A 57,671-nucleotide genomic window follows, 5' to 3' on the forward strand; every position below is an offset into this window, starting at 1 on the left:
CGGCACCGTCGCCCGCCCGACGGGGCCGACGGTGAGGCGGGGCGGCTGGGCCCGGTTCGCGACCGGCTGCGTGGCGCTGGCCGCCGTCGGGCTCTTCGTCGCGGCCACCCTCAACGACACCCTCAGCTACTACCGCACCCCCGACGAGGTCCTCACCGAACCCGGCAGCCCGGGCGACCGGATCCGGCTCGGCGGCGAGGTGGTACCGGGATCGGTCCGACACGACGGCACGCACACCGTCTTCCGGCTGGCCGAGGGCGGTCGCGAACTGACCGTCACACAACGTGGTATGCCCCCGGAGACCTTCCGGGAAGGTGAGGGCGCGGTCGTCGAGGGTGTGCTGGGCACCGACGGCACCTTCCACGCCGATCAGGTGATCGTCCGGCACGGCAACGAGTACCGGGCATCGCCCTCGCCGGGGACAGCCGGATGACCGGAACCCTCGGCAGTTCGGCGCTGGCGGCCGGACTGATCACCGCGACCGGCGCGGCCCTGCTCTGGCTACGCGTCGCGCTGACCGGCCCGGCCACCCGACGGCCGGCCCGGCTCCTGACCGGCGGCATGCTGCTGTCCGCCGTGGTCGCCTGCGCGATGCTGGAATGGGCCCTGCTCCGGCACGACTTCACCGTACGGTTCGTGGCTGAGAACGGCGGTCGCCACGTACCCGTCTACTACACGGTCACCAGCCTGTGGTCGGCCCTGGACGGATCACTACTGCTCTGGTTACTGATCCTCGGCGGCTACGCTACGCTGCTGTCCCGACCCGCGCCCCGCCGCAACGCGTACCTGCAACCCTGGGCGATGACCGTGGTCAGCGTGGTCACCGTGTTCTTCTTCGCGCTGACCTACTTCGCCGCAAACCCGTTCCAACCCGTGGCCGCACCACCCGGCACGGGCCCCGGCCCGAACCCGCTGCTGCAACAGCATCCGGCGATGGGACTGCACCCGCCCCTGCTGTACGCCGGTTACATCGGCCTGGTGATCCCGTTCGCCTACGCGGTCGCGGCCCTGCTGACCGGCCGTTCCGGCACCGACTGGCTACGGGCGGCCCGCAACTGGACCCTGCTGGTGTGGGCCCTGCTGACCGCCGGCATCACCCTCGGCGCATGGTGGTCGTACGCGGTGCTGGGCTGGGGCGGCTACTGGGCCTGGGATCCGGTGGAGAACGCCTCGCTGCTGCCCTGGCTGACCGCCACCGCCTTCCTGCACTCGGGGCTGCTTCCGGGTCGGCGGACGAGGGCGGCAGGTTGGCCCGTCAGCCTCGCCTGCGCCAGTTTCCTCCTGGTCCTGGTGGGCACCTTCCTGACCAGGTCCGGATCGGTGGCCAGCGTGCACGCCTTCACCGAGTCGGCACTCGGACCGATGCTGCTCGGCTTCGTGCTGCTGACGGCTGCCACCGTCATCGGACTGATCGGCTGGCGCGCCCATCTGCTCGGCAACGGTGTGGAAGCCAACCTGCCGGGGAGCACCGACGACAGCATCGGCAGACCGCTGCTGACCCGGCGAACCGCCCTGCGGGGCAACACGGTCCTGCTGACCACCCTCACCGCCGTCGTACTGATCGGCACCGTCTTCCCACTCGTCGCGCAGGCCCTGACGGGAACCCGCACGGCCGTCGGCCCGCCGTACTTCAACCGGACCGCCGTCCCGTTGATGATCACGCTGCTCGTCCTGATGGGCGTCGCTCCCCTACTGGGCCGGGAGACCCGCCCGGTGTCGGAAACGCTGCGTCGACTGGCCCTGCCCACCTGCGCCGCCCTGGCCGTGGTCACCGCCGTCGGGCTGGTCAGCCGTCCCGGACCGGCTGCGCTGGCCGCGTTCGGCGGTGCGGCCTTCGTCGTCACCGGTGCCGCCCGACTACTGGTCCAACGGCTACGGGTCGAGCGGCAGGCCGGCACAGCGGACCATGGGCGACCAGCGGCCCCCGGCCGCCCGGGTACCGCAGCCGCCGCCCGACCGGGTCGGGGCGTGGCGCTCCGCCGCCGGGCCGTTGACGGCCTGTTGGCACACGCCGGGATCGCCCTCGTCGCGGTCGGCGTGGCCGGCTCATCCGCGTACACCACCGCGACCGAGGCGGAAGTCACCGTCGGTCAGACGATCACCGTCGGTGGGACGTCGGCCCGGTTGGTGGCCGTCGACCGGCGCGGCGGCGAGGCGGACATGGTGGTGAGCGCCCGGCTCGCGCTCGACTCGGGCAGTGGCGGCAGTCGGACGGTCGCGGCGCAGTTACGGCACTATCCGGCCCGGGACATGACGATCGGCATCCCCGGCATCCGGGCGGGGCTGCTCCGCGACAGCTACGCCACACTGATCGCGGTCTCCCCCGATGGCCACAGCGCCACCGTACGGCTGGCCGTCAGTCCACTCGTCGGGCTGCTCTGGGCCGGTGGTGCGCTGACCGTGCTCGGTGGCCTTCTGGCGATCGGGCGTCGACCACGCCAGCTCACCGATCGGGGCTCGACCGGCCCCGGGTCGGCCAACTCCGGGGACAGCGCCAAGGCCAGCCCCGGAGGCGGCGCCACAGCCATGACGACAGCGTCGGCCGCCGTCCCGCGGGGCGCACCACGATGATGACGGCACCGGCCCGGACACCCTCGACGCGTCGACGACGGTATCTGCCGTTGATCGCCCTGATCAGCGTCACCATTGCCGGCCTCACCCTGGCGGTCGGGCTGCACCGGGCGCCGGCGGACCCGACCGGCGCCGACAGCGGACCGGTCACACGTACCCCCGGCACCGTCGCCGCACCACTGTCCGGCCAGACGCTCGACGGTGGCCACTTCGACCTCAGCCGGCTGCGTGGCCAGGTGGTGCTCGTGAACGTCTTCGCCTCCTGGTGCGGTCCGTGCCGGACCGAGCTTCCCCTGCTGGCCGAGGCCCACCGGCGCTGGTCGGAGCGGGGACTCCGACTGGTCGGGCTGGCGGTACGGGACGACGACGACTCCGCGCGGAGGATGTTGCGGGAAGCGGGTGTGGAAACGCTGCCCGTACTGGTCGACCGGAGTGGAACCGTGGCGGTCGACTGGGGAGCCGTCGGCGTTCCGGAGACCTTCGTCGTCGACCGGGACGGCCGGGTGGCCCACTGGGCGCGGGGCCCGATCACCCAACCGTGGTTGGACCAGCGGGTAGCGCCGCTGCTGAACCCATGACCGTACGACGACTGGGCACCGTTGCCGTCCTGGTCCTGCTCCTCGTCGGTGCCGCCGTCGCGACCTGGCGGTCGACGAGCCGATCACCCACAGCGGATCCGGTGTCCGCACTGGCCGCCGACCTGCGGTGCCCCGCCTGCCAGGGCGAATCCGTCGCCGACTCCCGGTCGCCGATCGCCGCTTCGATGCGCGAGGCGATAGCGGCGCAACACGCCGCCGGGCGAAGCCCGGACGAGATCCGTGCCTATTTCGTCGAGCGGTACGGCCCCGAGGTGCTGGCCGTACCGCCGGCCCGGGGGCTCGGACTGCTGCTGTGGGTGGTACCTGCGCTGGCCCTGCTGCTCGGTCTGGCGGCGATGACGCGACGGCTCCACCGAGTCGTAATCGTGACCAGGTTGTCCCGGTGGGCGCGACACCGGTCGGCCGTCCCGCCAAACCGTTCGAGCAGCCCACGACACCAGTCCCGCCCGACTGTCACCGGGGCCGGTCGGATCCGGCGTACGGACGCGGTGCGGCTGAACCGTCGGATCTGGACCGTCGGCACCCTGGGTCTGCTCGGGCTGATCGCCACGATCGCCGTGACCGCGCCTTCGCCCGCCCCTCGACCGGTGGACCCGGTCGTCGACGCGGTCACCTCCCAGCTTGCCCTGGCCCGCTCCTTCGAACAGCAGGGCCGGTACGGCGAGGCCGTCGAGGTCTACCAGGCCATGTTGAGCCAACGGCCCGACGACGTCGTCCGGCTCAGGATGGCGTTCGCGCTGCTCCGCTCGGGGCGCTCCGCCGACGCCGAGGAACTGGCCGGGCAGGTGCTGGCCGCGCATCCGGACGCCCCGGAGGCGGTGCTGATGTTGGGGCTCGCGCAACGGGAGAGTGGTTCGCCGTCGGCCGCTTCGACCCTGCGTCGGTTCCTGGCTCTCGCACCGGAGCATCCGGCCACCTCGGAGGTGCGACGCCTGCTCGGTGGGGGATGACCGCTCTTCCGGATCGATCACGGGAGCGTTGACGAGTCCGTCGGAGCAGGGTCCCGTCAGTCCGCGCTGCCGGGGTCCAGCAGGGCGAGCCCGATGTCCGCGTCGAACCGTCTGGCCAACGCCGGAACGACCTCGGTCACAATGATCTCCAGGGTGGGAAAGACCTCCCCGCGCAGCAGGTGGCCGCCGACTGTCGAGCCGTCCCTGCGGCCACAGACGACGTGCGCATGCAGTTCCGGCGTGCCGTCCCGCTGCGCCACGTCACCGACCAACGACAGCACCTCGACCTGCTCGTCGACCGGGATCGGCAGGTAGGTCCGACTGGTCCGGTCGAAGTAGCCGAGTTCGCCGGCCCGGAACCCGCCGACCCCGGTCACCTGGGCCGCCCCGACCCGATACTGGCGGATCGCCTCGTTCACCGCCCGGACGGCCTCCTCCCCCTGGTCACACACGATCACCAGGACCCGGGACCGCTGGTCAGTGAGTTCCCGAACGCGCATCTGCTCGGCTCCCGCCCCGGGGATCTCCCCGGTTGTCGGCTAACTGCCAGGCGGCCGATTCCACCCTCCGGTCGGCGGCCCGCCCTCCGCATGCGGCTACCCGAACCGGACGCGTTGATTCATCGGGTCCGGCACTAGGCGATGCGAAACCGTCGTACCTCGGCTTCACGGAACTCCAACCCGTGCCCGGGCACGGTCAGATCCGGCTCGAGCAGTCCGCCAGAGGGCATCAGCACACCGTCGAAGAACATCGACTCGATGCGTACGTGGTCGTGGAACCATTCCAGGTGGCGCAGGTTGGCGGTGGCCGCCGCCACGTCGACGTGCAGGTGGGGCACGCAGTGGCCGGAGACCTCGAGACCGTGGGCGGCGGCGACGGCAGCGATCCGCTGCCACTCGGTGATCCCACCGCACCGGCTGACGTCGACCTGTAGACAGTCCACCGCGGCAGCCGCGCACATCCGCTGGAAGTAGGGCAGGTCGTAGCCGTACTCACCGGCGGTCACGTCCGGTTCGACCGCCTCGCGTACCGCCCGCAGTCCGGCGAGGTCGTCGGAGGAGACCGGCTCCTCGAACCAGCGCACGTCGAGGTCGGCTGCCGCGTCGGCGACCCGGATCGCCTGCTTGGCGGTGTAGCCACCGTTGGCGTCGACGAACAGTTCGGCATCCGCGCCGATGACTTCGCGGGCCTGCCGCATCCGGGTCAGGTCCCGCCCGACCGCACTCCCCCACGACTCCCCAATCTTGATCTTCACCCGGGGGATGCGCAGCTCATGGACCCAGGTGCCCAACTGCGCGCGGAGCTGCGGCTCGTCGTACGTAGTGAACCCGCCGCTGCCGTAGACCGGGACGCGATCCTGCACCACCCCGAGCAGCCGGGCCAGACGTACCCCCAGCAGACGTGCCTTGAGGTCCCACAGCGCGGTGTCGACCGCGGCGATGGCGGTGGCGACCACCCCCGGCCGTCCGACGTTGCGGGTCGCCCGGCACATCGCCCGGTACGCAGCCGTGACGTCGAGTGCGCACCGCCCGACGACGGCACCGGCCAGCAGTTCCCCGATCAGCGCGCCGCCGGCTGCCGCCCCGTACGTCCATCCGGTGCCGACCAACCCACCGCCCTCGACACGGACCAGCACCATGGTGGTCGAGTCCCAGGCGATCGTGCCGTCCGCCTCGGGTTGATCGGTGGGTACGCGGTAGACCGCCCAGTTCAGACTGGCTATCGGTACGTCACTGCCGGTCACGGGGGCCACCGGGTCGCCGAACGAGGACCTGCTCCGGGTACGCACCGACCGGCATCCCCCGGATCGCCCCGTTGACGATCTCGGCCAGGTGTACGGGACGACGCCCGGCGCGGGCGTCCTCGATCTGCGTACGACAGGAGAACCCGTCGGCTATCACGAGCGTCGCCGGGTCGGTGGCCCGTACGGCCGGCAGCAGGACCCGTTCGGCGCAGGCCAGGGAGACCTCGCGGTGTTCGGAGGTCATGCCGAAGTTGCCGGCCAGTCCACAGCAGCCGGAGTCGAGCACGTCCGCATCCAGCCCGATGCGTTCCATCAGGGTGGTGTCGGCATCGAACCCGAGGACGGCGTGCTGATGACAGTGGGTCTGCACGATCGCCTTCGGCCGCTGACCGCTGGCCGTCGACAGCCTCGGGGTGAAGTCGGGGGCGCGTTCGAGGAGCAGTTCGGCGAGGGTCCTGGTCTGTGCCGCCAACCGTTCCCCATCGAGGTCGTGACCGAGCAGGTCGTGCACGTCGGAGCGGAAGACCCCGGTGCAACTCGGCTCCAGCCCGACGATCGGCATGCCGGCACGCAGATAGGGGGCGAGCACGTCGAGGGTGCGGCGCAACACCCGGCGGGCGATCCCCAGTTGACCGGTGGAGATCCAGGTAAGTCCGCAGCAGACCTGTCGACGGGGCATGAGGACCCGGAAGCCGGCCGTTTCCAGCACGCCGACCGCCGCGGCGGCGATCCCCGGGGACAGATAGGTGGTGAAGGTGTCCGGCCAGAGCAGGACCGGCCCGCGCGTGCCGGTGCCCTGGGGCACGCGCCGCTGGAACCAGCGTTTGAAGCTGGCGGCGGCGAACGCAGGCATCTCCCGGCGCGGGTCCACCCCGGCCAGGTTCTTGGCCAGGGTGCCGATCCCCGGGGCCCGGACCAGGCTGTTGACCGCGCCCGGGGCCAACAGGGCCAGCCGGGCCAGGACCGGCAGCCAGCCGAGGCTGTAGTGGTCACGTGGGCGGATCCGACCGGCGTAGTGGTGGGCGAGGAACTCGGCCTTGTAGGTGGCCATGTCGACGTTGACCGGACAGTCGCGTTTGCAGCCCTTGCAGGCCAGACACAGGTCGAGTGCGTCGGCCACGGCCTGGTCGTGCCACCCGCCGGTGACGGTTTCGCCCCGTACCATCTCGAACAGCAGCCGGGCCCGGCCCCGGGTCGAGTGCTGTTCGTCGCCGGTGACCATGTAGCTGGGACACATCACACCCCCGCCGTGTCGGCGGCACCGGCCGACGCCGACGCAGCGGTTGGCTGCGCGGGCGAAGCTGTTCTGGTCGGCGGGGTACTGGAAGTAGGTGGACGGTTCCGCCGGCGCATAGTCCGGGCCGAGGCGTAGCTGCCCGTCGAGCGGGTTGGCGTGGACGACCTTGCCGGGGTTCATCCGGTTGTCCGGGTCGAAGATCGCCTTGAACTCCTCGAACAGACGCACCACGTCGGGGCCGTACATCTTGGTCAGCAGTTCACCCCGGGCCTGTCCGTCGCCGTGCTCGCCGGAGAGCGATCCCCCGTTGGCGACACACAGGTCCGCGGCCCGCTCGACGAACGCGCGGAACCGGGCCACCCCGTCGACTGTGATCATGTCGAACGGAATGCTGGTGTGCAGGCAGCCGTTGCCGAAGTGCCCGTAGAGGCTGGCGTCGCCATAACCGAACTCGTCCAGCAGCGTCACGAAGTCGTGGAGGTAGTCGCCGAGCCGTTCCGGTGGCACGGCCGAGTCCTCCCACCCGGGCCAGGTGTCGGCCATCTCGGGCACCCGGGCGGTGGCCGCCAACGCCGATTCGCGGACGTGCCAGATCTGCTGCTCGTGGAGCGGGTCGTCGAAGACCTTCACGGTCGGTGGCCGCTGGCCCCGGCGCAGTTCCCCGACGAGGTCGTCCGCCTTGCGGCGGGCCTCGTCGAGGGTGGTGCCACCGAACTGGACCAGGAGCCAGGCACCCCCCTCGGGCAGCAGGTGCAGTGCCTCGGGATGCATGTGCTTGCGTGACTCGTAGCTGATGAGCTTGTCGTCAAGTCCCTCCAGCACGAACGGCTGGTGTGGGATGACCTCCGGTACGGCGTGTGCCGCGGTGACGATGTCCGGATAGCCCAGGAGCACCATCGCCTTCTCCGACGGTTCGGGCAGCAGCGTCAACTCGGCGCGCAGGATGGTGACGCAGGTCGACTCGCTGCCGACCAGCGCCTGGGCGACGTTGAAGCCGTACTCGGGCAGCAACGCGGGCAGGTTGTATCCGGAGATCCGGCGGGGCAGCTCCGGGAAGCCCCGGAGCACCGCGGCGTTACGGTCGCGCAACTCCCGCAACCGACGGTGGATCTCGGCCTGTTGGCCGCCGGCAGCCAGGATCCGGTCGTACTCGTCGTCGGAGGTCGGGCCGACCCACATCCGGGTGCCGTCGTAGGTGAGGATCTCCAACCGCCGGACGTTCGCGGCGGTGGTACCGCTCCACTGCGCGGTCGAGCCACAGGAGTCGTTACCGATCATCCCGCCGATGGTGCAGTGCGAGTGGGTGGCAGGCTTGGGCCCGAAAATCAGGTTGCCGTGTCGGCTGGTGAACGCGTTGAGGTCGTCCAGGACGATCCCCGGCTGCACGATCACCCTACGGGCGACGGGGTCGAAGGCTTCGATCTGGTTGACGTACTTCGAAAAGTCGATGATCACGGCGACGTTGCAGCACTCGCCGGCGAGGCTCGTCCCGCCGCCCCGCGAGAGCACGGGTGCGCCGTGCTGGCGGCAGGCCTCCACGGTCGCGACCACATCGTCCAGGTCACGGGGGACGACGACGCCGATGGGCACCTGTCGGTAGTTGGATCCGTCGGTGGCGTAGAGCGCCCGACTGCCCCGGTCGAAGCGCACCTCCCCGGCGACCCGTCGGGACAGCGTGGCGGCCAGGGCCGCCGGGTCAACAGCCCGCTCCCGGGTCCCCCGTACGGTTGGGGTGGGCAACTCGACCGTCGCCATCAGCGTTCCCGCAGTTGCTGGATCTTGTCCTTGAACAGGGTCGTCGCGATGGACGCCCGATGTGGCTGGCCCCGCATGAACGCTTCGGCGAAGTGCTTGGCCTGCTCATACTTGATCTTCCCGGGCATCGGCGGTTCGTTGGCGTCGACCGCGACGTCGATCACCGCCGGGCCGTCGAAGGCAAACGCCTCCCGCAGAGCCTCCCGCAGGTCACCCGGCCGCTCGACGTACGTCCCGAACCCGCCGCAGCCCTTCGCCCAGGCGGAGAAGTCGGGACGGGGGCCCTCGAACCGGACGCCGTACTCGGGATAGCCGAGCACCATCTGTTCCCAGAGGATCTGCCCGAGCGAGTTGTTGTTGTTGATCACGACTTTGATGGGCAGCCGGTACCGACAGGCGGTGTGGAACTCCGCCATCAGCATGGCGAACCCACCGTCGCCGGGGTAGGCGATCACCTGCCGCCCCGGGTAGGCGTGCTGGATCGCGATCGCGTACGGCAGGGCCGGTGCCATCGAGGCGAGGTTGCCGGAGAGGTAGAACTCCCGCCCGCCCCGGATGGTCCAGTGCCGCGCCGCCCAGGTCGCCACGGTGCCCGAGTCACAGGTCAGCACGGCGTCGTCGGCGGCGAGATCGTCGATCAGCGAGGCGAGATACTGGGGAGCGATCGGATCCCGGCTGGCCGACTCCAGTGCGGCCATGTTCGTCCGCCAGTCCGCCATCTTCGCCTGGTAGTGCTTGAGATGACGGCGGTTGGGACGTCGCTGCAGCATCGGCAGCAACGCCTCCAGGGTCGCGGAGACGTCACCGATCAACGGCACGTCGGTCGGCATCCGTACCCCGGCACGGGTCGGCTCGATCTCGACCTGCACCGTCTTCACCTTTCCCGGCGGGGGCAGATGTTTGGTGTAGGGAAAGTTCGTGCCGAGCATGATCAGCGTGTCGATGTCCTCGATCAGTTCCTCGCTCGGTCGGGTGCCGAGCAGACCGATGCCGCCGGTCGTGTAGAGCGAATCGTCGGGCAGCACCATCTTGCCGGACAACGTCTTGATCACCGGCGCGTCGAGGGTGTCGGCCAGGCGCTCGATCAGGGGGGCCGCGCCACGGGCCCCGATACCGACCAGGATCGCGATCCGGTCGCCGGCATTGAGAACCTGGGCCGCCTGACGCAGGTCGTCGTCCCGGGGGCGGATCGGCGGTGCAAGGTAGATCGGTGACGTCACCGGCGGGTTGGCCGGGGCGACCAACTCGTACGGCTGCTGGCCGGCATCGGCGACCTGGATGTCGTTGGGCACGGTCAGGTGCGCCACCCCGCGTCGGGCGTAGGCGGTGCGGATCGCGATGTCCACCAGGCTGGGCAGCTGCGCCGGGTTGACGATCATCTGGTTGTAGACCGAGACGTCGGCGAAGAGCCGGTCCAGCTGCACCTCCTGCTGGTACTCGGTGCCCAGCACGCTGGTCTCCTGCATACCGGTGATCGCCAGCACGGGCTGGTGGTCCATCTTCGCGTCGTACAACCCGTTGGCCAGGTGGATCCCGCCCGGCCCGCTGGTCGCCAGGCACACCCCGATCTCCCCGGTCGCCTTGGCGTGAGCGGTCGCCATGAAGGCCGCTGCCTCCTCGTGGTGCACCAGTACGAACCGGACCCGGTCGGCGTTGCGCCGGAGCCCTTCCATGATCCCGTTGATGCCGTCCCCGGGCAGCCCGAACACGGTCCGGACACCCCAGTCGGCCAAGCGGCTGACCAGCACTTCAGCGGCGATCGCACCCATACCGGACCTGATACCCGCGAGGCGGCTTTTAAACATCGCCGACGCTGCGACGACCAGCTCTTTTGTCGCATGGCTGGCCGCTGTCCGGGCATAACCGGTACGGACACCCGATCCGAACAGGCGAGGTGGGTTTCATGAGCGCTAGGAAGCAACCGGGAAACAGGACCGGCAGCAAGGTGAACCCGCAGGCCGGCGGCGGATCCGCTCCGAAGGGCGGCCCCGAGTCACCCGAGCCGTGGGGCACGACCGGCAGCATCGACCGGAATCCCCCGTGGGGAGTCGGGGAGGATTCACCGCTGGACGAGGGAAGCGAGCCGGCTGCCGTACCTCCGGGCCGGCGGGGTGAACAACGGGCCGGTTCCCCGGCCGGCCCGTCCGGCCCGGCGGGACGACACGGTTTCGGTACGGTCGAGCCGAGCCGGGTTCCGATGGCCGGCCCGGGAGCGCCCCCCGACCCCGCACCCAGGCGTCGGACGTACCCGAACGACACCGCAACCGGTGACCTGCCGGACAACTCGATCGAGGAACAGACGGGGATGCACCCGGAAGGTGTCTCACGGAGAAGCAGCAGGTAGGGCATCTGCCATCCGCCACACGTCGACCTGGCGGAGGCTGCCCTCGTTCGCCCGGACCGACCGAGCGGCCGCACCCTGCCGCTCCTCCTTTCCCACCTGACGGTGACCGGGCCCGGTTCGCGATCCGCACCGCCACCGGCGGGGCCGGGTCGCGACCCTCGTCTGATGGCAGCGCGATCCGCACCGCCACCGGCGGGGCCGGGTCGCGACCCTCGTCTGATGGCAGCGGCCTGGGCCGAGCGCGCCGGTCCGGACACCGACATCGGGAATCCGTGCGTGCTGACCCGCCGCCGCGCTGACCGAGCTGGCAGCTCGCGTCGGGGAGCCGCCGGTACCGGTCGGCCGGCTCGCCGAGGCCCTCGCTGACCGGGTGGGTGCCGCCAAAGACCGCACCCCCTGGTGGGACCCTCTCCACCGGCCACGTCGACACCAACGTGCCGGCGTACGGGACGCCCTCGACCTGTCGCCGGCCGCACACCGAGCCTCCTGTCGTTGGAATGCCGACGCCTGACGATCTGCGATCGTCCCTCTCGGAACAACTCGGGCAGGTGCGGTTCCCGACGATCGCGGCGTTCTGGACTCATCGCAACATCGTTCAACCACTCTCGATACATCCAATCCACGCCCCGCTCACCAGATACATTTTCCGGCCACTTTTTTCGCCGCGGATTGGGCTTCATCCGGGATATGAAGCCTTCCCCAACATAGACGGACACGTACCCCAACTGGAGGTTCCACTTATTACATTGACGCTCAACGGTGCCCTACAGTGATTTTGCCGATGCCATAAGAGATCATTCTCGGGATCATTCGGCGCTCCCGTAACCGTCTTCGGAAGGGATTCCTCCATGGGTACCGCTAGTCGGCATGTCCGCCGATCCGCTCCCCGGCTGCTCGTCGGAGCGGTGCTGGCAACCCTGTTGACCCTGTCGAGCGCCGGCGCCGCGTCAGGCGGCGCCGGTACCGACTCGACGACCGCCGGTGGGCCGGCGACCGCAGCCACCACCGACGTGTACATCAAGGACGTCGCCGCAGACCTCGGCTACCAGCCGCACAGCTACAACCCGTTGTGGGCCAGCCCGGACATCAAGGTCTGCCCCACCGCCATCGAGTGTGCGGTCAGCCAGAACCCGATCGTCGGCGTCACGAACTACATCTTCGTCAAGCTCCGCAACCCGGGCCCGTACGGATCGGGCACGGCCAACGGAACCCTGCGGGTCTACCGCACCACCCCGGGTGGCGGCTCCGCCTGGCCCGGCGCCTGGACCCAGATCGGTGCCATGAGTGTCCCGGTCCCTCCGGGCGTCACGACGGTGACGATCCCGTGGAACGGCGTACCCGGCCCCGGGCACTTCTGCCTCCTCGCCCGCTGGGTCTCCCCCACCGACCCGATGACCATCGAGGGTCCGGACATCACGATCAACACCCGCTACAACAACAACATCGCCTGGCGTAACGTCGACTCGGTGTTCGCGCTGATCGGACGGCCCCAGGTGCGGCCGTTCGCCATCGGTAACTGGACCACCGTCCCCACCAGGAACGACCTGGTCTTCACCGCCGTCGACGTCCCGTTCCAGAACGTCGGTACGATCGTCGCCGATCTCGGTCCGACCCTGTTCGAGCGTTGGGTGCAGGCCGGCCGCCCCGGCGAGGGCATCCGTGAGATCGGCAAGAACCAGGTGCAGATCCTGGATCCGAAACAGGCCCGCATCGGCGACCTGCTGCTGAACCCGGGTGAACGGCCGGAGTTCCAACTCATCTTCACCGCGAACGCCGCCTCGTCACGCCCGTTCACGCTGCACGTCACGCAGTTCGGTCCCGCCAAGGAAGGCGCGGAAAAGACCGATCTGGGCGGTGTGGAATATCAACTGACAGCTGGCCAGCAGGGCTAGCCTGACGGAGGCCGGGGTGAATGGGACACACGGTTCCCTCACCCCGGCATCGTCGTGTACGAATACATAAACCCGATGAGCTGAACACCCCTCCAACAGGCCGAGCGGACAAGGGAGGAACGCTTCATGACCCTGGGCCACTCAACCGTCCACACCCGGGTATCGGATCACCGGCCCGGCCAGCGGACACCGGTCCGACGGCTGGGCAGCTGGCTGTCCGCCACCGCCGCCGTTACCGGCGTGATCCTCACCATGGTCACCGCCAACCCGGCGGCGGCCGTACCCGCCACCGGCACGATCCTCGGGGCCGGCAGCCCCAGCGCCGTCCCCGGCAGCTACCTCGTCGTGCTCGACCAGGATCGCAAACTCGAAACGACCGCGACCGCGACCGCGACCACGGCCACCGGTCTGGTCGACCGGTACAACGGTAAGGTCACCCGGGTCTTCGACCAGGTCCTGCACGGCTTCGCCGCCCAGCTGACCGAGCGCGACGCCAGAAGACTGGCGGCCCATCCGGCCGTCGCCCGGGTCGAGCAGGATCAGCGGGTGCACGCGATGGGCAGCCAGGCAAACCCGCCCTCGTGGGGCCTGGACCGGATCGACCAGCGCTACCTGCCGCTCGACAACACCTACAACTTCGGGCCGAGCACCGGTGTCCGGGTGTACGTCCTCGACACCGGGATACGCATCACGCACACCGACTTCGGCGGGCGGGCCAGCTACGGCTACGACACGGTCGACAACGACCTCATCGCGCAGGACGGCCACGGTCACGGCACCTTCGTCGCCGGGCTCATCGCCGGAAGCACGTACGGGGTGGCGAAGGACGCCAACGTCGTCGCCGTACGCGTACTCAACGACTACGGCAGCGGTACCACTGCGGCAGTGGTCGCGGGTATCGACTGGGTGACCAGCACCGCGTCGTCGCCGTCCGTGGTCAACATGAGTCTCGGTGGCCCGGTCAGCAGCATCCTGGACCAGGCGGTACGCGCCTCCATCAGCAGGGGCATCACCTACACCGTCGCGGCCGGTGCCAACGGCGTCAACGCGAACACGGTCTCACCGGCCCGGGTCACCCAGGCGCTGACCGTCGGGATCACCAACCGGAACGACACCGTACCCGCCGCTTCGAACTGGGGCGACGTCATCGACATCTGCGCCCCGGGCATCGGTGTGACCTCCCTGTGGAACACCGGTGACAGCGTGGTGACCACCAACAGTGGAACCTCGTTCGGCACAGCGCACGTCGCCGGTGCGGTCGCGCTCTATCTGAACGCGAACCCGACCGCGACGCCGGCCACCGTGCATTCGGCGATCGTCTCGCACGGGACCACCGGCATCGTGCCCGCCACCAACTGGTGCGGATCCCCCGGCCGGCTCCTCTACACCGGCCCCTGAGCACCACTGGCCGAGGGCGGCATCGTCGACCTTCCGGCCAACCCGACACCGCACGACGTCACGCTCGCCCCGACCCGGTGACGGGCCATCCGCCCGTCACCGGGTCGGGGAAGACCCGCAGATCCCCGCCTCTCGTCGGCGGAGTAGCGTTCGCGCCACAGCGGTAGCGGATTGTGCGGAGGCGCGCGGTGTCGGCGACCATGGTTTCGGACTCGGGCGGTACGGCGCGAGCGGTGCGGGAATTCGACGACTGCACGCTCGACTATTCACCAGCCGAGCTACTGCTGCGGCTGCATCGACGGCACGGCCCGGTGATCCGGTTCGGTACCGGCAGGAACCGAACCGTCTACCTGCTCGGCCCGGAGGCCAATCAGTTCATCGCCGCCAACTCGCAACTGTTCTGCTGGCGGGAGGCGTACGAGGCGCTGATACCGGTGGACGGACCGACATCCATGATCGTCAGTGACGGCGAGGATCACCGTCGTCGCCGTACCCTGGTGCAGCCGGCGCTGCACCACCGGCAGATCGACAACTATCTGAACATCATGACGGAGAACGCGGACGCGGTCATCCAGTCCTGGCAGGCCGGCCGGACCGTCGACGTCTACCAGGAGTTCCGCTCGGCGATCCGGCGTAGCACGATCCAGTCACTGTTCGGGCCACGGCTGGCCGCCGACGCGGACTTCTTCGGCGAACAACTACAGTCTCTCCTCGATCTCATCGACCGGCTACCGGCGATGGTGACCTGGCAGCGGCGGCTACGGTTGCCCATCTGGCGGCGGGCTGTGGCGGCTCGGAGCCGAATAGACGAACGCATCTACGCGGAGATCGACCGGGTACGCGACGTCCGGGCCGAGGAGGCCGGGGACGGGGTACTGGCTGCCCTGGTGCACGGCCGGGACGCTACCGGGAACGCACTCAGCGACCTGGAGATCCGTGATCAGGTGGTCACCCTGATCGCGGCTGGCTACGAAACCACCAGCGCCGCCCTGGCCTGGGCGGTGTACGCGCTGTTGAGCACACCGGGCACCTGGGACCAGGCCGCAGCCGAGGTCAGGGCGGTACTCGGCGACCGCCCGCCGGGCCGTACGGATCTCAGGCAACTGGTCTATCTCAACGGTGTGGTGCAGGAGACCCTGCGGCTCTACCCACCGGCGGTCATCACGGCCCGCAAGGTCGTCCAGGACTTCGAGTTCGCCGGACGGCAGGTGCACCGGGGCACCCTGCTCATCGCCAGCCCGTACGTGACCCACCGGCTGCCTGAACTGTGGCCGGATCCGCTGCGGTTCCGGCCCGAACGCTGGGATGCCCGGCGACCGGACTACCGGAAACCGGGTCCGCATGAATATCTGCCCTTCGGTGCCGGTCCGCACCGTTGCATCGGTGCGGTGATGGCCACCACCGAGATGACGGTCATGCTGGCCCGGATGCTGGCCCGTACGTCGCTGCGCCTGCCCTCCCAGCGGATCCGGCCGACCAGCTACGCCGCGATGCGCCCCCGGCGCGGTCTGCTCGTCGAGACGGCCTGACCTGACCAGCGGAGCACGGGACTGGTCAGGCCGTGCGCCCCCGGCCCGACCAGCTCACCCGGCTCGGTCAGCAGCGGCCGTCGGACCGACAGTCGATCAGGGGGCCAGTAGGCGGTGCAGTCGACGCGCTTCGGTGACCAGTCGGCTGGATCCACTCCGGCCGGCCACCTCTGCGAGCGCGGAGATCCCGGCGAACTCGCCCACACCGAGCGTCGGTACGACCTGGGCGCCGAGCGCCAGCAGATCGGGCAGGCCCCGGGGCGCTGCGGGCAACAGCATGGGCAGGGCAGCGGAGATCACCTGCCATACCGCTGCCCCGGCCCCGGCCCGGGCAGCGTCGGCGAGCCCCGGCACCACCCGGGTCAGCTTCACCGTGCCGTCCACCCCCAGATCACCCAGCTCACGCCCGATCCCGTCGGTGGCCGACGACCCGGAGCCGGCCAGGAGGAGCAACGCGTCGACGGCTGCCACCCGGTCGGACTCGTGTCGCGCGCCGAGCCCGTAGACCAGGGCGAGTGACATTGCGGATCCCACCGGGCCGCTGCACTCCGCCAGTAGTGGCAGTGCCTCCGCACCGCCCCGCTGGTCGCTGTCGGCCAGCGAGGCGAGACCGGGTAGGGCCCACGCGGCGATGGCCTCACGGTGATGGGGCAGCGTGGCCGGCCATGTGTCGTCCGCGAAGGTGGGGGCGAACGTCGGCACCTCCGACCGGGGCAGGGTGAACAGATGAAGGTCGAACCGTCCGTACGGGTCGCCATCGGGTCGGAGGCTGACGACCACGCGCCGCGCCGGAGCGTCCGATCCCCAGTAGGTTGGCGAGCGGGAGGCCCGGGGACGCTGCTCCACCCGGGTGGCCACCGGATCGGGTACGCCTCCCGTGGTCAGCCACCTTGCCAGGCGGACACCGGCGGGCGAGGTCAAAGCACCGGCTCGGGTCACCATCTCCGGGTCGACCTCGCGGGGCAGCCTCAGCAGCGCCTGTTCCAAGTCCAGCGGCCAGGGCTGCCATCCGTCCGCCTCCGCCCTGCTGATCCGATCGACCAGTACCTCGACCGCCAGCGAGCCGTTGACCGAGGTGGGCGTGGCCACGAGGAACGGCACCGACGTCCGGTGCAGCAGCGCGGAGATCTCGGCTATCCGCAGTGCCAGCACGCCGTTCGGGGTGTCCGGCACTCCCGCGTGTCTGTTCCGCCTGCCCTGCCACGCCTCACGCACCGACGAGACCATGCGCTCGAAGATGCCCTCACGCCGTTCGCCACTGATCGCGGAGCGGATCGCCTCGCCGAGCCAGACGATTCGGAGCTGATGGCCCCAGGAGCGGGTGGTGAAACGGCCCGCGTAGCGGTCGAGCAACGGGTTCATCGCGTCGGCCAGGCCAGCCCGGTCGACGGCGGCGAGGCTGACCACGCCGGCCAGGATCCGTTCCCAGGCCACGGCGTTCTCGCCACCGTTGAGCAGCGCCGAGATCTCCTCCGCCAACTCAGCGGCGCTGGCGATCGACGGTGGCATCGCCGCCGGTGCCGGCGCGGGTACGACCGGCACCGGATCGGGACCGGCCCCCGAGGTCGACCCGGACGGTGTCATGCCGAACAGTTGCGCGGCGCGGGCCGGCAGATCCCCACCGAGCGCCCCGGCCGCGTCGAGCAGTCCGGCCGGCACCGGACCGTCGAGCCGGGCGAAGTGCTTCGCGACCACTGCCAGTGCCCGGTCCTGTATGTCGAGCGCGTCGTGCCCGAACGCGACCGCCACCACGTCGAGCACCTCGCCGACCCGGTCCGGGTGTCGGCGGGCCACCCGATCGAGCCAGCCGAGCTGCGTCTTCACCAGTCCCTTCTCCCGGCGCAACAGGGTCTCGCGACTGACGTCGAGCATGGTCTCCAGTTCCAGCCGCCCGGCGTCGTCGACGGTACGAAGGGCCCGCTGGGCGTGGCCGGCGAGGGCAGCCGGGGCGGCGGGCAGTAGCTGGGCGTAGTCGAGTGCCCGATCGGCCAGTTCTTCGGTGGTCGGCGCGAGCGCCTCGTAGAGGAGGATGAACGAACGCAGCGCGCCGGGGCGGTCACCGCGCAGGAACCGTCCCACACACCCGTCCAGCAGGATCTTGCGATCGAGGCGACCCTCCTCGGCGAGCGCGACGAGCGTCGCCGGCAGGACCGGGGTGTCGTCCCAGGTGCGGCGGGCGTTGTCCCAGCCGCCCTGGGCGAAGTCGCTGCCGATCCGGTCGATCTCGAACAGTGCCGGTAGGACCAGGTCGAGGAAGGGATCGTCGCGCAGCCGCGCGGTGAGGTTCGCGACGCTACGGTCGTCGCGGAACCGGTGTCGGTCCTCCAGCCATCCTCGGACGAAGCCTTCGCTCATTGGCGGGGTGGCACCCGACTCGGTCAGCAGTGCCACCACAAAGTGCCATTCGCCGGCCCTGCCTTCGGTGCGGAGTTTGCCGGTGAGCCGTACGGCGAGGTCGCCGAGCCAGGGCACCTGCCGGGCCTGGGCCACCTGTATGAACAGCCTTGCCGGTATCCGGTTCCACTCGTCGCGAGGGCCGCGTCGGCACAGGAGTGCAGCGACCCGGGCCGCCGAGGGCAGGCAGCCGATCGCCGCGAGGCCGACCCCGCCTGCCGGGTTGGCCCCACGGCTCCACCACTTGTCGGCCGGTACGGTTCGGACGTACGCCTCGATCTCCTTGGCCACCGCCGTTCGTTGCTCGTCGGTGGCGTTGCTGACGAGCCGGACGATGCCTCTGAGGTCGTCCCGCTCGATCCGCTCCTTGAGCGTCGGCCAGGTCAGCGGTGGTGTGATCATCGGGCCACCTCGGTCCGGGTCTCCGCAGCCACGCCATCGCGCACGATCTGCACCGCCAGCACGTGCTTGCACGGGCCACGCCCGCCCCGATGCTTGGCCCACCAGGGACAGGTACACGACAGCCCGGCGTCGGTACAGCGCACCTGGTAGGTGCCGTGGTCGCCACGTACGGTTGCCAGGTCCCCGGCGATCGACACGGCACCGGCCTCGACCAGGGCCCGCGCCGCCCGTAGCCGGGGGTTCATCCGCTCGACGGTGCCCGCGTCGTAGGGCAGGGTGCGGTGGAAGTACGCGGCCTCGGACACGTCGTAGCCGACCCGGCCGGAGGTGCCGAGTTGGGTGAGCGCGGCCCGCACCCGGGCTGCGTCCAGCCCGGACGCGCCGGCCAGGGCGTCCACGTCGATCGTCGGGTCCCAGGAGAGGAGTGCGCTGATCAGGTTGGCGTCGTCGGCGGCCTCATCAGACGCGAGTGCCTCCAGCACCGCGCCCTCACCGGAGAATCCGCGATGTGGCTCGGGAGAGAGCGTCAGCGACAACCGCATGGTCGGGCTGACCAGCTCCCACGTGCTGGCCACCGGTCCGTTGCCGGCGCCGACGGCCGGGCCGTAGACCCGCAACTCGGTGGCGAAGCGGAGGAACGGACGCAGTGCGACCAGCCGCCCGGCCCCGGGCAGACAGACCGCCCCGGGGGCCGGACGGGAGGTCAGTCGCAGTGATCGGCCGGCTGGCACCGCCCACAGCACCGACCGGTCGCCACTGGCCGGTAGGCGGCGCAGGAACGCCATGGCGTCGGCCGCGCTGATCCGCGCCCGTGGGTCGAACGCGGAGGTGATCACCTGGGCCTCGGCGAAGCCCCGTAGCCAGCGGGTCGGCAGTGGCACTTTGCGCTCGACGATCGGCCCGTCGAAGGTGGTGACCGTCAGGTCGTCCGGTCCGACCGCGAAGTGCAGCGGGTCGGCTCCGCCAACCCGGGCCAGGGCCTGCCGCAGCGGCGGGTTGACGTCGACGTTGGTGGTGCCGTGCGCGACGATCTCCCCGTCGAGTCCGCTCGGCAGCACGTCGAGCCGGGCGTACACACCGCAGCAGCCGGAGAACGACTCGAAGCGCAGCCGGTCCCGGCTGCCGGTCACCACCGGGTCGAGGCTGGCCGGGCTGACCGGCTGGAAGTAGCGGGTACGGGCCACCTCGGCGACCGCCAGCAGGCCCACCGCCGCGGCGGCCGGGGTGGTGACGAAGCCGGTGAAGAACCGCGGGTTGGCCGCCGGACCACCCGAGGTCTGCAAGGTCAGGCGACCACCGTCGGGCGTGAGGCTCGAAGAGCCCAGGTAGGAGTACGAAGCAACCGCTGCCATGGCCAGGCAAGCTATCGTCGCGGTACGACATCCCGCCAATGCGCAGCGGCCAACTACGGTCCGTGACCGGTGGTCGGCTACGGTCCGGCTGTCCGCCGTCGCGGTATGGTGCCGTCGTGACAGCCCAGGCAACTGACAGGGTCGTGGACATCTACACCGACGGTGCGTGCAGCGGTAATCCGGGCCCGGGTGGGTGGGGTGCCGTGTTGCGTTACGGCAGTCGGGAGAGGGAGATCCACGGTGGTGAGGCGGACGACACCACCAACAACCGGATGGAACTGATGGCGGCGATCCGGGCACTGGAGTGTCTGACCCGACCGGTGGTGGTACGGATCCACACCGACAGCACCTACGTCCGGGACGGCATCACCAAGTGGCTGCCCCGCTGGAAGGCCAACGGTTGGCAGACCGCCGCCAAACAGCCGGTCAAGAACGCCGACCTGTGGCAGCGCCTGGACACGGCGGTGGGTCGGCACCAGGTGAGCTGGCACTGGGTCAAGGGTCACGCCGGGCATCCGGAGAACGAACGCGCCGACGGGCTGGCGGCCACGGGGTTGCGGGAGGCGTGCGGGTCCGCTGGTCTTCCCCTTCCAGGTGACGGGTCGAGGACGCGCCGGGTCGGGCGACCGCCGGTGGCGGCCGGTACGGCTTCCGCTCCGGGGCGATGATCCGGTTCCACACCGCGTCACCGACGCCGGACTAGGCGGGAGTAAGCACCTCCCGGCTCAACCGGTGGTGAAGCCGTTCCAGAGCCTCCACGCCCTCTTCCTTCTGCGCGAGGTTCTTCCGCAGGTTCCGGGCGCACTCGGTTTGCCCCATCAGCATCGTCCAGTCGACCATGCTCCGGTAGCTGGTGACGGAGAAATCCATGAACCGGATGACGGTCCCGACGGCGAACAGGTCCAGCAGCTCGGGTGAGGGCCGCAACCTGTTGAACTCCTCCAGCCTGGAGCGGATGCCCTCGACGGTGGTCGAGGGCGTCTCCAACGGAGCGGCAGCAAGCACCTCCAGGCACCTGACGATGTTCTCCTGGTGCTGGTCACTCAGCGTGCGCTGCCGCCGCAACTCCTGGGCCAGCTCGCTGTTCTGGATATGGCCGCAGATCCAGTCGAGCAATCGGCCACCACTCGCCTCCGCGTCGCGCAGGATGCCCAGTTCGTAGAAGAACAGGGCCTCCGGGGTATCGACTGCCATGGCCTTCTCCCGCCCGATTCGCTACACCTGCCGGACCGGGGGCTACCCACCGCATCGCTGTTGAACCCACCATCTCGCAGCGGCAATTCGGATTTACGGAACAATCACCCCAGCCTAAGCGTCACCTCCTGCGCCCGATGGTCGGACATGCCCTCCTGATCGCGCAGCAGGTAGCGGGTGACGACCAGTTCAGGAGAGGTGAACACCCAGTCCAACCGCCACAGCGGTAGCCCACGGAAGGCCCAGGACGATGGATAGACACTGTCCATGGCCGGCGTCGCGTCCCGTAGCCGTGATTTCAGCACGGCCACTTCGCCGCTGGTGGCGGTGGCATTGAAGTCGCCGGCGACCAGCACCGGGTTCGGGTTGCCGGCCAGGTCGTCCCGCAGCAGTTCGAGGTGGACCTGCCGCCGGCCGAACTGCTCCCTGGGCACGTCGTAGAACGCGCCGGTCAGCGGGCTGATCCGGGTGTCCAGATGCACCGGTTGATGGGTGTTGTAGAAGGAGAGCACCCGGTCGCCCACCCGTACGTCGGTGCGTAGCGACTTGACGACGTGGTACGGACGGAACGCGATGTCTGCCGGCACGGCCAGGCCAGTTGCCGCCAGCCGGTCACCGGCGTCGAGCCTCCCACCGCCGACCACCGGCAGCCGGGAGAGCGTGAGCAGTTCGCCCGCCACGATCACCTGGTAACCGGGGAACTCGCTCCGTACCCGGCTCAGGTCGTCGATCTCGACCGGGCCGTCCTCCGTGTGCAGGTACTCCTGCAACAGGTACACGTCGGCGTCGAAGCCGCGCAGGTAGGAATAGAAGTGCTCGGGATCGTCGGTCTGGGTCCAGAACTCCACGTTCCACGACACGACCCGCAGGTCCGGTGGCCCGGCCGGGGCCGCACCGGGCCACAGCGCCGCCGGGTTGATCCCGACCAGGCCATGGCTCAGCAGCAGCGCGGCTACCGCCAGCAGCCGAACCTGCCACAACCCGACGGCAGGCCGCCGTGACCGGACCCCCCGCAGCCTCGCCGCCCAGGCACCCATCGGCAGCGCAGCCGTCAGTAGCACGGCCGGCACCACCAGGAAGAGCAGGGGCGGGATTATGTCGACCACGCTCCACAACCACCACCGCCCGGACAACGCCAGGTGGGCCACGACGAACACCAGCCAGCCGGCCGCGACGGACCGGCGCAGCCAGGAACGCCGTACCCGGCGCGCCGCCGGTGCGGCGATCGGCGGCGCATCGAGGACGGCGGTCACATCGCCGCCACGGGGACGATCGGGTCGTAGAGCCGGCGGAACCGGGCCGAGCAGAGCCAGTGCAGTACCCCCACCCCCACTCCGGTGGCGATCGCCACGTTGACCAGAAAGTGCACGCCGGTGAAGTACGCCAGGAACAGCGGGCCCCGGCGGCGCAGCACGAACCGGTACATGCCGGCGTCCGACGCCAGCGAGACGACCAGGGCGAGGGTCGGCACGACCAGCCCCACCGGTCCGAACAGCACCGCCAGTGGAAGGGCGGCCACCGTGGCCAGTGCGGCAAGGCTGCCCCCGGCACGTTGCGGGGTCTCGAAGCCCCTGCCGAACCGACGCCGCGCCGCATAGAGCGGAACCCGGGCCCGGGCCCGGTTGAACAGCTTGCGCATCAGCCCGAACAGCCGGTCGTCGTGGTCGTGACGGGCACCGACGGCCGAGGTCAGCAGCATGCCGTACCGCTGGGTCAGCCGGTGTCCGTAGTCGACCTCCTCGGTCATCGCGATCCGGTTCAGCTTGGGGTTGAACGGGCCGACCTCCTCGAACACCTCGCGCCGGATCGCGCACATGGCCGAGAACAGGAACGTGATCAAGCCTTCGGAACTGATCGACCAGTAGTGGTACTGCAGGGCGCGGTACTCCTCGACCAGGCTGTCCCGGATCAGCGGTTCCGGGTCGTGCACTCCGCACACCGCACCGAGGCTGGGGTCGGCGGCCAGCAGTTCCACCGACCGGGCCACCGCGTCCGGATGCGGGGCGACGTCCGAGTCGACGAAGACCAGTACCTCGCCCCGGGCCAACTCGACCCCGAGGTTGCGGGCCGCCGCCACTCCCCCGTTGGCCGGGGTACGGACGACGCGGGCGCCGAGCCGGGTGGCGATCGCAACCGAGTCGTCAGTGCTGCAGTCGTCCACGACGATCAGCTCCATCGGCTCGTACGTCTGGGCCTGGACCGCCCGGATGCACAACTCGAGCGAGGCGGCGTAGTTGTAGTTCGGCACGATCACCGAGACCAGGGGCTTCATGCTGTTCCCTTCACATAGGTACGCCGGAACACCGGCGAGACCGCGTACTGCGCCACGCCGGCCATGCCCGCCAGCGCGATGGTGAGCGTCGCCAGGAAGTGCATGGCGACGAAGTAGGCCAGGAACGCCGGACCACGTTGCCCGGCCACGAACCGGAACACGCCAGCCTCACCGGCCAGGAACCCGACGAGCAGCAACAACGGCACCGCGGCCCAGAGCGGACCGAACAGCACCGGCAGTGCCACCGACGGCAGGGTCAGCAGTGCGGCGAGGCTGCCCCAGGCCCGGGTGTCCTGGCTCGGTCCACCCTGGAAGTCGGGGCGGCGCAGATACAGCGGTACGTGCAGCCGGGCGCGGTGGAACAGTTTGCTCAGCACGACAGCGAGCCGGTCGTCGTAGTCGTGCCGGCCGCGTACCGACGAGGTGAGCACGATCCGGTGGGTACGGGACAGCCGGTGGCCGTACTCGGCGTTCTCGGTGTGCCGCAGGCTCGGGTCGAACGGGCCGACCTCGTTGAGGAATACATCGGTACGGATGGCGAACAGCGCGGTGTAGGTGGTGGTGATGTCCCCCTCGTCCGCCGCCAGCCAGTAGTACTGCTGTAGGGCGCGGTACTCCTCGACCAGGCTGTCCCGGATCAGTGGCTCGGGATCGTAGTTGCCACAGACCGCGCCGATCCGGGCATCGGCCAGCAGCAGTTCGACGGCGTTGGCGACGGCGTCCGGCCGTACCTCGACGTCCGAGTCGACGAAGAACAGGATCTCTCCGGCGGCGAGTTCGGCACCGTGGTTCCGGGCACCGGGCGCACCTATGTTGCGGGCGGTGTGTTCCACCCGTACGCCGAGCCGCCGGGCGATCGCCACCGAGTCGTCGGTGCTGCCGTCGTCCACCATGATGATCTCGGTCGGCTGGTACGTCTGCCGCTGTAACGAGGTCAGGCAGGCCTCCAGGGTGTGTGCGTAGTTGTAGTTGGGCACGATTATCGAGACAAGCGGATGCTCCATCGGAGCTCACACCACCTTCGCAACGAGTTCGGCCAGGACTGGGTACCTGGCTGCGGCGAGGATCACGCCGAAGAGGGCCAGGCACACGGCTGCGGTGCCGACCAGGGGCCGGTCGCGCAGCAGGGTCCGCACCGGGTCACCGCCGTCCCGATGCACGATCACCAACTGCAGGTAGCGAAAGGCCCCGAACAGTACGGCGGGCAGCGACACCAGCATCGCCGCACTGGTGTACGGGCCAAGCAACGCGTCCTGCTGCAGGTAGAGCAGGAACGTGGTCACCGCCAACAGGCAGTTGAACCCCAGCAGCAGTTCCAGGAACGGAATCGAGTAGCCACGCAGCGCCGGCCGGTGCGTTCCGCCGTACGCGCCCAGTTCGTGCCGACGTTTGCCGAGGATCAGCAGGAGGCACCCGGCCAGGGCACAGGCCAACAGCCAACCGGAGACCGGCTCGCCGGTGGCCAGGTACCCCTGGGCCAGCCGCAGTTGGAACCCGGCCGCGACGACGAACACGTCCACCAGCGGCACGTGCTTGAGTCTGCGGCTGTAGGCCACGTTGAGCAGCAGGTAGAGCGGCACCGGCCACCACAGCGTGAACGGTTGCGTGGCCAGCAGCCCGGCCAGCAGCACCGCCAGCGTCACCGCGAAGAGCCGCGCGGTGGTGACACCGACCCGTCCCGAGGCGATCGGCCGGAGCCGCTTGACCGGGTGTTCCCGGTCGCGGTGCCGGTCGGCGATGTCGTTGAAGACGTAGACCAGTGACGAGGCGAGAACGAACGCCACGACGCTCCAGCCGATGCGGCCCAGCGTCCCGACGCTCCAGCTGGCCGTGTCCAGCAACGGCAGCGGTACGGCGATCAGGTTCTTCGGCCACTGCCCGGGGCGGACCAGCGTCATCAGGGCACGCAGTCGGATCCGCCCGGGGGCGGTGGCCGACAGCGGAAGTGGATCCGGCAACGGCGGGGTGGTCGGCTGGGCCACCGTCCGGGGAACGGTGCTCATGTCACTCTCCCTCCCTAGAAGAAGTGCCGGGCCAGGCCGAGCACGCCCTGCCGCCACGGGTCGCGGCTGGTCCGACCGCCGGTGCGCGGGGCGGTCGTCGACTGCCGCTGGCCCCGCCACCAGGCGTAGGTCTGCAGGATCGCGTCGCGATTGGACAGTTTCGGCTGATAGCCGAGGCGGGCAGCGGCGTGCTCGATGCTGACGTACGAGTCGGCCCGGAGTTTGTGCAGCAACCGCCCGTACACCGGCGAGAGCCGTACCGCCTGTAGGACGCGCAGGACGGCCAGCGCCGGCGCGGCCGGCATACCGATCACCCGTTTACCGTGCCCGGCGGCATCGAGCACCGCCTGGAAGTCCTGTGCGAGGGTGCCGAAGTCGGCGGCGGCGATGTTGTAGGTGTCGTTGGCGACCTCGGGCTCGGCCCGCAGGACGGACTCGACCGCGTCGAGCAGGTCCGGCATCGCCAGCATCTGGATGCGTACGTCCCCCCGGCCGAGTACCGGGAAGTGCCGCCCCTGCTCGGCCCACTCGAACAGCATCGCGAACAGCCCCATCCGCCCCGGTCCGAGGAACGTCTTGGGCCGCAGGATCGGCAGGCAGAGGCCTTCGGCCCGGTGGCGTTCGCAGATCACCTCCGCTTCGGCCTTGGCCCGGCTGTACGGGTCGACCGGCTCGCGTGGGTACCGTTCCGTCGTCGGTACGACCGACGGCAGCCCGTACACGGCGGTGGAGGAGATGTGCACGACGCGACCGACCCGGGCAGCCCCCGCCGCAGCGAGCACACTGCCGGTACCGTCGACGATCACCGAGCGGATCTGCTCCACCGGGTAGCTGGGCAGGGCCGATGCGGTGTGCACCACCACGTCGAGCCCGTCGAATAGTTGCCGCAGCCGGGACGTGTCGCGCACGTCGGCCAACTCGTGCCGGGCCCCGGGGACGGGCTGCTCCGCCGGGCGCAGGTCCACTCCGACGACGTCGTGTCCCCGGCCGGCCAGCCGCTCGACCAGGTGGGAGCCGAGCATCCCGGCCGCCCCGGTCACCGCGATCCGGGTCACCACAGCGAACTCACCTTCTCGGCGACGAACCGGGTGGTGAGCCGGGTCAGGCCGACGCTCAGGGTGGCGTCCAGCGCCGTCACGAACCGCTCCACCTCGTCCAACGGCGTGACCAGGGCCGGACCGGCGACCAGCGGATGGTCACCGTTGAGGGTGTAGTAGGCATAGATGTCGTGGGTGCGGTACAGCTCGTCGATCACCGCACAGGTGATCAGCTTCGTACGGAACCGGGGGTCCTTGGCGATTCCACCGGGGGCCAGTCTGCCCACCAGGTCGAGCAGCTTCGGCCCGCCGTCCAGGAACACCCCCCACAGCGCACCGGCTCCGGCGACCCGGTCGACGGCGTCCGGGTGCTGCTTGGCCAGTCGTTGGAGGCCGCTGCTCAGCACCTCCTCGATGGCCCGGGCCTTCGCCGGGTAGTCGTCCTCCACCACGATGTTGACCGCCTCGATCGCGGTCGCGCACTCCTCGCCGAAGCCGTAGTAGGTGGTGCTGGTGCTCTGCAACAGCGCATCCCGGGAGTTGTCGTACGCCTTGCGGAAGATCCGCTCCCGGGCCACGTACGCCGAGATCGAGGACTTGCCGCCACCGAAGGACTTCGAGGTGGTCACCACGTCGGGGATCAGTCCCGGATAGCGCATGAAGTAGAAGAGGCTGCCGGTCTTGCCCCAGCCGCTGTAGATCTCGTCGAAGATCAGCACGATGTCGTTCTCGGTGCACAACTGCCGGACGCCGCGTAGGAACTCCTCCGAGCACCAGCGCATCGTCGAGGCGCTGAACGGCTCGATGAGCAGCGCGTAGACGTCTCCCCGGTGCGCCTGGACCGCCGCCCGTACCGAGTCGAGGTCGTCGTAGGTGAAGGTGACGATGCCCGGGATCGTGGGGAAGGTGAAGGCCTGCGGCGAGCCGGTGAGTCCCCCGCTGCCCAGCAGCTTGCCGTGGAAGCTGATGTCGGCCCGCAGGATCGTGCCCCGTCGCCCCCCGTGGTACTTGTACGCCAGCTTCACCGCGCCCTCCACCGCTTCGGCACCCGAGTTCGGCAGGAACGACATGCTGAGGTCACCGGGCAGGAGTTGGGCGAGGTTGTGACTGAGCGCGGCGAGGTACGGCGAGAAGTAGGTCTTGTGCACCTCCATCCGCTGCCGTGCCGCGAAGCGTTTCCGGGCGGCGAGGACCCGTGGGTGGTTGTGTCCGTGGCTGAGTACCCCGACCCCGCCGGTGAAGTCGAGTATCCGTCGGCCGTCCCGGGTGTACAGGTACGCACCCTCGGCCCGGTCGACCAGCTCCCGTCCGAAGCCGAACGACGTCATCAGACCGGTCTGCGACCGGTTGACGTACCGCCGGTAGAGGTCGTGCACCTGCTTCACACTCAGCTCTTCGCACTCGTCCACTCCGATGAGCTCGACCATGCTGGTTCCTCCTCTCCGTTCTGCGATTCCGCCCGGCGCTGCGCCGCGCGGGCCAACAGCACCACCACGCCGGCGGTGCCAACCTCGGTGATCAGGCAGATGATTCGACTGGCGACCAGGACCACCCCGATGGCGTGCACCGGAAGGACCGGTGCGAGCGCGAGGACCAGCAGCACCTCACGCACCCCGACCCCGTCGGGTACGAAGACCGCCAGGCTGCCGATCGTGACCGCCAACGCGAAGCCACCGATCGCGGCGGGCAGCGCGGAAAGTGGTTCGGCACCCAGGGCCACCGCCAGCGCCCACAGGTGCAGTCCGGAGACCAGCCAGCCGAGCAGTTGCGTGGTGATGGCGATCCGCATTCCCCGGCCGGCCTCCGGTGGCACGGTGAGCGGCCGGCCCGCGCGACGCGCCGCCATGGCGATCAGTCGTCCCAACGCCCGTGGCCAGATCAGACCGGCCAGGACCAGCACACCGGGGAGGACCAGCCAGGCCACGTACCCGTCGACGACAGTCGGCCCCACCACCGCTCCCACCGCCAGGCCGCAGAACACCGTGACGGCCAGGCTCAGCCCGAACGCCGCGGACATCACACCCGGTCCGATCCCGACGGCCCGCCCGAGCCGGATCTGCAGCAGCAGGGTCCACACCCGGCCGGGCACGAACTTCGCCAGGAAGCCGAGGTAGTAGATGCGGGCGGCACCGGACAGCGGCACCGACCGGCCGAGATCGGCCAGCAGGGCCCGCCAGGAGACCAGGCCGATCAGCAGACCGACGACATTGGCCACGGCCGCCAGTACCAGCCAGCTCGCGCCGGGCCCGGTCAGCAGCAGCCCCACCTGTTCCCAGCCCGGTCCCCGGGCGGCCAGCACCACACCGATGGTGATGGCCACCAGGTAGGCGACGGCCACCAACGCCCGGCCGACCCGTCTGCGGTAGCCCGGCCGATCGACAGGGCCCTCGACGGTACTCACGGTTTCACCGGTTCGGCTGCGGCCATGGTGGGACCGGCGACTTCGCGGACCGCCCCGAGCAGCGCCCCCGCGACGATGGTCGCCTGTACCAGGAGGTGCAGGCCGAGGAAGACACCCAGGAAGCGGACCCCGCGATGGGCCACCACCCCCCGCACCATCGGCAGGTCGCTGACGACGAACGCCAGGAGGCACACCATCGGTACGGCCAGCGTCCACGGGCTCCAGAGCGCGGTCGGAACCGCCAGCAGGCCGGACGCGACCGTCATCGCACCGCAGAGGACGGTCGGTGCCCGGTTCGCCACCAGCGGTCTGGCCGACTCCTCCGTCCGCTCGGTCGGTGCCGCCGGTATGCCACCCCCGGCCCGGGTCCGGCGCTCGATCAGCATCATCGAGGGCAGCAGCCGTGAGCGACGTAGCTGCTCACGCAGCATGGGCACGAGCCGGTCGACGTCGTCGTGCCATCCGGTGACGGTTTCGGTGAGCAGGATGCCGAAGCGTCGTCCGAACCGGGTGCTGAACTCCACGTCCTCGCTGTCGCGCAGCCGCTCGTCGAAGCCGCCGACCGCCTGGAAGGCGTCGCGTCGGATGGCGGCCAGGGCGAAGATCGCGGTCCTGACCCGGCCGACGCTGCGGCGACGCCACAGGTATCCGTGCAGTGTCTTGTAGCGTTCCACCGGCCCGTCGTCGACCAGCGGGTCAGGTCCGTACATGCCCTGCACGCAGGCGTATTCGGGATCGGCCAGCAACAGCCTGACCGCATTGGCGACCGCGTCGGGCGCGAGCGCGCCATCAGCATCGGCGAAGAAGAGGATTTCTCCGGTTGCCGCGGCGGCCCCGGCGTTACGTGCGGCCGAAACACCGCCGTTGACCGGTAGTCGGATCACGGTGCAGTCGAGGCGCTCGGCCAATTCCGCCGATCCGTCGACACTGGCGTCATCCACGACCAGCACCTCTTTGATGGGAATGCACTGTTGGCGTACTGAGCGCAGACACGCGGAAAGTGTCCGTGCAGCGTTATAACAAGGGACAATCACGGAGATCATTGGGACTTGCGTCCACATCGGACTCGCTAGAGTCCTGCTCATGCCTGCTCACCCCACCCATGGTTTCGAGCACAAACAATCACGGATCAACACACCTCACTATTTGTACGGGAGCGGTGAATCATCCACCCAGACCAATGGCACTACTGAATCCCGGGCCAAATCGGCCTGGCTACCGATGCTCGACCTCACCGGGCGGACCGGTCCGCTGCACGAACGGCTGGCCAGCGCGCTGCGGTCCGCGATCCGAACCGGACAATTACCGTCCGGCATCACACTTCCGCCGAGCCGAACGCTGGCCAACGACCTCGGCTGCTCACGTTGGGTGGTCACCGAGGCATACGGACGCCTCGTCTCGGAAGGATTCCTGCAGGCCCGGACCGGTTCCGGCACCCGGGTACAGGGCGATGTCGGTACCATCGACCCGGCGGGAACGGCCGAACCGGGGACGCCCGTACCACGGCCGACCAGCTACCGCTACGACATGCTTCCCGGGGTCGCCGACCTGCGGGCGTTTCCTCGGCAGCGGTGGGCCGAGGCGGTGCGCGCAGCCACGACCACAATGGTCTACGACGATCTGTGGTACGCCGACGACAATGGCCTGCCGCTACTGCGCCGCAGGCTGGCCGAATACCTCATCCGCTGTCGCGGGGCACTCGTCACGCCCAAGGACGTGATAGTCACCTCGGGCACCACCAACGGGCTCGCGCAGGCATTCCGCACGCTCCGGCATGCCGGTTTCACCTCCGTCGCCGTCGAAAACCCGAGTTGGCAGCGACCATGGTGGGCGGCCCGTGAGGTCGGACTACGTGTCGTGCCGATTCCCGTCGACGACGGTGGTTTGCAGGTGGAAAAAATTATCGGCAGAAAAGAACTACGCGCAGTGTTGGTCACCCCCGCACACCAGTTCCCCACCGGCGTTTCATTGGCACCCGAACGACGCCGGCAGTTGCTCGAATGGCTGCACCACGTCGACGGCGTACTCCTCGAGGACGACTACGACGCGGAGTTCCGTTACGACCGCCTCCCGGTCCCGACGGTGCAGGGTATGGACCCCGCCAGGGTGTTCCTCTTCGGCTCCGTCAGCAAGACCCTGGCGCCCGCCGTCGGGCTGGGCTGGATGGCGCTGCCGCCCCGGTGGCGTGCCCTGGTACGCGTGGCCAACCCGGCGGCCAGCGGTCCGTCCCCGCTCACCCAGGCGGCCTTTGCCCACTTCGTCACGAGCGGTGGTTTCGACCGGCATCTACGCGACAGCCGGCGGCGGCTCAGGACACGGCGTGACGCGTTGGTCGCGGCGTTGCGTCAACGCCTACCCGAGTTCCCGGTCACCGGCATCGCCGCCGGACTGCACCTGGTCCTGGAACTGGGTACGGCCCACGCCGGTCGGGTGCCGGCGCTGCTGGCCCGGCTGGGCCGTGCCGGCGTACGACTCTCCGACCTGGACACCTTCCGTAGTGAACCGGCCCCGCACCGACCCGGCCTGGTGCTCGGCTACGGCAACCTCACCGACAGCGTGATCGACGAGGCGGTGGCCCAACTGGCGACCACGATCGACGGCGACGCCCGGAACCACCGCTGATCGTCCGAACCAGGCCCCTTGACAGCAATCGATCGATGAACGAGGTTGTCCCCTACCTGACAGTTGATCGATTGGCCTGGCGGAACAAACGGGGGATTCGACCACGATCGGAGAACTGATGCGAGTCACGACGACAGGGAGACGAGCGCTTGCCGTGCTCGCCACCGCGGGTCTGCTACTGGTGCCACTCAGAACCACGGCGGAGTCGCCAGCGCCGACGCCGACCGGGGCCACCCGGGACTGGACCCCGGTGGCGCAGACCCAGGCCAGGAACATCCCGACCCCGGAACGCTACTTCGGCTTCAGGATGGGCACGACCGGCAAACTCGCCGGCTTCCCGAAGATCAAGGACTATCTGCGTCTCATCGACCGTAACTCGGACCGGGTCACCTACCAGGTCGCGGGCACCACGACGGACGGCAACGAGTATCCGGTCCTGTTCGTCAGTTCGCCCGGAAACCTCCGCAAGCTCGACCGCATCGTCGAGATGAACCGCCGGCTCTCCGATCCCCGTGGCCTCTCCCCCGAGCAGGCCCGGGCGCTGGCCGCACAGAGTGTGCCGGTCTACATGCTGGAAGCCACGCTGCACTCGACCGAGGTCTCGAACACGCAGGCCGTGGTCGACATCGTCCACCGGTTCGCCACCGAGGACTCCGACTACACCCGCAACGTGCTGGACAACGTCGTCATCATGGTGATCCCGTCCGGGAACCCCGACGGACAACACCGGGTCGTCGACTACTTCAACCGGACCGCCGGCACGGACCTCAACCGGGTCTACCCCGACCTCTACCAGAAGTACGTCGGCCACGACAACAACCGGGACTGGTTCATGTTCAGCCAGCCCGAAACCAGGATCCGTACCAACCTGGAGAAGAAGTACCGGCCCGTCGTGTTCCACGCCGGACACCAGGCGGGCACCGGCAGTCCCCGGATCTGGCTACCGACCTACGACGAGCCGCTCAGCCGGGACATCGACCCGATCACCATCGAGTCCGCGAACTCGCTCGGTGCGCAGGTCGGCCGGGCCCTGATCGCCGAGGGCAAGAAGGGTGTCCAGCACGACGACGCGTACGGCATCTTCTTCAACGCCGATGTCGCCGGGTACTCCTCCTACCGGGGCACGTCGCTGTTCCTCCACGAGATCGCCAGCGCCCGGGACCTGGCGTACCCCTTCAGGAGCGCCGACGGTAGGCCACTCGGTCCACAGGACCGGACGATGCGCAACGTCGCACCGTACGACAGCGACACCTGGACCCTGGAACAGATGGTCGACTATGCCAAGACCAGCTACTACACGGGTCTGAAGACGGTCGCCGACAACGCCCGGACGTGGTTGTTCAACAACCTCTACCAGGTCGCCCGCAACAGCCTCAGCTGGACCGGCGGTCCGCGCGCCTACGTGATCCCCGCCGCGCAACGGGACCCGTACGCGACCTTCGAACTGCTCGACATCCTCGAGTTCGGCGAGGTCGAGATCCACCGTGCGACCAAGGCGTTCACGGCCAACGACCAGCGTTACGACGCCGGCTCGTACGTCATCTGGACGCAGCAGCCGCTGGGCCGCTGGGCCGACCAGCTACTGAAGATCGAGGACTACCCGATTAACGCCCGCAAGTGCGCCCGGTGCCCGCTGATCATGCCGTACAGCGAGACCACGGACAATCTCGGGCTGCTGCTCGGCGTCGACGTGGACGCGGTGCCGGACACCTTCACCGCCAAACTGGAACGGGTCAGCCGGATCGACCCGGCCAGGGTCACCATGCCGGCGACTCCGAGGGCCAGCGGCGCGTACCTCGTCTCGCCCAACTCGTACGCCGTCGGCAAGGTGCTGGCCGCCCTCCAGGCCGCCGACGTCCCGGTCTTCCGGTCCGAGGGCACGTTCACCGCGTCCGGCCGTACCTTCGCGGCCGGTACCGTGATCGTCCCACCGAGTACCCAGGCCCGGACGGTGCTGGCCCGAGTCTCCGCCGAGACCGGTGTCCCGGTCTTCGCCACCGACACCACGCCCCGGGTGAAGGGCTTCCAGCTCAAACCGAACACCCGGGTCGGCCTGATCCGGGGCGCGAACAACATGCCCGGTGGCTGGCTGATGTGGATGTTCGACCAGTACGGCGTGAACTACCAGGTGGTGGGCGCGGACGACTACACCGGCGGCGGGTTGACGTCCCGCTACGACACGATCGTCATCGCCGACGGCGTCACCCGGCAGCGGATCGTCACCGGGATCGACCCGGCCAGGCATCCCGCGGACTTCGCCTGGGCACGTGGCGTCGGTGAGGCCGGTTGGGCGCAACTACGGGCGTTCGTCCAGGGTGGCGGCAACCTGGTCGCCATCGGTGACGGCGCGGACACCGCACGGGAGCTGCTGGACCTGCCGGTCCGTAACGTCGTACCGAGCAACCGGGACGACTTCAACGTGCCCGGGGCGCTGGTGCACAACACGTTCGACCCCGCTGTCCCGGCCGCCTGGGGCATGCCGGAACAGTGGCCGGTCTGGTACTACAACAACTCCGCCTACCAGGTCACCTCCGGAGCCGGGGCGCGGGTCGCGGCAGGTTACCCGAGGCAGGGTGAGCTGTTGGCCAGCGGGTACGCCCACGGACAGCAGACCCTCGCCGGCCTGGCGAACGTCGTGTCGTTCGACGTCGGCCGGGGGCACGTGACCATCGCCGGTAGCGAGATCACCTTCCGGAGCTGGCCGCGCTCGGCGTCCCCGCTCCTCTACAACTCGATCTACCACGGACCCTCCCAGCCGACGGACGTACCACGGTTCAACTGACCGCAGCTCGGGTGGCGGTGGCCCCGGCCACTGCCACCCGAAGCGGAATGTCGGCGTTTCCGGAACGTCACCGGGCGGTGCGACGCTGCCCACCATGGACAACCGGCATGCAAGTCGTTCGGTACAACTGATGATCGCCTGGCTCGCCCACCCCCTGACCCTGCTCGGAATCGTCCTACTGGCAGTCAACGATCACCTGCTCAAACCGGCGTATCCCGGCCTGGTCACCGGAAAACTCAGCGACTTCGCCGGGTTGCTCGTCGCGCCGCCACTGCTCGGGGTGGTCGTATCGGCGATCGCCCCGCAGCTGACCGGCGCACGGGTGGCCGGCGGCGCGTTGGTGCTCACCGGCCTGGGCTTCACCGTCACGAAGTCGACGATGATCGGTGCGGCGGTCGCCTCAGCCGGTTGGAGTGCGATCAGCGGGCCGTCGGTGATCCTGGCCGACCGTACCGACCTCGTGGCGCTACCCGCACTCGGGCTCGTGGCCTGGACGTGGACACGGGCAAGCCGACTCCCGATCTCCGAACGCATGTTGCGCCGCTTCGGTGTGCTCGTCGTCCTGCCCACCGCCACCCTCGCGGTAGCGGCCACCAGTGCTCCGTACTACCGGGACACGGTGGCGGTGGCGTCGTGGCGCAATCTGATCGTGGTCGGCGAGGCCAACGCGTACCTGAGCCAAAACACGGACCACCAGGGCAACGACACGAACAGGTGGCAGGTGAGCGAGGAGGGTCGCGTCTGGCGGTCGATGACCCCGGCGGAGCGGGCAGAGTTCGAGAAGGACCGGGCCACCCTTGCGACGACGGCACAGCGGTCCTGCCTGCCGGACCAGCCGGCCCGCTGCTACCGGATCGTCGAAGGACACCTACGCGTCGAGGTGAGCGACGACGCCGGCGCGACCTGGGCGGTGACCTGGGAGATCCCAGACAGCCGCCGAGACTACCTGGCACGGTCGTACGAGCAGATCGGCGACGTCGAGACGTACCTGTCGTCGTATGCGCTGGCCGTGCACCCGGTGCCTGGCGGTCATGTCGTGGTGGTGGCGAACCGGCGGGACGGCATCGCCCTGCGCGACGTTTCCGGTACGTGGACCCGGCTCGGCTTCGACACGGACGGCGACGGGCGGAACCCACCTCCGTCCCTGGACGCGAAGCCGTCCGTGCTCATCACCGAGACCGTCGTCACGATCCTGGTGGCGCTGCTGATGGTGGCCGTGGCGGGGCGACGACTGGCCCGCCACGGTGCCGGACGCATCACCCACAGCATCTTCTTCGGTGTCGGAAGCCTGCTCGCGTTGGTCGGCGGGCTCGGAACCCGGATAGAGAGCACGCTCATGCTGGCGGTAGTGGCGACGATCATGACCCTCCTGGGGATGTACTTCTCCCTCGCCGGCACCATCGGCCTGCTGGCGTCCACACCGTGGCGGGTCGTCGGAGTCCGTCGACTCCCGCTCATCCTCCTGACCGGTCTGGCCGTCGCTGCGGCCTGGTGGGCACCGTTCGTCGCCTGGGCCCGGGGGCTGGTCAACTATCCGGTGGCGGTGCTACTCGGGCTGGTCGCCGTGCTGGTCGGTCTCGCCGTCGCCAACCGGCTCGGTCAACCGGTCGAAGCGTCGGCGGACCGAGCGGTCGATCCGCCACGGTCAGCCCTTCCCGGCTCACCGACGTCAGCCTCGGCGGAACTCCAGGGTGACCCCAGCCGAGATCCGTCAGGCTGACGTCCCGAACGGTCAGCGATGCCATGCCGACCACAGGCGGGCATAGGTGCCGCCCCGGGCGACGAGTTCCTCGGGGGTTCCGAGCTCGACGATTCGGCCGTGTGCCATGACGGCTATCCGGTCACAGGCCTGGGCCTGGGTGAGTCGGTGTGCGACCACGACGGCCGTACGTCCACGGAGGAGGGCGGTGCTGGCGCGCTCGAGTTGCCGCGCGCCCGCACTGCCCGCCTCGGCGGTTGCCTCGTCGAGGATGACGACAGGCGGATCGACCAGCGCGATCCGCGCCAGCGCCAACTGCTGCGCCTGTCCTGCGGTGAGCGCGTGTTCACCGTCACCGACCCTGGTGTCCAGCCCGTTGGGGAGTGCGTCGACCCAGGTATCGGCACCGACGAGTTCCAACGCGGCCCGCAGGTCCTCGTCGGACGCGGCCGGGGCGGCCAACCGGAGATCGTCGGCCAGTGTGCCGGCGAAGACGTGCACCTCCTGGGTGACGACCCCGACCAGCCGCCGTAGCTCGTTCGGAGCCAGCTCGTGAATCGGCCGGCCGCCCAACCGCACCTCGCCACTCGTGGCGGGGAAGACACCGCCGACGATGGCCGCGAGGGTGGTCTTGCCCGCCCCGCTCTCACCCACGATCGCCAGTGACTCACCGGGCGCGACCTCGACCGACACGTCGTGCAGCACGGCCAGACCGTCGAGATAGCGGTGTCCCACGGAGGCTGCGACGATGCCGACCGAGGGGCGGGTCGTGGTTCGTTCGGCCCCACCCGCCGGGGGTACGTCAAGGGTGGCTATCCCGACGAGCCGGGCGAGGGCCGCACCGGCGGACTGGACGTCGTTGAAGGTGACCAGCAACAGGCCGAGTGGGCCGAACAGGCGGTGGAAGAGCAGGGCGGCGGCCGTGACGTCGCCGACGGTGCCGACGTCGGCACGGACCAGCAGGAATCCCGTGAGGAGCACTGCGACGAGCCCGATCGCCTCGGCGTAGTTCATCATGTTCGCGAACCAGAGGAATCCCCGGACCGCTCGCAGCCGTGCGTCGACCGCGCCACGGGAAGCCTGGTCGACCCGCATGCTCTGCTGGTTCTCCATGCCGTAGGCGTGGATCGTCCGGGTGCCGGCGAAGGTCGTGAGCAGGCTCTGCGTACGGATCGCGACGGCCCGTCGTTCGGCGGCGTAGCGGTGGTGGGCCTGCGGCAGGAACCGGCGCAGGCTGACGGCGTAGACCGGGAAGACGACCAGGAACGCGAGTGCGATACGCCAGTCCAGGGTCGCGAACCCGGCGAAGGTGATGACGACGGTAACCAGGGCGGTGAAGACCTCGGCAGCCAGCCGGGTCGAATCGATGATCTGCTCCACGTCGTCGGTGACCCGGGAGGCCACGTCTCCCGCACCGGCGGTCTCGAGCCGTGCGGCGTCCATCCGGAGTGCGTGGTCGAGCACCTCCTCACGCAGGTCGGCACAGGCGCGGGCACCCCACTCGGCCACGAGCCATCTCGACGTTCCGATCAGAAGCGCGGAGGTGAGGCCGGCAGCGAGGATCCAGGCCGACATGGCAAGCAGCGATCCGGTGGTGCCGCCGGCCGCAACCAGGTCGACCATCCGGCCGAGCAGAATCGGTACGGCAGCTCCGGCCGCGCTCGCTCCGGTCGACGTCAGGATCGACATCAGGGCGAGCGCCGGGTAGCGCCGCAGCTTTCGCTGGAAGACAGCGGCGGTGGTGCGTCCGTCCGCCACCGGGAGGGCCGCGACCGTCGTGCCGTTCACCGCAACACCACCTCGGCGTACGCGGGGATCTCGAGCAGTTCCCGGTGGTGTCCGATGCCTGCTGTCCGGCCGTCGTGCAGGAAGACGACTCGGTCGCAGCGGTCCAGCAGTGGTGCGCTGGTGGCGATCAGGACCGTCGCGCGGTTGTCGCCGGCCCGGTAGGTGCGTAGCCCCTCGGCGATAAGGTGCTCGGTGACCGCGTCGACCGCCGTCGTGGGGTCACGGAAGACGGTCACGGGCCGGTCGGCCAGCAGCGCCCGTGCGAGGGCGACCCGCTGCCGTTGGCCACCGGAGAGGTTCAGGCCGTGGTCGAGCAGTTCACGGTCGAGACCGCCGTCGTCGTCTGCCCGCAGTTCGGCTATGGACGCCGCCGTCATCGCCTCGCCCATGGCCGTCTCGTCCGGACCGTCGTCGGTCCGTAGCGCCTCACGCAGGGTGGCGCCGAAGAGGTCGACCGCGTGCGGCTCGACGAGTACGACCTGTCGCAACGAAGCCACGTCGAGGTCGGACACGGGTGTGCCGCCCAGTGTCACCTGCCCACGCTCGGGCACACGTGTTCCGGCCAGCAGTTCGGTGACGGCGTCGGCGGCAGTGATCTCCGTGGTGACGATTCCGAGCAGTTCTCCGGGCTCGACGGTGAGGCTGACTCCGTCGAGGCCCGGCGTGTGGACCCGGTCGAGGCGTACGGCGCCAGCGACAGCGGTCCGGGTGCCGGAGGTGGTGGGTTCGGGTGCGGTGAGGACCTCGGCGACCCGACCGGCACTGGCCCGGGAGGTGGCCAGTTGAAAGACACAGCCAGCGAGGTTGAGGACGGGATCGGTGATGAAAGTGGCCAGTCCGACGACCATGATGAGTTCCCCGATGGTGATCCGTTCCTGGAGCGCGAACCACCCGGACAGGGCGGCCACGGCCGCGATCAGCAGACTGGTGGTGAACGTCGACGCGCTGGTGAACGCCGCCCCGGCCTTGACCGCGCCGATGTTGGCATGCAGGGAGAGGCGGCTGGCGGTGCGGTAGCGACGGGCGGCTTCGTCGACGCCACCGAACCCACGCAGTGGTCGAAGTCCGGTGAGGAGGTCCGACGCGGTCGCAGTGGCCTGACCGATGGTCTGTTGCTGCACCGAGGTGCGACGTTCGACCAGTGGGCCGAGCGCATTGAGCCCGAGGACGAGCAGCGGAATGCCGACCACCAGTCCGATGCCGAGTAACCAGTCGATACGAAGCAACGCGACGGTCGACACCACGAGTCCAACGAGCGCGGCGACGATCCGGCTGCCCAGTTCAAGCAGTTCAGCGGCGGCATGGGTGTCCGACGTCGCGATGGAGAGCAGTTCACCGGTCTGGCGGTCGGTTCTGATTCCACGCCCGGTGATGACTCGCCGGACCACCTGCATCCGTAACAGGTGCGACTCCTCGAGTACCGCCTTGGAAAGGAACCAGAGCCCCGTCCGCCATCCCATCGTCAGAGCGGTGAACAGTCCGAAGATGCCCAGTACCGACCAGGTCATCGCCCATCCTGAGCCGGTGCTGACGGCGTGGTCGATCACCAGTCCGATCGCCACCGGGACGAGTGCCTCACACACCTGGTGCAGCGACCAGAAGGAGGCGCACAACGCCGTGCCTCTGCGCTGACGGCGGAACATGCCGCGAATCAGTTGGCGGGTCGAGGACCGGTGCCCGACGTCCCCGTCCCGTGTCGTCAGCGGCGGCCTGCCGGGACTGCCGTCGACTTGAGCAGCGTCGACGTGCTGCTCGGTGGCTTGCACCATCCCCACTCCGCTCCGCAAAATTAGGGAAGGCTAACTTAAACCCCTGCCCGAACGCCATTCGGCGGCAGGTAACCACCCACCCGCGCCCGGACGTACACCGTGGACGGCCGCGACGTACTACGACTCGGCACCGGATGTAGTGGCCGCTCGCTCGGCGGGTCCGGACGTGGATGCCCGTCGGCACCTGCGGCGACCAGGCTCCCGGCAGTCCCGGCACACCTTGACAGCAGGCAACTCAGTTAGGTTAGCCTAACCTCCGTGACTGATGGGAATAGTCGTACCGACGGGCTTCGGGGTGTTGATCTGCGCCTCGGCTACCACGGCGCAACCGTGGTACGGGACGCTGCGATCACCCTGCGCCCCGGCGCGGTTACGGCACTGATCGGGCCGAACGGCAGCGGCAAGTCGACGCTGCTACGGGGGTTGGCTCGGCTGCATCCGTTGGAGCGGGGCGAGGTCCTGCTCTCCGATGGCACCCCGGCACGTACCTTGACCGCGCGGGAGTTCGCCCGCCGGGTCACCCTGCTGGCCCAGAGCCGCCCCACGCCGAGCGGGGTCACGGTACGGGACGTGGTGGGCTACGGACGACACCCCTACCGGGGGCGGTGGCGGGCCGACGACCCCAACGGCCCGGCCGTCATCGACCGGGCCATGACGGTCACCGGCGTCACCGCCATGGCGGACCGACCGGTCGGCGAACTCTCCGGCGGCGAGTTGCAGCGGGTGTGGCTGGCCACCTGCCTGGCCCAGGACACCGCCGTCCTGCTGCTCGACGAACCGACCACCTTCCTCGACCTGCGCTACCAGGTCGAGATCCTCGACCTGATGCGGGAACTCGCCGACAACGACGACATCGCCGTCGGAGTCGTCCTGCACGACCTCAACCAGGCCGCCGCCGTCGCCGACGAGGTGGTTCTCCTGTCCGCAGGACGCGTCCGGGCAACCGGCCGGCCCTCGGACGTGCTCACCGAGGACGTCCTCACCGAGACCTACGGAATCCGTATCGAGGTGACCGTCGACCCGCTGACCGGGCTGCTCTCCACCCGTCCCGTCGGGCGGCACACGAGTCGGGCCCTCGCCTGATCCCTCAACCAATCCCCGAACAGAGAAGAAACCGATGAAGCGTATCCGCGCGACCGCCCTGGTCGCTGCCGCCGCGGCGCTGCTGCTCAGCGCCTGCGGCACCACCGAGACCCCGGCCACTGGTCAGGCCAGTCCGGATACCACGACCGGTGGCCCGGTCACCGTCACCGATGCCCGGGGCAAGGCCGTCACGCTCAAGGCCCCGGCCACCAGGGTCGTGGGGCTGGAATGGGGCGAGGTCGAGATTCTGGTCGGCCTCGGCGTCATGCCGGTCGGCGTCGCCGACACCAAGGGGTACGCCACCTGGGTCACCGCCGCCCCGCTCGACCCCAGCGTCAAGGACGTCGGCACCCGGGGTGAGGCGAGCGTCGACTCGATCGTCGCGTTGCAGCCGGACCTCGTGGTGATGGAGAACGACTCGAGTGCCGCGCTGATCCCCCAGTTGGAGAAGTTCGTCCCGGTGCTGGTCGCCAAGGGCAGCGACGCCGCCGACAACATCGGCCGGATGCGGTCCGACGTCAACATGATCGCCACAGCGACCGGCAGGACCGCCGAGGCCCAGAAGCTCTTCGCCGACTTCGACGCCGCCATCGCCGAGGGAAAGAAGAAGATCGCTGACGCCGGTGCCGCCGGCCAGCAGTTCGTCATCGCCGACGGCTGGAAACAGGGCAGCACGATCTCGATCCGGACGTTCGGCCAGGGATCGCTGGTCTCGCAGCTCGGTATCCAACTCGGCCTGAAGAACGCCTGGACCGGTGAAACCGACAAGGAGTGGGGACTGGGGCAGACCGACGTCGAGGGGCTGACCGTCCTCAAGAGCCAGGATCTGCACTTCTTCTACAACGCCTCGGACGGGGAGGACGTGTTCGCCGATGGGTTGGCGAAGAACGCGATCTGGAAGTCCCTGCCGTTCGTGCAGCAGAAGAAGCTGCACCGGATGCCCGACGGCATCTGGACCTTCGGCGGTCCGCTCTCCGCCAAGCAGTACATCGACCAGTTCGTGAAGGTCTACGCGGGTTGAGTCAGCCAAGCACATCCCCTCGGGTGGGGCCGGCAACCGAGCCGGCCTCACCCGAGCCACGCTCCCGCCCCCGGGTCGTCGGTGCCTTCGTCCTCGTCGGCGCGCTCCTCGTAGTGATCATGTTGGTGCACCTCACCCAGGGCACCTCCTCGGTCGGTGCCCGCGACCTGCTGCACCTGATCACCGGCGGTGACGACGAGGCCGCCCGGGTGCTGGTCGCCGCCCGCATCCCGCGACTGCTGGCCGGGTTGGCGGTCGGCATCGCGCTGGGCTTCGCCGGAGCCGCGCTCCAGTCGGTGGCCCGTAACCCACTCGCCGCACCGGACACCCTCGCGATCAACGCGGGAGCACACCTGGCGATCGTCGTCGTGGCGGCGTTCGGGATCGCGTTGCCGGTGCTCTCCTCCGGTGCGCTCGCCTTCTGCGGCGGGCTCCTTGCGGCAGGTCTGGTGATGGCGCTGTCCGCCGGGGGGCAGGCCGCGACGACCCGACTGATCCTCGCCGGCTCGGCCACCGCACTGGCCCTCAACTCGCTTACCATGCTGCTGCTACTCCTCTTCGAACAGGCCACCATCGGCCTCTTCGCCTGGGGCAACGGCTCCCTCGTGCAGACCGACCTGACCGCCTTCACCCAACTCGCCCCGGTCATCGGCATCGCTGCCGTACTACTCGTGACCCTCGGACACCGGCTGGACATCCTCGCCCTCGGCGACGACACCGCCACCGTGCTCGGGCTGGACGTCCGCCGTACCCGGCTCGTGGTCACCCTGCTGGCCGTCCTGCTGGCCGCCGCCGCGGTGACCCTGGCCGGACCGGTCGCGTTCGTCGGCCTCTGCGCCCCGGTCATCGTCCGGCTGCTCGGCCGGATGGTCCCCGGCGTGCACCGGCACCGGATCCTGCTGCCGATGTCCGGCCTCGTCGGGGTGGCCATCGTGCTCGGCTCCGATGTCCTGCTCCGCGTCGTACTCGGCGGACAGGCCGGGGTGGAAGTGCCCACCGGTGTCTTCACCACCCTCTTCGGCGCCGCGCTGATGGTGTGGCTGGCCCGCCGGCACCGGGACGCCGGGCCGACCCGACAACCCCCGGGTGCGCACGCCGCCGTCCGGTCCCGGAGCTTCCACCTCAGCGTGGTCACCGTCTGCGCGGTGGTGACCGGCGTGGCGGTGGTGCTCGGCATGCTTGCCGGGGACACCTGGGTCCTGCTCGGTGACATCGTGAACTGGGTCCAGGGCCGCACCGGACCGGCGTACACCTTCGTCCTGGAACAGCGGTGGCCGCGAGTCGCGGCGGCCCTGCTGGCCGGTGCGGCGCTCGCGGTCGCCGGCACCATCGTGCAGGCGGTCTGCCGCAACCCACTGGCCGAACCAGGCATCCTCGGCATCACCGCCGGCGCCGGGATCGGCGCGGTCTCCCTGCTGACCTTCGTCCCGCTGGCCGGGGTGGCCGCCATCTCCGGTGCCGCCGCCCTCGGTGCGGTCGTGGCGTTCGCCCTCGTCTACGGGATTGCCCGATCCGGGGGGCTGAGTTCCGACCGCCTCGTACTCATCGGCTTCGCGGTGTGGCAGGGCGGCACGGCGGTCATCACCTTCATCATCGTCACCTCCGACCCGTGGAACACCGCAAAGGCCCTGACCTGGCTCTCCGGCTCCACCTACGGTCGTACCGCCCCACAGGTCCTCCCGGTGCTGATCGCCCTGCTGCTCAGCATCCCGGCGGTGATCGCGGTCCGCCGCGACCTCGACCTGCTGTCCCTGGACGACGACACGCCCCGCGTGCTCGGGGTCCGGCTGGAACGTACCCGGCTGATCGCCCTGGGCGTGGCGGCGTTGCTCACCTCGACCGCGGTCTCCGCGGTTGGCGTGATCGGCTTCGTCGGCCTGGTCGCACCGCACGCCGCGCGGGCCCTCGTCGGTGGCCGGCACGGCCGGGTGCTGCCGGTCGCGATCCTGCTCGGTGCGGCACTGGTCAGCCTCGCCGACACCCTCGGCCGCACAGTCATCGCTCCCGCCCAGGTCCCCGCCGGTCTGGTCACCGCCATGATCGGCACCCCGTACTTCGTCTGGCTGCTGTGGCGCTCGCGCAACGGCACGACCGGACCCCGATGAGATCCATCTGGCCGTACGGCATCTGCGCCGCACGAGCGATGTCCGAGAAGGAAGGCAGTCATGACGAGCACCCTGCCCGTCGCGCCGTGGCGCGTCTTCAGCGTCGAGGTACGCACGCTGCGGCGGCTCAGCCCGTCGTTCCTGCGCGTGACCTTCACCGGAGGGGACCTGGACCGGTTCGCCGACAACGGATACGACCAGCGCATCAAACTGGCCCTGCCACTGACCGGGGAGGCGGTGGCGGAGCTACCGCCGGGCCCCGACTGGTACCAGCAGTGGCGGGACCTTCCGGAGGACCGGCGCTGCCCGATCCGCACGTACACCGTCCGGGCGGTCCGCCAGCAACTACAGGAGGTCGACGTCGACCTCGTCCTACACGGTGACGGCGGCCCGGCGACCCGGTGGGCACGCCGGGCCCGGCCCGGTGACCGGCTGGCCCTGGTCGGACCGGACGCGGGCTATCCGGGCGCGCACGGGGGTATCGAGTTCCAGCCGCCGAAGGGCGGAACGCTGCTGCTGGCCGGAGACGAGACCGCGGCGCCCGCCATCTGCGCCATCCTGGAACGGCTACCCACCGGGGCACGGGGTCACGCGGTGATCGAGGTACCCGATCCGGAGGACGAGCTGGTGGTGACCGTCCCGTCGGGAATGACCGTGACCTGGCTGGCCAGGACCGGCGAGCGGTACGGCAGCCGCCTGGCACCCGCCGTGACCGGGCTCGCCGCCCAGTTGCTGCCGGTCGGCCGGACCGACGTCTCCCTGCCCCGGATCACCGGATCCGAACCGTTGAGTGACGTGGACGTGGACCGGGAGATCCTGTGGGAGGTGCCGACCCGGCCAACCCCCGCACCGCTCTACGCGTGGCTGGCCGGCGAGGCAGGCGTCATTCGTGGCCTACGTCGACACCTGGTCGCCGAACGCGGCCTCGACCGCAGTGCCGTGGCCTTCATGGGCTACTGGCGGCTGGGCCGCGCCGAAGCCTGAAACGGCAGACCCGGCCGGTGGGACATGACAGGACGGTCTTGCCGGACCGGCAGTCACCGACGACGGATGCGGCGGATCGATCGGATCGGCCGCCTGTCACCAGTGGCGGCGATCGTCCTCGCCGCGACCCTCGACGAAGGCCGCCCAGGGATCAGTGGCCGGGCGTGGGTGGATGCTCGGACCGACGGGTTGGGCGGCGACAGCGGTCCTGGTGGCGGATGGGTCAGCTGCCGGCTTCCGGTTTCGGCTGGCCAGGGCTGCGGCCAGCGCGGTGGTGATGGGCACGGCGCAGATGAGGCCGATGGTGCCGACGACGCTTCTGACCACTTCCTGGGCGATCAGTTCGCCGGTCAGCAGCTCACCGACGGGGGTACCACCGGTGGCGAACAGGAGCATCATCGGCAGGGACGCGCCGGCGTACGCAAGAACGATGGTGTTGATGACCGATGCGATGTGTGCACGACCGATCCGGGTGGCGGAGCGGTAGAGGGCCTTGAAGCCGTACGCCGGGTTCGCCACGGACAACTCGGCGACCGTTACCGACTGGGTGACCGTTACGTCGTCGAGCACGCCGAGGGCACCGATGACGATGCCGGCCAGCAGCAGTCCACGCATGTCGACGTCACCTTGGGTGATGGTCAGGTAGTTGGAGGTCTCGTCGGCGACGCCGGAAAGATGCGTGACGGCGGTCGCGACCGCCGAGAGCACGGCGGTCAGCGTGATGGCGGCCAGGGTGCCGGCAACGGCGATGGTGGTGGTCAGGTTGAAGCCGTGGGTCAGATACAGCACCGTCAGCATGATCGCGGCGGCACCCACGATGGCAACGAGTAGCGGTGGTTGCCCGTCGAGGATGGCGGGCACGATGAACAGCAGCAGCACGACGAAGGTCAGACCGAGTCCCGCGAGAGCGGTCAGACCACGCCACCGGCCGAAGGCGATGACAGCGACGGCAAACGCCAGGCCGAGCAGCCAGAGCGGGGTGGAACGCTGATGGTCCATGATCGAGTAAGACTGGGTGGCCAATTGGTCGTCCATCAGCTTGAGCAGCACGATCTCGTCGCCGACCGTGACGTCGATCGCCCCCGGCCCGAAGGGTAGGTCCGCTGTCACGGTTGCGCCGGTGTCGGGGCCGTCGGTCAGTTTGACCGTTGCCGTGCCACATGTCGTGGCCGTACCGGCTTCCGGGGTCTGTGGGTCTTCGGGGGTCGGGCCCTCGGGACATACGGCGACCGAAACGGCGGTGACTTCACCGAGTACCCGGACCGGCTGCCCGGCTGCCGGCGCGTCAGGCGTACTGCTGGGCCACAGCGCCAGCATTCCGATCACCGTCGCGGCGATGGCCGGAATCAGCAGGGCGATGGTCAGTCGACGCCCTGACCTGCTGTCGTTCAGCTGATGCTGGTGGCTATGAGCCATGCGACCCTCCCGTTCGGGCCGGGCCGGTGCGCAAGGCGACCTCGACCCGGCGTGACAGCCAAGCCGAAGGTCTCGCTCGCCTCGATGCAACGGAGGCCGTGGGGCCGGATGCGGACCGCATCAGTGTGTCGACCACAACGTTGGGAGCTACTCCCCTTCGCGACGGTCACCCTAGCCGACAACCGCCGGCTCTGCCAGCGACCACTCCTCGTAGCCACCGCAGGGCCATCCCACCGTGATCCAGTTGACCGTCGACATCGGGCTGGGCGTGCGCCTGGCACTGGGCTGACCCGGTGCTCGGCTGACCCGGCACGTGGCGGTGGGCCGACGTACGGCGGAGGGCCGGGCGAGGTTCGCCCGGCCCTCCGCCGTGGAGCCGTCAGGCAGAACGAAGCATTCCGGGACCGAACACCTCGTAACCGATCCGCTCCGTCGGTACGCCACGCGTGAGCAGATTGCCCCGTACCAGGTTCATGAACGGCAGTGGCCCGCACAGGTGGACGTCCACCTCCGAGGCCGACTCCAGTGGAATGAGTTCCGGGTCGATCCAGCCGGCCTTGACCTGCGCCGCCGGCAGCCAGAAGTCGGAACTGACCTCCTCGTACCAGAGGCTGACCCGCAGGTTCGGCAGCTGATCCACCAGCCGGGACAGGTTCTGACGCAGGGCATGGTGTGCCTCGCTCCGGTCCGCGTGGGCCAGGACCACCGGCCGGTCCGGGGTGCTCTCGGCGACGTATTCGAGCGCGGACATCGCCGGGGTGAGACCGATCCCGGCACTGACCAGCAGCAGCGGGCCGTCACCGGCGACCGCGCTGACCTCACCGAAGGCGGGGCTGAGCCGTAGTGTGTCACCAACGGCGATACGTTCGTGCAGGAAGGTCGAGACCACACCGTCCGGGCTGTCGGCGGTGCCGCGTTCCCGCTTGACGGTGATCTGCCACTGCGGGGCACCCGGTCGACCGGACAGGCTGTACTGCCGGATCTGCTGGTCATTCTCATCGAGATCGACAGCGACCGAGACGTACTGTCCGGGGGTGAACGACGGGACCGGGCTGCCGTCGACCGGTTCCAGGGTGAACGAGACCACGTCGTCGGTCTCCACGGTCCGCCCGGTCACCCGCCACTGACGCCAGACGTCGATCTCCTGGCCGACCCCGACCGTGTGGTAGAGCCGCGCCTCGCGGGCAACCAGCTCACAGGCCATCAGCCAGTACGTCTCGTCCCAGGCTGCGGCGATCTCCGGGGTCACCGCCTCGCCGAGCACCTCGCCGACGGCCGCGATCAGGTTGCGTCCCACGATCGTGTACTGGGCGGGGGTGATCCCCAGCGAGGCATGCTTGTGCGCGATGCGATCGAGGATCGCGTTCCACGGCGCTTCGGTGTTGCCGATGAGGTGCTCGGCGTACGCGACGACGGACGCGGCCAGTGCCTGACGTTGCTGCCCGGTGGCCTGGTTGCTCCGGTTGAACAGGTTCAGCAACTCCGGGTTCTCCTCGAACATCCGCTGGTAGAACCGGCCGGTCACCTCCTCTCCATGTGCCTTGAGCAGGGGCAGGGTGGCGGTGACGATGGCAGCGGAAGTCGCCGTGAGCACGAGTTACTCCTTTTGGATCAGGACTGACCACCACCCATAGAAAGGGCGTATTTGGCGCCTCTTTAGGGCCGAAGGTCCCGGGTATAAGGGACCCCCAGCCGGGCATTACGGGTCACCCGGCCCGACCTGGCCCGCTCCACCTCACCCCAGGTCAGGCCCTGGTGTGACCTGCGTCATGATCTGGTCCAGGACCTCGCTCATCGCCGACCGTTCCGCCGGATCCACCCCGGGCAGCGCCTCGCGGGCCGCCGCCACCTGTGCCCTGGCGCGGCCCGGGTCACCCCGTTCCGCGTTCGTCTGTGCCATGAACAGGTTCACCCGTACGACGTTGCTCCACGACTCGGCGGCGAGGAACTCGTCGAGCAACTCCGCACACCGCCGCAGCGCCTCCTCCACCGCACCCGACTCCTTGAGCACGTACGCGACGAGAAAGGCGGTTTCCGCGGCGTAGATGGGCATCGACCGGGACCGGTAGTAGCCGAGGGCGGTCTCGAAGGCGGTCGTCGACTCGGGGAACCGCCCCCGGTGCAGCTCGACGATGCCCAACTCGTGGTGTGCGTCCGCGTACAGGCGGGACGGCTGCGGAGCGGATTCGATCACGTACGCGCACCAGTGCGCCGCGTCGTCGAGGTTTCCCGACTCCTCCTCCACCATCGCCAGCTCGTGCGCGGTCGCGGCGAGACTCGTCCGGCTGAGCCGGCCCTCGCTCTGCTCCACGTTCAACGCCGAGGTCAGCCACTCCCGTGCACCGGCCAGATCGCCGCCGCGACGTGCCCGGGCGCCCAGATAACGGCGGAGGTTGACGGACGACTCGAAGTCGCCACGCAGATCCGCGACGCGAAGCTGCGAGATCAGCTCTTCGGTCGAGGCTGCGTCCCAGCTCCGCGCCGGGGTCGGCTGGTCGACGGGTGGCAGTCCGACCTCCATGGCCAGCGCCTCGGCCTGCGATCGGCTGAGCGCCAGCGCATCGACCAGCCGCGCCAACGAGACCCGACAGGCGGTCAGTTCCTCAGCCGAGCCGTTGGCCATTGCGTCCGCCACCGCTGCGCGGAGTGCGCCGACCGCCTCTGCCGGAGCGCCGAGCTCTACCATGATCGTCACCAGGTGCAGGCGTAGCATCACGACCTGCTGCCGCACGAAGGGCGTGCCGTCGTCCTGTAGCAGCCGGTCGATGTGCAACTTCGCGGTGGACCAGTCGGTGCGCACCATCGCGGCGTGTCCGAGGATCGCGTCGAGCCGGTTGAAGAAGGCATCCGCGCCGGGCCTGGTCGCGTGCTCGGCGTAGGCAAGGTGGTAGATGTCGCCCAGCAGGCTCCGCGCCCTCGTCCAGCCGAACGAACCGACCGGCTCGTCGGCGAACGCCTCCGCCACTGTTCGGGCCAGGCCGTACGCTCCGGTGCGCAGGGCGTGCCACACCGACAGCCACATGGCCGACTCGAGCAGGTTGAGGGTCAGGTCCCGCCCGATCCGGTCGGCGTACGGGTTGGCTGGACGGTCGGCAGCGGCGCGCCGGGCAGAAGTGCCAGCTGTCAGCGTCGCCGCCGCCGCGCTGACTCCCTGGCTGAGGGCCGCCACGGCATCGGCGGAGAACCAGGTGGCCAGTCTGCCGCGCAACGCGTACCGGACCAACGGGGGAACCTCGAAGCCCACGTCGGGATCGTCGGTGATCTGCCGGGCCAGGCCGAGGCCGCAGGCCTCGGCCAGCAGGTCACACCATTCGTCGACCGTCACCACCGCACCGGTGGCCCGGGTGAACGGGTCCCCTTCGAGGCCCCGGTCGGTCAGCACGGTGAGCAGTCGAGGAAGGACCACCCTGCCGTGCAGCCCGAGCAGGGACAGCGCCCGCAGGCTGGTCGGAGGAAGCGCTTCGAGGCACTGCTCGATCGCCGGGTCGGACAGCGGATCGTCGGGACCGTCGGCGACCCCGAACTCGAGCCGGTGGCAGAGCTGTTCCACCGGCACCGACCCGAGCGCGCGGGTGACGGCCTGAAGCGTGGCGCCGTGCCAGCCGATACAGCGGATCAGCCAGCGCAGCAGCGGCTCGCTCAACGTCCGGAGGTCCTGTTCACCAACCCGGTCGAACACTGCACGACGCAGGAACATGCCGGTGACCTCGGGCGGGATGTCCGCCAGTGGATACGAATGGTGTTCGACGCTCAGCGTGTCGTGCCGTAGCCCGATGACCACCCGATGCCCCGCCGGTAGTAGCGCCAGCGCCTCCGCGCAGGACGGTACGAGGTCGTCCATGCCATCCCAGACGTGCAGCACCCGGCACCCGGGGTACGTCCGCGCGGCCAGCCGGGCCGCGTCGAGAAGTTGCTCGGCTGTGGTGCCGTCCTGCCGCGCGCACACCAACTCGACCTGATCAAAGAGGTGGGTAAGCTCGACATACCGGGCGTACGACCGCAGAAACGTGCTCTTCCCGCCGCCCACCGGGGCATGGACGACTACCGGCACTGCCGACATGAGCTGCCGGTCGAGGTGGGTGACCTCGTCGTCCCGGTACATCACCATGTCGAGGTCGTCGAATTCGTCGTCGGATTCGTGCTTCGGGGCCGGTACGGCGACCGGGGTCGCAACGGGGCCCGGTGCAGGGGCGTGGGCCGGTGGCGGGCCATCAGCCGATGACGGAGCGTCGACGATCGGTGCCGAACGTGCATCCTGGCGGTAGAGCACGGGCATTACCTGGAACGGTCGGGTCAGGCCGAGTCTGGTCGACGGCTGTCGTACCAGGTCCAGCACTGCCCGGCGCCCCGCGGAGGCCGCCCGGGCCGGGGTCTCGCGCCGCCCGACGGACCGGTAGAACGCCGACATGAACCGGGAGGCGACCATGGCCGGGACGTTGTGCGTCATGGCCAGCACCTCGGGGATCCCGCCCGCCAGCAGTGCTGACGCAACGGTACGCACACTGGGATCGGTCGAACGGTGCGCGGATCGGCACGCGTTGAGTACGACGACCGGAATGCGGTCGACCGCTACGGCAGCCGCGAAGTCGGCGGCTGCGACCAGGTCGGGCCGGCCGTCGGCCCGCTCGAGGACCAGGCCACTGGCCAACTTCGCAGAGACCGCGCCAGGGCGAAAGAACCCGTGTCCGTCGAAGTGGACGATCGAGTAGTCCCCCTGCGTGGTCAGGACCTCCCGGAGCCGGTCCATCGTGGGTGGATGCAGCAGGTCCAGACGTAGCGTCTCGGGTGCTTGCGCCGCGACCGTCAACATCGGTCCACGGATCGTCCGGGACCGGACGTCCTGCGCACCGTACGGCCGTGGCGACACCAGGAGCACCCGGAGTGGGCCGTCCCACACGGGAACGGTCTCCTCGTCGGCCCTGTGCCGGTCCGCCGGGCCCAGGCACCGGGTGAGTTCCCGGGCCGAGGCCAGCGGATACACGTCGGTGCCCGGTACTCGGAGCAGTTCCCAGGGAATCGCCAGCGGTTCCGGCTCCTCGGAGATCAGGTGCACGGACCGGTTCTCGTCGGCCGCACCGGCGAAGCTCCCGAAGAGGTCCATGGTCTCGGCGGTCGTGGTCAGCGCCCGGTACAGCTCATGTCCGAGTTCCGCCGCGTCAGCCAACGCAGCCTGGTAGCGCTGCCGCTGAGGCCCGAAGGGCAACGGCGGACAGTCCTCCAACAGCCAGCGAAGTTCCTCCACCCGGGTTTCGGTGAACGGATCGCGGAACTCCGCGCTGGCGTCCCGGGATCCGATGGAGAGGGTGAGCCGTTCCGACCCGTCGAAGGTAACGAACAGCTCGGCCACCGGACCCGCCTCAGTCCGATTCGGTCAGCCGGAACTCGACCACGGTCGCACCGTCCGGTCGCTCGGTCCTGCGGTAGTAGATCTCGCGTCCCTTCGCCCGCCGGGTCAGCAGCCGTTTCAACAGGTCGTAGACGGCGTTGCCACCGACGCCCGAGGCCAGCGTGCCCAGGACGACCAGCACCGTCCCCACCATCTCGCCCGGGTCGAACCGGTCGGCCGGTTCGGAGAGGGGTCGGGCTACCGCTACCGCCGAGTGGTCACCGCTCATGTTCCACTGATGTGCGAACTCCGTCGCAGTCAGGCCGAACTCGTCGTCGATGGCGACGATCATGTCCATGTACCACCCCCGGGATCTCGTCCGGACCGAACGATAGATGAGGCTGGCAATCCTCACCCGGTCGCGGGATCGAGTCGATGACCGCCGGAACCGAGAACCTGACTCGTGCTCGATCCCGAACACGGGTACCGGCACGCTCCGTGGTAGCGTCACCGCAGCGTCGCGTGCCGGTGGCAGACCGTGCCAGGCATGGAGGCGTCGGACCGAAGGGAATACGACGATGATGTTCGTCGTACCTTCGCCCTCCACCTATGCGTGAGGGCGAGAAGAGCAGGCTGGTGGCCTGGAGCCGAGAGCTGCGCGACGTCCATGAAAGACTCCGCGAAGCATTGGCCGTAACCCGGCACGCCCTCGCCGCCGGTGAGCCGGCGGAGCCAGCGACAAGGGATCTACTGCTGTTCTGTCACGGGTTCTGCACCGCCCTGACCGCCCACCATCAGGGCGAGGACCGTGACCTGTTCCCGGCGATCGCCGAGCAACATCCCGAGCTGCGTGAGACTCTGCACTACCTGCGGCAGGACCACTCGATGATCGCGCACCTACTGGCCGGGCTGCAGGCTGCCGTGGCCCGGGCCGCTCCACCCACTGTCCTGGATCGACACCTGGAGGGCCTGGAGGCGATCATGGAGTCGCACTTCAGCTACAAGGAACGCCAACTCCTGGCCGTGCTGGAGACACTGGCGCTGGACGCGGACCCCGGCGCCGTGCTGGGACCTCTGTGACCGTCCCGCACACATCGATCGGCACCGCTCATCTCCATTGAACCCGAGCCGGGAACCACACCGACTTGACCACGTCTACTACGTACTGCGATGCTACGCGGAACGTAGTAGACGTGAGGTGGCGGCCATGTCCGGGCTATCCGATCTAGGCAGGTTCTCCGAACCTGCCGTACTCATCCTGGTCAGCCTTGCCGACGGACCGAAGCATGGCTATGCCATGCAGGACGACATCGCCGGGCTCACCGGCGAGCGCCCGGGACCGGGCACGCTCTACGGCGCGATCCGGCGGCTGGAGGAGCGCGGCTACATCGAGGCACTGGCAACCCAGGATCGCCGTAAGCCCTACCAGTTGACCGACTCCGGCCGTGCCGCGCTCACCCTGGAACTCGAGCGGATGCGGGCGGTCGCCAACACCGGGCTCCGCCGGCTGGCGGTGGCCTGATGCGCCGCTGGCTGGTCGACCGCGTGCTGATCCTCTATCCGCACGCGATCCGCGATCGCTACGGCGAGGAGATCCGCGAACTGCTGACGGATTCGCCCACCCCGGTACGCGACCTCGCGGACGTGGCGTGGTGCGCACTGATTGACCGGATCACCCGGGCGAGGGAATCGATGAGCCTGGCACGGGCCCGCACCAGTGCCCGTACCCTGGGGAAACTCCTGCTGGTGCCGCCGATCTGCACGGTCGCGCTGGTGACGCTGATGATGGCGGTGGGGCCGGTGCTGAACATGATGGTCGCCCTCGGTGTCGACACCGCGCGGGCCGCACCCGTGGTCCACAGCTCTGCGGTCGTACCGGTCGGTCTGCTGGCCTGGTGGCTCGGGCGACGTGTCGGCCGTAACGGCGCGGTCTCCGCCGCATGGTTGGCGGCACCGGCGACGCTGACCGTAGGACTGCTCCTCATCACAGGCCTGCCCGGTGCGGGCATCGTCCTCGGCGAGGACCGCAACTCGTCGATCCTGGCCGTGCTCTGCTGGTGTGCCGGGGTGGCCGCGCTCGGTCCACTGCTTCGTGTCCTGGCCGGACGGGGACGGACCGCCACGGCTCTCCTCACCGCTACCGCCGGTGGACTCGCGCTGCTCACCCTGACCACCATCACCTACGTCGTCAGCGCCGTCGAGCCGATCCGGGCCCCACGCCAGTACGCGTTGTACTGGTATCTCAGCTCCCTCTCCGGGGTCGACCCCGGCCTGGTCGACAACGGCTACCTACAGCTCGCCGATGCGGTCAAGTTCCTGCCGGCGCTGCTCACCGTCTGCACCGTCTACGTATTCGCACTGGTCACCGCTGCCGCACGAAGTCGGAGTCGAGATCGACAGCTGCTCCGGTGACCGGGACCGAGGTGCAGTCACTCCCGCCAGCCCGAGACCATTCTTATCGCCCACAGGTCCCCATGCCACGCCCAGGCCGGAACCGGGCACAATCGATCAGGTTTCGACCATCCAGATCGGGGAGTAGCAACACGATGGACCGGCGACGTTTCCTCACCCTGGCCGGCGGCACCACAGTGGGGGCAGGCCTGTCCGCCTCGGCCCTGGCCGCACCGGCAGCCGCGGCAGGCGCACGGTACTTCAACCGGCGGGTGCCCGACGAGGCGCACACGGTGATGGGCCAACTGGCCGCACAGGGCATCAGCGCGTTCTCCTTCACCCCGTCCAACGGGTGGGTGATGGTCACCCAGACCGGCAGCTATCAGGCCCGGGGCATCCCGGACGAGTGTTTCACCGCGCTGGGCCAGGCCATCACCGACGGAATGAAGGTCCACTGTGTAGCCTTCCCACCCGAGGGTGGAAACCGGTGGGTGATCACGGGAGACAGCGGGGTACTGGCGCAGGGTATCCCGGACGAGTGCCACCAGAGGATCCTGGAGTTCTACGCCGCCGGGCAACAGGTCGTCGACGTCGCGTTCCCGCCGGCCGGCGGCAACCGCTGGGTGATCGTCGGGACCACCGGCACCTTCGCCCGGGGCATCGACGACGAGTGCTACCAGACCATGCGGAACCTGAACCAGGGCGGGCGGCGGATCACCCGGGTGGCTTTCCCGTACACCGGTGGTTGGGCCGTCGTCGCTCAGGACGAGTTCCGGGCACGCAACATCGACGGTGAGTGTGTCCAGCAGATGGGCAGCTTCACCGCCGAGGGCTGGCAGCTGCACAATCTCGCCTTCGCCCCGCAGAACAACGGCTGGTCGCTGTGCTCACGCGGACCGGCACCGACGCTGCCGGTCAACCGGATCCGTCAGTTCGAGAACTCCGTCGGCGGCCAGGGCATCTGGCAACGGATGGCGGCCTGGAAGGCACCGGGCGCGGTGGTCGCGGTGGTCCTCGACAACCAGATCGCCTGGTCCACCGGGTACGGGTGGCTGGAGGCGGGCGGGTCGGGTGCGGCACATCCGGAAAGCGCCTTCCAGGCCGCCTCGATCAGCAAGGCGGTCGCCGCGCTGGGCGTGATGCGACTGTCCCAGACCCGGCCCGATCTCCCGCTCTCCACCGACATCCGTACCACCCTCGACTGGCAACTGGACCAGCGGGCATGCGTATCGACCACGGCGACACCGAGCATCGACCGGGTGCTGGCACACCGGGCCGGCGTGATCGGTCGGGGTTCCACCTCACCGGCGAACGTCTGCACCGGTTTCGATGCCAACACCGGAGGCGGATTCGCCGGGTACGGCCCCAACGCGACGGTGCCCACGCTGCTGGAGGTGATGAACGGCCAGGGCAACTCGCCGAAGATCGAGCTGACCACCACCCCGGGAACGGAATACCACTACTCGGGCGCGGGATTCGTGTTGCTGCAACGGATGATCGAGCAACGCACCGGGTTGTCACTGACCCAGTACATGCAGAACGAGATCTTCGGTCCGCTGGGCATGACGACCAGCTCGTACGCGCTGGCCCCGGCGTTCGAGTTGGCCTCGGGACACGGCAGCACCGGCGCGGTGATCGCCGGCCGGCGCAACCGCTATCCGGAGTCGGCCGCCGCCGGGCTCTACACCACCGTGCGCGACCTGTGCCGACTGGTGAGCTATCTCAACCGGGGCTGGTCCGCAGCGGGTGACATCACCGGGCCACTGAACCGCTCCTCGATCCGGACCATGCTGAGCACCGGCCCCACCCCCGGCCGGGGTCGGGGATTCGCCCTGTCCGGCGTGGGCACGACCAGTTTCTGGTACGGCCACAACGGCTCCAACTACGGCTTCAAGAGTGAGTTCGGCGGCTACCCCGAGCGGGGCACCGGCTATGCCGTCATGGTCAACGGAGACCGGTCCGAGTTGGTGAGCGAGATCGTCGCCGCGATCAGGTCGACCTACGGCTGGGGGTGACGACGGTTCCGCTGAAGGCGATGAATTTATACGATGCGATCTCCACCCTGAAGCGTCGCCGGGCGCAGCGGGCCGGCTCGGTAAGCCACCGGAGGCAGGGATCTGATGACCGCGGACGAGAAGCTACGGACGTACCCTTTCGAGGCCTTCCGGGGTGAGCTGCCGGCGGAGCTGCTGGCGATGGTGCGGGACGAACCGGTGAGTCGGGTCCAACTGCCCGACGGCCGTCCGGTGTGGCTGGTGGTGGGCTACGACGAGGTGTGCACGGCGCTGGCCGATCCCCGCCTGACCCGGCACACCGGTGCCGACACCACCGCTGGGCAGTGCCCGGTGGCACCACGGGTTCGCGAACTCGGCATGAACGGGCCGGCGCACACCTCCCTGCGCCGCCTTGCCGCACGCGCGTTCACCGCCCGGCGGATCGAGGCGTACCGGCCACGGGTGCAGCAGATCACCGACGGGTTGCTCGACGCGATGGTGGCCGGTGGACAGCCGGGCGACCTGATCAGCGCTCTGGTGGCACCGCTACCCGCGCTGGTGGTATGTGAGGTGCTCGGCGTACCGGCGGATGACCGGGAGCGGTTCAACGCCTGGGTCGCGGACATCAACTCGCTCACCGCGTACGGATCACCGGAGGCCGCCCGCTCGTCGGCGGAACTGCGGGCCTACCTGTTCGCGCAACTGTCGGTCAAGCGGGCCTCCCCCGGCGAGGACCTCCTGTCCGCGTGGCTGGCCGCCCAGGCCGACGACGAACTCAGCGACGAGGAGATCGTTGGCCTGGCGGTCGGCGTCCTGATCGGCGGCCGGGAGATCAACTCCACCAGCGCGGGGATACGGGCACTGTTCCAGCATCCGGAGCAGCTCGCCCGCCTGCGGGCAGAACCCGACCTGCTGCCGAGGGCGGTCGAGGAGATCCTGCGCCATACGTCGGTCAGCCCGATGTTCCTGGTACAGACCGCGCTGGAGGACCTGACGCTCGACGGCGTACGGATCAGGGCCGGCGACGCGGTGATGGCGGTGCCCTGGGCGGCCAACCGGCACCCCGGTGCCTTCCCCGACCCGGACACCTTCGACGTGGGAAGGTCCCCCGGCAACCCCCACCTCACCTTCGGGTACGGTCCACACTTCTGCCTGGGTGCGGCGCTGGGCCGGTTGCAGATGGAGATCGCGATCGGCACCCTGCTGCGCCGCTTCCCGAACCTGGCCCCGGCTGTCGGGATGGACGAGTTGCCCTGGCGACACGAACGGATCAACTGCGGGATCGCGGAGTTCCCGGTCACCTGGTGAGCCGGCCGGCAGCCCCGCCGTCCCTGATTCAGCCGGCGGGTAACGTCGCCTCGATGGCGTCGGCCGCGCCTTCGGTGCCGTCCGGCCCGGCGTCGTGGGCGGGCCGGGGCGCGGCGAGCGTGGCCCGGATGGCGTCGGCCACCTCACGCGGTGTCCAGCGCTCCTCGGGCAGCCAGTTCGCGGCACCATGACGGGCGACCCGCCCGGCGTTGTCCGGACGGTCCAACCCGCTGGCCAGGATGACCTGGCCGGTGTTGCTGGTCAGGGCTCGGGCGAGCGTACCGATGCCGCCGTGGTGAACCACCGCCG

43 protein-coding genes (1 of these 43 running past the window's edge) are annotated in these 57,671 nt (G+C 69.5%); 21 read left to right on the forward strand and 22 right to left on the reverse strand.

Annotated elements, in window-relative coordinates; translation table 11 throughout:
• From ACFQ4H_RS00005 to ACFQ4H_RS00020, 4 genes are all read left to right on the forward strand, one after another.
• Positions 1-433 (forward strand): cytochrome c maturation protein CcmE (locus ACFQ4H_RS00005; RefSeq protein WP_377565332.1); only part of this gene is annotated, 433 nt, incomplete at its 5' end.
• On the forward strand, positions 430-2,571 hold the full coding sequence (locus ACFQ4H_RS00010; RefSeq protein ID WP_377565335.1) for a heme lyase CcmF/NrfE family subunit: 2,142 nt from the start codon (positions 430-432) through the stop codon (positions 2,569-2,571). The genes ACFQ4H_RS00005 and ACFQ4H_RS00010, both read left to right, overlap by 4 nt.
• The gene (locus tag ACFQ4H_RS00015; RefSeq protein WP_377565338.1) at positions 2,568-3,149 is read left to right on the forward strand and encodes a TlpA family protein disulfide reductase; all 582 of its coding nucleotides are present in this window, start codon (positions 2,568-2,570) and stop codon (positions 3,147-3,149) included. Before ACFQ4H_RS00010 ends, ACFQ4H_RS00015 begins: the two co-directional genes overlap by 4 nt.
• Entirely contained in the window at positions 3,146-4,120 is a 975-nt protein-coding gene (locus ACFQ4H_RS00020) for a cytochrome c-type biogenesis protein CcmH (RefSeq protein ID WP_377565341.1), read from the forward strand. Before ACFQ4H_RS00015 ends, ACFQ4H_RS00020 begins: the two co-directional genes overlap by 4 nt.
• A 56-nt stretch (positions 4,121-4,176) precedes the next feature.
• On the opposite strand, the gene ACFQ4H_RS00025 is transcribed toward ACFQ4H_RS00020, so the two are convergent.
• From ACFQ4H_RS00025 to ACFQ4H_RS00040, 4 genes are all read right to left on the reverse strand, one after another.
• Entirely contained in the window at positions 4,177-4,620 is a 444-nt protein-coding gene (locus ACFQ4H_RS00025; protein WP_377565344.1) for a PPC domain-containing DNA-binding protein, read from the reverse strand.
• Between the two features lie 134 nt (positions 4,621-4,754).
• Positions 4,755-5,864 (reverse strand): enolase C-terminal domain-like protein, encoded by a 1,110-nt coding sequence (locus ACFQ4H_RS00030; RefSeq protein ID WP_377565347.1) that lies wholly within the window; start codon positions 5,862-5,864, stop codon positions 4,755-4,757.
• Entirely contained in the window at positions 5,851-8,856 is a 3,006-nt protein-coding gene (locus ACFQ4H_RS00035) for an FAD-binding and (Fe-S)-binding domain-containing protein (RefSeq protein ID WP_377565350.1), read from the reverse strand. Before ACFQ4H_RS00035 ends, ACFQ4H_RS00030 begins: the two co-directional genes overlap by 14 nt.
• Positions 8,856-10,625 carry a thiamine pyrophosphate-dependent enzyme gene (locus ACFQ4H_RS00040; protein ID WP_377565353.1) on the reverse strand — a complete coding sequence of 590 codons (1,770 nt, stop codon included), beginning with the start codon at positions 10,623-10,625 and terminating at the stop codon, positions 8,856-8,858. The genes ACFQ4H_RS00035 and ACFQ4H_RS00040 overlap by 1 nt, the downstream gene beginning before the upstream one ends.
• Before the next feature lie 134 nt (positions 10,626-10,759).
• Between ACFQ4H_RS00040 and ACFQ4H_RS00045 the strand changes: the two genes are divergently transcribed.
• From ACFQ4H_RS00045 to ACFQ4H_RS00060, 4 genes are all read left to right on the forward strand, one after another.
• On the forward strand, positions 10,760-11,200 hold the full coding sequence (locus ACFQ4H_RS00045; protein WP_377565355.1) for a hypothetical protein: 441 nt from the start codon (positions 10,760-10,762) through the stop codon (positions 11,198-11,200).
• A gap of 848 nt (positions 11,201-12,048) precedes the next feature.
• Entirely contained in the window at positions 12,049-13,092 is a 1,044-nt protein-coding gene (locus ACFQ4H_RS00050) for a hypothetical protein (protein ID WP_377565357.1), read from the forward strand.
• Between the two features lie 126 nt (positions 13,093-13,218).
• Positions 13,219-14,490, forward strand: coding sequence for a S8 family peptidase (locus ACFQ4H_RS00055; protein ID WP_377565359.1), 1,272 nt, complete (start codon positions 13,219-13,221; stop codon positions 14,488-14,490).
• 200 nt (positions 14,491-14,690) lie between these two features.
• Complete coding sequence (locus ACFQ4H_RS00060; RefSeq protein WP_377565361.1) at positions 14,691-16,019, forward strand: cytochrome P450; 1,329 nt, start codon at positions 14,691-14,693, stop codon at positions 16,017-16,019.
• A gap of 96 nt (positions 16,020-16,115) precedes the next feature.
• Here ACFQ4H_RS00060 and ACFQ4H_RS00065 read toward each other — a convergent pair whose 3' ends face one another.
• Both ACFQ4H_RS00065 and ACFQ4H_RS00070 read right to left on the reverse strand, forming a co-directional pair.
• A complete protein-coding gene (locus ACFQ4H_RS00065) occupies positions 16,116-18,815 on the reverse strand; it encodes a DUF6493 family protein (protein ID WP_377565364.1) in 2,700 nt (899 codons plus the stop codon).
• Positions 18,812-20,167 carry a DprA-like winged helix domain-containing protein gene (locus ACFQ4H_RS00070; protein ID WP_377565366.1) on the reverse strand — a complete coding sequence of 452 codons (1,356 nt, stop codon included), beginning with the start codon at positions 20,165-20,167 and terminating at the stop codon, positions 18,812-18,814. Before ACFQ4H_RS00070 ends, ACFQ4H_RS00065 begins: the two co-directional genes overlap by 4 nt.
• 116 nt (positions 20,168-20,283) lie before the next feature.
• On the opposite strand from ACFQ4H_RS00070, the gene rnhA reads away from it, so the two are divergent.
• Complete coding sequence (gene rnhA / locus ACFQ4H_RS00075; protein WP_377565368.1) at positions 20,284-20,835, forward strand: ribonuclease HI; 552 nt, start codon at positions 20,284-20,286, stop codon at positions 20,833-20,835.
• Between the two features lie 31 nt (positions 20,836-20,866).
• Here rnhA and ACFQ4H_RS00080 read toward each other — a convergent pair whose 3' ends face one another.
• From ACFQ4H_RS00080 to ACFQ4H_RS00120, 9 genes are all read right to left on the reverse strand, one after another.
• Positions 20,867-21,361 carry a DUF892 family protein gene (locus ACFQ4H_RS00080; RefSeq protein WP_377565371.1) on the reverse strand — a complete coding sequence of 165 codons (495 nt, stop codon included), beginning with the start codon at positions 21,359-21,361 and terminating at the stop codon, positions 20,867-20,869.
• Between the two features lie 104 nt (positions 21,362-21,465).
• Positions 21,466-22,614 (reverse strand): endonuclease/exonuclease/phosphatase family protein, encoded by a 1,149-nt coding sequence (locus tag ACFQ4H_RS00085; RefSeq protein ID WP_377565373.1) that lies wholly within the window; start codon positions 22,612-22,614, stop codon positions 21,466-21,468.
• Complete coding sequence (locus tag ACFQ4H_RS00090) at positions 22,611-23,633, reverse strand: glycosyltransferase family 2 protein (RefSeq protein ID WP_377565375.1); 1,023 nt, start codon at positions 23,631-23,633, stop codon at positions 22,611-22,613. The genes ACFQ4H_RS00085 and ACFQ4H_RS00090 overlap by 4 nt, the downstream gene beginning before the upstream one ends.
• A complete protein-coding gene (locus ACFQ4H_RS00095; RefSeq protein ID WP_377565378.1) occupies positions 23,630-24,637 on the reverse strand; it encodes a glycosyltransferase family 2 protein in 1,008 nt (335 codons plus the stop codon). Before ACFQ4H_RS00095 ends, ACFQ4H_RS00090 begins: the two co-directional genes overlap by 4 nt.
• A 6-nt stretch (positions 24,638-24,643) precedes the next feature.
• A complete protein-coding gene (locus tag ACFQ4H_RS00100; RefSeq protein WP_377565382.1) occupies positions 24,644-25,636 on the reverse strand; it encodes a UbiA prenyltransferase family protein in 993 nt (330 codons plus the stop codon).
• 14 nt (positions 25,637-25,650) lie between these two features.
• Positions 25,651-26,694, reverse strand: a complete 1,044-nt coding sequence (locus tag ACFQ4H_RS00105) for an NAD-dependent epimerase/dehydratase family protein (protein ID WP_377565385.1) — start codon at positions 26,692-26,694, stop codon at positions 25,651-25,653.
• Entirely contained in the window at positions 26,688-28,001 is a 1,314-nt protein-coding gene (locus tag ACFQ4H_RS00110) for an aspartate aminotransferase family protein (RefSeq protein ID WP_377566215.1), read from the reverse strand. The genes ACFQ4H_RS00105 and ACFQ4H_RS00110 overlap by 7 nt, the downstream gene beginning before the upstream one ends.
• Before the next feature lie 59 nt (positions 28,002-28,060).
• Positions 28,061-29,074, reverse strand: a complete 1,014-nt coding sequence (locus ACFQ4H_RS00115; protein WP_377565388.1) for a lysylphosphatidylglycerol synthase domain-containing protein — start codon at positions 29,072-29,074, stop codon at positions 28,061-28,063.
• Positions 29,071-30,159: a glycosyltransferase family 2 protein gene (locus ACFQ4H_RS00120; protein ID WP_377565391.1), complete on the reverse strand. Its 1,089-nt coding sequence runs from the start codon at positions 30,157-30,159 to the stop codon at positions 29,071-29,073. Before ACFQ4H_RS00120 ends, ACFQ4H_RS00115 begins: the two co-directional genes overlap by 4 nt.
• 136 nt (positions 30,160-30,295) lie before the next feature.
• Between ACFQ4H_RS00120 and pdxR the strand changes: the two genes are divergently transcribed.
• The 3 genes from pdxR (at position 30,296) to ACFQ4H_RS00135 (ending at position 36,198) form a co-directional block, all read left to right on the forward strand.
• Positions 30,296-31,696: a MocR-like pyridoxine biosynthesis transcription factor PdxR gene (gene pdxR / locus ACFQ4H_RS00125; protein ID WP_377565393.1), complete on the forward strand. Its 1,401-nt coding sequence runs from the start codon at positions 30,296-30,298 to the stop codon at positions 31,694-31,696.
• A gap of 154 nt (positions 31,697-31,850) precedes the next feature.
• Positions 31,851-34,478, forward strand: coding sequence for a M14 family zinc carboxypeptidase (locus tag ACFQ4H_RS00130; RefSeq protein WP_377565396.1), 2,628 nt, complete (start codon positions 31,851-31,853; stop codon positions 34,476-34,478).
• Positions 34,479-34,608: 130 nt separating this feature from the next.
• A complete protein-coding gene (locus ACFQ4H_RS00135; RefSeq protein ID WP_377565399.1) occupies positions 34,609-36,198 on the forward strand; it encodes a hypothetical protein in 1,590 nt (529 codons plus the stop codon).
• Positions 36,199-36,210: 12 nt separating this feature from the next.
• Here ACFQ4H_RS00135 and ACFQ4H_RS00140 read toward each other — a convergent pair whose 3' ends face one another.
• Both ACFQ4H_RS00140 and ACFQ4H_RS00145 read right to left on the reverse strand, forming a co-directional pair.
• Positions 36,211-37,965: an ABC transporter ATP-binding protein gene (locus tag ACFQ4H_RS00140; RefSeq protein ID WP_377565401.1), complete on the reverse strand. Its 1,755-nt coding sequence runs from the start codon at positions 37,963-37,965 to the stop codon at positions 36,211-36,213.
• Positions 37,962-39,734, reverse strand: a complete 1,773-nt coding sequence (locus tag ACFQ4H_RS00145; protein ID WP_377565403.1) for an ABC transporter ATP-binding protein — start codon at positions 39,732-39,734, stop codon at positions 37,962-37,964. Before ACFQ4H_RS00145 ends, ACFQ4H_RS00140 begins: the two co-directional genes overlap by 4 nt.
• Positions 39,735-39,992: 258 nt before the next feature.
• Between ACFQ4H_RS00145 and ACFQ4H_RS00150 the strand changes: the two genes are divergently transcribed.
• Genes ACFQ4H_RS00150 through ACFQ4H_RS00165 form a run of 4 tightly spaced genes read left to right on the forward strand, consistent with a single transcriptional unit; the run spans position 39,993 to position 44,927 of the window.
• Positions 39,993-40,817 (forward strand): ABC transporter ATP-binding protein, encoded by an 825-nt coding sequence (locus tag ACFQ4H_RS00150; RefSeq protein WP_377565405.1) that lies wholly within the window; start codon positions 39,993-39,995, stop codon positions 40,815-40,817.
• Positions 40,818-40,851: 34 nt separating this feature from the next.
• Positions 40,852-41,838, forward strand: a complete 987-nt coding sequence (locus ACFQ4H_RS00155; protein ID WP_377565407.1) for an ABC transporter substrate-binding protein — start codon at positions 40,852-40,854, stop codon at positions 41,836-41,838.
• 23 nt (positions 41,839-41,861) lie between these two features.
• Entirely contained in the window at positions 41,862-43,943 is a 2,082-nt protein-coding gene (locus ACFQ4H_RS00160) for an iron ABC transporter permease (protein ID WP_377565410.1), read from the forward strand.
• Positions 43,944-44,003: 60 nt separating this feature from the next.
• On the forward strand, positions 44,004-44,927 hold the full coding sequence (locus tag ACFQ4H_RS00165) for a siderophore-interacting protein (RefSeq protein ID WP_377565412.1): 924 nt from the start codon (positions 44,004-44,006) through the stop codon (positions 44,925-44,927).
• Positions 44,928-45,023: 96 nt separating this feature from the next.
• Here ACFQ4H_RS00165 and ACFQ4H_RS00170 read toward each other — a convergent pair whose 3' ends face one another.
• From ACFQ4H_RS00170 to ACFQ4H_RS00185, 4 genes are all read right to left on the reverse strand, one after another.
• Positions 45,024-46,343 (reverse strand): YibE/F family protein, encoded by a 1,320-nt coding sequence (locus ACFQ4H_RS00170; RefSeq protein WP_377565414.1) that lies wholly within the window; start codon positions 46,341-46,343, stop codon positions 45,024-45,026.
• Positions 46,344-46,722: 379 nt separating this feature from the next.
• On the reverse strand, positions 46,723-47,937 hold the full coding sequence (locus ACFQ4H_RS00175) for a globin domain-containing protein (protein ID WP_377565417.1): 1,215 nt from the start codon (positions 47,935-47,937) through the stop codon (positions 46,723-46,725).
• A gap of 141 nt (positions 47,938-48,078) precedes the next feature.
• Positions 48,079-51,690 carry a CHAT domain-containing protein gene (locus tag ACFQ4H_RS00180; protein WP_377565420.1) on the reverse strand — a complete coding sequence of 1,204 codons (3,612 nt, stop codon included), beginning with the start codon at positions 51,688-51,690 and terminating at the stop codon, positions 48,079-48,081.
• A gap of 10 nt (positions 51,691-51,700) precedes the next feature.
• Positions 51,701-52,027 carry a hypothetical protein gene (locus ACFQ4H_RS00185; protein ID WP_377565423.1) on the reverse strand — a complete coding sequence of 109 codons (327 nt, stop codon included), beginning with the start codon at positions 52,025-52,027 and terminating at the stop codon, positions 51,701-51,703.
• A gap of 251 nt (positions 52,028-52,278) precedes the next feature.
• On the opposite strand from ACFQ4H_RS00185, the gene ACFQ4H_RS00190 reads away from it, so the two are divergent.
• The 5 genes from ACFQ4H_RS00190 (at position 52,279) to ACFQ4H_RS00210 (ending at position 57,362) form a co-directional block, all read left to right on the forward strand.
• The gene (locus ACFQ4H_RS00190; RefSeq protein ID WP_377565426.1) at positions 52,279-52,749 is read left to right on the forward strand and encodes a hemerythrin domain-containing protein; all 471 of its coding nucleotides are present in this window, start codon (positions 52,279-52,281) and stop codon (positions 52,747-52,749) included.
• A gap of 127 nt (positions 52,750-52,876) precedes the next feature.
• Positions 52,877-53,191, forward strand: a complete 315-nt coding sequence (locus tag ACFQ4H_RS00195; protein ID WP_377565429.1) for a PadR family transcriptional regulator — start codon at positions 52,877-52,879, stop codon at positions 53,189-53,191.
• The gene (locus ACFQ4H_RS00200) at positions 53,191-54,081 is read left to right on the forward strand and encodes a hypothetical protein (RefSeq protein WP_377565432.1); all 891 of its coding nucleotides are present in this window, start codon (positions 53,191-53,193) and stop codon (positions 54,079-54,081) included. The genes ACFQ4H_RS00195 and ACFQ4H_RS00200 overlap by 1 nt, the downstream gene beginning before the upstream one ends.
• 134 nt (positions 54,082-54,215) lie before the next feature.
• A complete protein-coding gene (locus ACFQ4H_RS00205) occupies positions 54,216-56,075 on the forward strand; it encodes a serine hydrolase domain-containing protein (protein ID WP_377565435.1) in 1,860 nt (619 codons plus the stop codon).
• Between the two features lie 105 nt (positions 56,076-56,180).
• On the forward strand, positions 56,181-57,362 hold the full coding sequence (locus ACFQ4H_RS00210; RefSeq protein ID WP_377565438.1) for a cytochrome P450: 1,182 nt from the start codon (positions 56,181-56,183) through the stop codon (positions 57,360-57,362).
• A gap of 28 nt (positions 57,363-57,390) precedes the next feature.
• On the opposite strand, the gene ACFQ4H_RS00215 is transcribed toward ACFQ4H_RS00210, so the two are convergent.
• A protein-coding gene (locus tag ACFQ4H_RS00215; protein ID WP_377565441.1) for a glycosyltransferase crosses the window boundary here: on the reverse strand, positions 57,391-57,671 show its final stretch. It continues 895 nt past the right edge of the window; only the last 281 of its 1,176 coding nucleotides appear in the window; its start codon lies beyond the right edge, outside the window — the gene reads right to left on this strand; the stop codon is at positions 57,391-57,393.

Origin of the sequence: Micromonospora sonneratiae (genome assembly GCF_042679305.1) — a bacterium.
Lineage (GTDB): Bacteria > Actinomycetota > Actinomycetes > Mycobacteriales > Micromonosporaceae > Micromonospora_H > Micromonospora_H sonneratiae.

Excerpts from the sequence above, each read along its gene's own strand:
- ACFQ4H_RS00020 (WP_377565341.1), top strand. The coding sequence starts at position 3,146 with ATGACCGTACGACGACTGGGCACCGTTGCCGTCCTGGTCCTGCTCCTC.
- ACFQ4H_RS00010 (WP_377565335.1), top strand. The coding sequence starts at position 430 with ATGACCGGAACCCTCGGCAGTTCGGCGCTGGCGGCCGGACTGATCACC.
- ACFQ4H_RS00045 (WP_377565355.1), top strand. The coding sequence starts at position 10,760 with ATGAGCGCTAGGAAGCAACCGGGAAACAGGACCGGCAGCAAGGTGAAC.
- ACFQ4H_RS00110 (WP_377566215.1), bottom strand. The coding sequence starts at position 28,001 with ATGACGTCGTTCGGCTTCGGACGGGAGCTGGTCGACCGGGCCGAGGGT.
- ACFQ4H_RS00035 (WP_377565350.1), bottom strand. The coding sequence starts at position 8,856 with ATGGCGACGGTCGAGTTGCCCACCCCAACCGTACGGGGGACCCGGGAG.
- ACFQ4H_RS00025 (WP_377565344.1), bottom strand. The coding sequence starts at position 4,620 with ATGCGCGTTCGGGAACTCACTGACCAGCGGTCCCGGGTCCTGGTGATC.
- ACFQ4H_RS00170 (WP_377565414.1), bottom strand. The coding sequence starts at position 46,343 with ATGGCTCATAGCCACCAGCATCAGCTGAACGACAGCAGGTCAGGGCGT.
- ACFQ4H_RS00155 (WP_377565407.1), top strand. The coding sequence starts at position 40,852 with ATGAAGCGTATCCGCGCGACCGCCCTGGTCGCTGCCGCCGCGGCGCTG.
- ACFQ4H_RS00070 (WP_377565366.1), bottom strand. The coding sequence starts at position 20,167 with ATGGCAGCGGTTGCTTCGTACTCCTACCTGGGCTCTTCGAGCCTCACG.
- ACFQ4H_RS00055 (WP_377565359.1), top strand. The coding sequence starts at position 13,219 with ATGACCCTGGGCCACTCAACCGTCCACACCCGGGTATCGGATCACCGG.
- ACFQ4H_RS00095 (WP_377565378.1), bottom strand. The coding sequence starts at position 24,637 with ATGGAGCATCCGCTTGTCTCGATAATCGTGCCCAACTACAACTACGCA.
- ACFQ4H_RS00190 (WP_377565426.1), top strand. The coding sequence starts at position 52,279 with ATGCGTGAGGGCGAGAAGAGCAGGCTGGTGGCCTGGAGCCGAGAGCTG.
- ACFQ4H_RS00145 (WP_377565403.1), bottom strand. The coding sequence starts at position 39,734 with ATGGTGCAAGCCACCGAGCAGCACGTCGACGCTGCTCAAGTCGACGGC.
- ACFQ4H_RS00100 (WP_377565382.1), bottom strand. The coding sequence starts at position 25,636 with ATGAGCACCGTTCCCCGGACGGTGGCCCAGCCGACCACCCCGCCGTTG.
- ACFQ4H_RS00090 (WP_377565375.1), bottom strand. The coding sequence starts at position 23,633 with ATGAAGCCCCTGGTCTCGGTGATCGTGCCGAACTACAACTACGCCGCC.
- ACFQ4H_RS00040 (WP_377565353.1), bottom strand. The coding sequence starts at position 10,625 with ATGGGTGCGATCGCCGCTGAAGTGCTGGTCAGCCGCTTGGCCGACTGG.
- ACFQ4H_RS00060 (WP_377565361.1), top strand. The coding sequence starts at position 14,691 with ATGGTTTCGGACTCGGGCGGTACGGCGCGAGCGGTGCGGGAATTCGAC.
- ACFQ4H_RS00065 (WP_377565364.1), bottom strand. The coding sequence starts at position 18,815 with ATGATCACACCACCGCTGACCTGGCCGACGCTCAAGGAGCGGATCGAG.
- pdxR (WP_377565393.1), top strand. The coding sequence starts at position 30,296 with ATGCTCGACCTCACCGGGCGGACCGGTCCGCTGCACGAACGGCTGGCC.
- ACFQ4H_RS00200 (WP_377565432.1), top strand. The coding sequence starts at position 53,191 with ATGCGCCGCTGGCTGGTCGACCGCGTGCTGATCCTCTATCCGCACGCG.
- ACFQ4H_RS00015 (WP_377565338.1), top strand. The coding sequence starts at position 2,568 with ATGATGACGGCACCGGCCCGGACACCCTCGACGCGTCGACGACGGTAT.
- ACFQ4H_RS00205 (WP_377565435.1), top strand. The coding sequence starts at position 54,216 with ATGGACCGGCGACGTTTCCTCACCCTGGCCGGCGGCACCACAGTGGGG.
- ACFQ4H_RS00050 (WP_377565357.1), top strand. The coding sequence starts at position 12,049 with ATGGGTACCGCTAGTCGGCATGTCCGCCGATCCGCTCCCCGGCTGCTC.
- ACFQ4H_RS00135 (WP_377565399.1), top strand. The coding sequence starts at position 34,609 with ATGATCGCCTGGCTCGCCCACCCCCTGACCCTGCTCGGAATCGTCCTA.
- ACFQ4H_RS00195 (WP_377565429.1), top strand. The coding sequence starts at position 52,877 with ATGTCCGGGCTATCCGATCTAGGCAGGTTCTCCGAACCTGCCGTACTC.
- ACFQ4H_RS00185 (WP_377565423.1), bottom strand. The coding sequence starts at position 52,027 with ATGGACATGATCGTCGCCATCGACGACGAGTTCGGCCTGACTGCGACG.
- ACFQ4H_RS00210 (WP_377565438.1), top strand. The coding sequence starts at position 56,181 with ATGACCGCGGACGAGAAGCTACGGACGTACCCTTTCGAGGCCTTCCGG.
- ACFQ4H_RS00080 (WP_377565371.1), bottom strand. The coding sequence starts at position 21,361 with ATGGCAGTCGATACCCCGGAGGCCCTGTTCTTCTACGAACTGGGCATC.
- ACFQ4H_RS00120 (WP_377565391.1), bottom strand. The coding sequence starts at position 30,159 with ATGAGCAGGACTCTAGCGAGTCCGATGTGGACGCAAGTCCCAATGATC.
- ACFQ4H_RS00165 (WP_377565412.1), top strand. The coding sequence starts at position 44,004 with ATGACGAGCACCCTGCCCGTCGCGCCGTGGCGCGTCTTCAGCGTCGAG.